This is a genomic window from Novipirellula herctigrandis (assembly GCA_007859835.1).
Lineage (GTDB): Bacteria > Planctomycetota > Planctomycetia > Pirellulales > Pirellulaceae > Novipirellula_A > Novipirellula_A herctigrandis.
This window is the reverse complement of record SJPJ01000001.1, coordinates 5,340,657-5,385,245: the sequence shown is the minus strand read 5'-3', so window position 1 is coordinate 5,385,245 and position 44,589 is coordinate 5,340,657. Positions and strand designations below refer to the sequence as shown.

36 protein-coding genes and 2 pseudogenes (1 of these 38 cut by a window edge) are annotated in these 44,589 nt (G+C 52.3%); 28 read left to right on the top strand and 10 right to left on the bottom strand.

The features are described 5' to 3' along the window. The 5 genes from CA13_RS19695 to CA13_RS19675 all read right to left on the bottom strand — a co-directional run. The coding region (locus tag CA13_RS19695) for a DUF1559 domain-containing protein (RefSeq protein WP_419194596.1) at positions 1 to 781 on the bottom strand (781 nt) is incomplete at its 3' end. Between the two features lie 454 nt (positions 782 to 1,235). Further along, positions 1,236 to 2,717: a uroporphyrinogen decarboxylase family protein gene (locus tag CA13_RS19690; protein WP_146399517.1), complete on the bottom strand. Its 1,482-nt coding sequence runs from the start codon at positions 2,715 to 2,717 to the stop codon at positions 1,236 to 1,238. A gap of 150 nt (positions 2,718 to 2,867) precedes the next feature. Beyond that, complete coding sequence (gene dprA / locus CA13_RS19685) at positions 2,868 to 4,040, bottom strand: DNA-processing protein DprA (protein WP_146399515.1); 1,173 nt, start codon at positions 4,038 to 4,040, stop codon at positions 2,868 to 2,870. Between the two features lie 187 nt (positions 4,041 to 4,227). After that, positions 4,228 to 4,827 (bottom strand): dual specificity protein phosphatase family protein, encoded by a 600-nt coding sequence (locus tag CA13_RS19680; RefSeq protein WP_146399513.1) that lies wholly within the window; start codon positions 4,825 to 4,827, stop codon positions 4,228 to 4,230. Between the two features lie 10 nt (positions 4,828 to 4,837). Next, positions 4,838 to 5,758 (bottom strand): helix-turn-helix domain-containing protein, encoded by a 921-nt coding sequence (locus CA13_RS19675; protein WP_419194595.1) that lies wholly within the window; start codon positions 5,756 to 5,758, stop codon positions 4,838 to 4,840. A gap of 387 nt (positions 5,759 to 6,145) precedes the next feature. Between CA13_RS19675 and CA13_RS19670 the strand changes: the two genes are divergently transcribed. Together CA13_RS19670 and CA13_RS19665 are read left to right on the top strand one after the other, a co-directional pair. Beyond that, positions 6,146 to 7,276, top strand: coding sequence for a sigma-70 family RNA polymerase sigma factor (locus CA13_RS19670; protein ID WP_419194594.1), 1,131 nt, complete (start codon positions 6,146 to 6,148; stop codon positions 7,274 to 7,276). A 25-nt stretch (positions 7,277 to 7,301) separates the two neighbouring features. Further along, on the top strand, positions 7,302 to 8,705 hold the full coding sequence (locus tag CA13_RS19665) for a TIGR01777 family oxidoreductase (protein ID WP_146399509.1): 1,404 nt from the start codon (positions 7,302 to 7,304) through the stop codon (positions 8,703 to 8,705). Positions 8,706 to 8,728: 23 nt separating this feature from the next. Here the strand turns inward: CA13_RS19665 and CA13_RS35420 are convergent, their stop codons facing one another. Together CA13_RS35420 and CA13_RS19655 are read right to left on the bottom strand one after the other, a co-directional pair. Then, complete coding sequence (locus CA13_RS35420; protein WP_419194593.1) at positions 8,729 to 9,505, bottom strand: LuxR C-terminal-related transcriptional regulator; 777 nt, start codon at positions 9,503 to 9,505, stop codon at positions 8,729 to 8,731. Positions 9,506 to 9,741: 236 nt separating this feature from the next. Next, positions 9,742 to 11,313 carry a hypothetical protein gene (locus tag CA13_RS19655; RefSeq protein WP_146399507.1) on the bottom strand — a complete coding sequence of 524 codons (1,572 nt, stop codon included), beginning with the start codon at positions 11,311 to 11,313 and terminating at the stop codon, positions 9,742 to 9,744. A gap of 60 nt (positions 11,314 to 11,373) precedes the next feature. Between CA13_RS19655 and CA13_RS19650 the strand changes: the two genes are divergently transcribed. Further along, positions 11,374 to 11,592, top strand: coding sequence for a hypothetical protein (locus tag CA13_RS19650; protein WP_146399505.1), 219 nt, complete (start codon positions 11,374 to 11,376; stop codon positions 11,590 to 11,592). 116 nt (positions 11,593 to 11,708) lie between these two features. Here the strand turns inward: CA13_RS19650 and CA13_RS19645 are convergent, their stop codons facing one another. Then, positions 11,709 to 12,974, bottom strand: coding sequence for a BaiN/RdsA family NAD(P)/FAD-dependent oxidoreductase (locus CA13_RS19645; RefSeq protein WP_146399503.1), 1,266 nt, complete (start codon positions 12,972 to 12,974; stop codon positions 11,709 to 11,711). A gap of 376 nt (positions 12,975 to 13,350) precedes the next feature. Here CA13_RS19645 and CA13_RS19640 point away from each other — a divergent pair, with 376 nt between their 5' ends. Then, positions 13,351 to 14,502, top strand: coding sequence for an aminotransferase class I/II-fold pyridoxal phosphate-dependent enzyme (locus CA13_RS19640; RefSeq protein WP_146399501.1), 1,152 nt, complete (start codon positions 13,351 to 13,353; stop codon positions 14,500 to 14,502). 87 nt (positions 14,503 to 14,589) lie between these two features. Beyond that, positions 14,590 to 15,552 carry an alpha/beta hydrolase gene (locus CA13_RS19635; RefSeq protein ID WP_419194592.1) on the top strand — a complete coding sequence of 321 codons (963 nt, stop codon included), beginning with the start codon at positions 14,590 to 14,592 and terminating at the stop codon, positions 15,550 to 15,552. Positions 15,553 to 15,618: 66 nt separating this feature from the next. Here the strand turns inward: CA13_RS19635 and CA13_RS19630 are convergent, their stop codons facing one another. Next, the gene (locus tag CA13_RS19630) at positions 15,619 to 17,379 is read right to left on the bottom strand and encodes an alkaline phosphatase (protein WP_146399498.1); all 1,761 of its coding nucleotides are present in this window, start codon (positions 17,377 to 17,379) and stop codon (positions 15,619 to 15,621) included. A gap of 267 nt (positions 17,380 to 17,646) precedes the next feature. On the opposite strand from CA13_RS19630, the gene CA13_RS19625 reads away from it, so the two are divergent. The 5 genes from CA13_RS19625 to CA13_RS19605 all read left to right on the top strand — a co-directional run bounded on the left by CA13_RS19625 (position 17,647) and on the right by CA13_RS19605 (position 25,407). After that, entirely contained in the window at positions 17,647 to 19,602 is a 1,956-nt protein-coding gene (locus CA13_RS19625; RefSeq protein ID WP_146399496.1) for a family 43 glycosylhydrolase, read from the top strand. A gap of 45 nt (positions 19,603 to 19,647) precedes the next feature. Next, the gene (locus tag CA13_RS35415) at positions 19,648 to 22,572 is read left to right on the top strand and encodes a glycoside hydrolase family 127 protein (RefSeq protein WP_419194591.1); all 2,925 of its coding nucleotides are present in this window, start codon (positions 19,648 to 19,650) and stop codon (positions 22,570 to 22,572) included. A gap of 3 nt (positions 22,573 to 22,575) precedes the next feature. Further along, complete coding sequence (locus CA13_RS19615) at positions 22,576 to 23,409, top strand: glycoside hydrolase family protein (protein WP_419194590.1); 834 nt, start codon at positions 22,576 to 22,578, stop codon at positions 23,407 to 23,409. Between the two features lie 94 nt (positions 23,410 to 23,503). Beyond that, complete coding sequence (locus CA13_RS19610) at positions 23,504 to 25,138, top strand: serine/threonine protein kinase (RefSeq protein WP_146399494.1); 1,635 nt, start codon at positions 23,504 to 23,506, stop codon at positions 25,136 to 25,138. Beyond that, entirely contained in the window at positions 25,135 to 25,407 is a 273-nt protein-coding gene (locus CA13_RS19605) for a hypothetical protein (RefSeq protein WP_146399492.1), read from the top strand. The genes CA13_RS19610 and CA13_RS19605 overlap by 4 nt, the downstream gene beginning before the upstream one ends. A gap of 115 nt (positions 25,408 to 25,522) precedes the next feature. Here the strand turns inward: CA13_RS19605 and CA13_RS19600 are convergent, their stop codons facing one another. Next, the gene (locus CA13_RS19600; RefSeq protein WP_146399490.1) at positions 25,523 to 26,860 is read right to left on the bottom strand and encodes a Gfo/Idh/MocA family protein; all 1,338 of its coding nucleotides are present in this window, start codon (positions 26,858 to 26,860) and stop codon (positions 25,523 to 25,525) included. Between the two features lie 283 nt (positions 26,861 to 27,143). Here CA13_RS19600 and hemB point away from each other — a divergent pair, with 283 nt between their 5' ends. The 18 genes and pseudogenes from hemB to CA13_RS19520 form a co-directional block, all read left to right on the top strand. After that, positions 27,144 to 28,154, top strand: a complete 1,011-nt coding sequence (gene hemB, locus CA13_RS19595) for a porphobilinogen synthase (RefSeq protein ID WP_146399488.1) — start codon at positions 27,144 to 27,146, stop codon at positions 28,152 to 28,154. Positions 28,155 to 28,352: 198 nt separating this feature from the next. Continuing rightward, positions 28,353 to 28,745 (top strand): hypothetical protein, encoded by a 393-nt coding sequence (locus CA13_RS19590; protein ID WP_146399486.1) that lies wholly within the window; start codon positions 28,353 to 28,355, stop codon positions 28,743 to 28,745. Between the two features lie 135 nt (positions 28,746 to 28,880). Then, a complete protein-coding gene (locus tag CA13_RS19585; RefSeq protein ID WP_146399484.1) occupies positions 28,881 to 29,885 on the top strand; it encodes a polysaccharide biosynthesis/export family protein in 1,005 nt (334 codons plus the stop codon). A gap of 175 nt (positions 29,886 to 30,060) precedes the next feature. After that, positions 30,061 to 30,210, top strand: a complete 150-nt coding sequence (locus CA13_RS35410; protein ID WP_419194589.1) for a hypothetical protein — start codon at positions 30,061 to 30,063, stop codon at positions 30,208 to 30,210. Between the two features lie 78 nt (positions 30,211 to 30,288). Beyond that, on the top strand, positions 30,289 to 31,701 hold the full coding sequence (locus CA13_RS19580) for an O-antigen ligase family protein (RefSeq protein WP_146399482.1): 1,413 nt from the start codon (positions 30,289 to 30,291) through the stop codon (positions 31,699 to 31,701). A gap of 32 nt (positions 31,702 to 31,733) precedes the next feature. Beyond that, positions 31,734 to 32,615: an ABC transporter permease gene (locus CA13_RS19575; RefSeq protein ID WP_419194588.1), complete on the top strand. Its 882-nt coding sequence runs from the start codon at positions 31,734 to 31,736 to the stop codon at positions 32,613 to 32,615. Between the two features lie 16 nt (positions 32,616 to 32,631). Then, positions 32,632 to 33,888, top strand: a complete 1,257-nt coding sequence (locus CA13_RS19570) for an ABC transporter ATP-binding protein (RefSeq protein WP_146399480.1) — start codon at positions 32,632 to 32,634, stop codon at positions 33,886 to 33,888. A 123-nt stretch (positions 33,889 to 34,011) separates the two neighbouring features. Beyond that, positions 34,012 to 35,193, top strand: coding sequence for a glycosyltransferase family 4 protein (locus tag CA13_RS19565; protein ID WP_419194587.1), 1,182 nt, complete (start codon positions 34,012 to 34,014; stop codon positions 35,191 to 35,193). Further along, positions 35,190 to 36,122, top strand: a complete 933-nt coding sequence (locus CA13_RS19560; protein ID WP_146399476.1) for a glycosyltransferase family 2 protein — start codon at positions 35,190 to 35,192, stop codon at positions 36,120 to 36,122. The genes CA13_RS19565 and CA13_RS19560 overlap by 4 nt, the downstream gene beginning before the upstream one ends. Continuing rightward, positions 36,119 to 36,559 (top strand): annotated as a pseudogene (locus tag CA13_RS35405) (LbetaH domain-containing protein); the annotation flags it as partial. The gene CA13_RS19560 and the pseudogene CA13_RS35405, both read left to right, overlap by 4 nt. 96 nt (positions 36,560 to 36,655) lie before the next feature. Next, positions 36,656 to 36,805, top strand: a pseudogene (locus tag CA13_RS35400) (CatB-related O-acetyltransferase); the annotation flags it as partial. A gap of 17 nt (positions 36,806 to 36,822) precedes the next feature. Continuing rightward, entirely contained in the window at positions 36,823 to 37,911 is a 1,089-nt protein-coding gene (locus CA13_RS19550; protein WP_146399472.1) for a glycosyltransferase, read from the top strand. After that, entirely contained in the window at positions 37,908 to 39,287 is a 1,380-nt protein-coding gene (locus CA13_RS19545) for a phenylacetate--CoA ligase family protein (protein WP_146399470.1), read from the top strand. Before CA13_RS19550 ends, CA13_RS19545 begins: the two co-directional genes overlap by 4 nt. After that, positions 39,284 to 40,279 (top strand): endonuclease/exonuclease/phosphatase family protein, encoded by a 996-nt coding sequence (locus tag CA13_RS19540; RefSeq protein WP_419194586.1) that lies wholly within the window; start codon positions 39,284 to 39,286, stop codon positions 40,277 to 40,279. The genes CA13_RS19545 and CA13_RS19540 overlap by 4 nt, the downstream gene beginning before the upstream one ends. After that, positions 40,276 to 41,412, top strand: a complete 1,137-nt coding sequence (locus CA13_RS19535) for a glycosyltransferase (RefSeq protein ID WP_146399466.1) — start codon at positions 40,276 to 40,278, stop codon at positions 41,410 to 41,412. The genes CA13_RS19540 and CA13_RS19535 overlap by 4 nt, the downstream gene beginning before the upstream one ends. Next, positions 41,409 to 42,731 (top strand): glycosyltransferase, encoded by a 1,323-nt coding sequence (locus CA13_RS19530; RefSeq protein ID WP_146399464.1) that lies wholly within the window; start codon positions 41,409 to 41,411, stop codon positions 42,729 to 42,731. Before CA13_RS19535 ends, CA13_RS19530 begins: the two co-directional genes overlap by 4 nt. Positions 42,732 to 42,817: 86 nt before the next feature. Beyond that, entirely contained in the window at positions 42,818 to 44,029 is a 1,212-nt protein-coding gene (locus tag CA13_RS19525; RefSeq protein ID WP_146399462.1) for a glycosyltransferase family 2 protein, read from the top strand. Positions 44,030 to 44,034: 5 nt separating this feature from the next. Further along, positions 44,035 to 44,589: the 5' portion of a hypothetical protein gene (locus CA13_RS19520; RefSeq protein WP_146399460.1), read on the top strand. 498 nt of this gene lie beyond the right edge of the window; only the first 555 of its 1,053 coding nucleotides appear in the window; the start codon lies at positions 44,035 to 44,037; its stop codon lies beyond the right edge, outside the window.

The window sequence follows — 44,589 nt, the reverse complement described above, 5'->3', positions numbered from 1 at the left end:
TTTCGCCTGCACGCCAAAACTGCGGACGAAGTGGGTCGATCTTGTCATTGTCTTCGGCCCATGATGGGTTGTCGCGAAGAGGTCCCGAACCAGGTCCGTCGATTGGTGCGGTTCGCACGTCACGGTCGCCAAGGTCGGTTGCAATTTCACCGGCCATGATCGTATTGGACAAACCATCAAGCACATCTCGGAAAGCCATGTATTCACGCGGAACAAACATCCCTCGGCCTGCGACACGGATCTGATTGGCGTTATCGGAATGAATTTCGTTAGGAGTCCCCCATCGGTACTTGCCGACGTCCGTGTACTCAACCGCGTCGCGGAGGCAGGCAGCGTAGTTGGTCCGGCCCAAAGCAGGAAGTCCTTTGCCAGGATCGCTTGGACAACGCAAGGACGAAATCTCGGTGATCCAGGGCAGGTAATCGGACCGCCAAGGTCGAGGACCCATTGCTGGCCATGGAGGCGTTCTTGGTGTGAGGTCGGTGTTGATTCCGAGTGGATTACTGATTTGCTCCCAAACGGCTTGCTGCTCGATGAACGGCAAGACCCCAACCAACCAACCCAACCGAAGTCCGTTGCTTGCTAGGCTGTCGCCATAGTTGCCGCCTCGAGAACCAACCATCTGACCAGGAAGGCTGTCATAAGCCGAATGGTAATTGTGAACGGCCAACCCAAGTTGCTTGAAATTGTTACTGCAACTCATACGACGAGCTGCTTCGCGGGCCGCTTGAACAGCAGGCAACAGCAATCCAACAAGGACGCCAATGATGGCGATTACCACCAATAATTCCACGAGCGTAAAACCCGCTTTTTGCGAAATTCAACCATTTTCCATACTCCCCAAAAAAAAGAAAAGGCATTCACAGAATCCATCAAGAGACTCTTGAGGACTTTTACCCGAATTTAATAGCGGCGGAACTGGAGTTCTTAACAGCTTTTGAAGAGTATTTTGTCAGAAACCCACTCTTTTCGGCGTGTCTAATGGCGTGGGATCGTCTACCTTCGATCGATAGGGCGAGGTCACTGACTTTTAGAGTAAGCAATGCCATGCGTTGGCAAACATGCAATTGTCGGACGATGAACATGACGCATGTTTGAAAGCATTCCAGATATGCTTAATGTGGCCCCTCGCTCCATCACCGAATCACTCCGTGATGCAAACCGTCGGCCAGTAAACGGTGGCCAATGCAACTCTGTTTTTTTGGGGGGGTCTATCCAGTACAACCAATTTCGACTTAGAACGACAACAGCAGTTGCCAGATAAACATGTTGCCGAGCGCATCGATGTCTTGCCATGTCTTGCGACAAATTGCTTCATCACCTTGGATTTCTCCGATCTCTGCTCGCTTCTTTTCCCATGGGTAACATTCACCCGGCTGCAACTTGCCTTTTGGCGGTGGCGACAAAAACGTTCCCGGCTTCGCATCCTCTGGCAGCGGTTTCGGGCCACCGGAAGTCGCCGGCGGTGTACTGTGACCGCGAGAATAGACACCGTACTCCAATGTGGCTTCGGTCAAGATCCGCATTCGGTCCACTGTTGCATCGTTTTGTACGATTGCACTAGCGTCCATGATGTAGCCACCTTCTTTGGCCACTCCGTCAATGATCTCTTTGCATCGCCCCCGAATCTCTTCGGGGGTTCCCATCGACAACAATGTGTTCGCCACACCACCGCTCAGGCAAAATTTGTCTCCAAGAACATCGCGAGTTTTGAAAATATCACCTTGATCAACATGATAAACAATACTGCGATCAGGCAGTTCCGCGAACGACTCGAGATGGAAGTCCCAATTTCCTTCGGCATAAAACAAGGTTTGCAATCCTTCGGACCAGAGGTCTTGAATGATTGGCTTCAATGTCGCCCAATAGATTTCTTTAAAAATCTTGGGTGAAACGAATGGCACGCCACCGCGATGCATCCATATCGTCACCGGAACGTTTCGCGATGGATCCCCCGTCATCTTGGCCACATGGGCTAAATGCGGGGCAAGAGCCTCGCACGCGGCCAGCACCTTCTCGGGACGCTCGAACAAATCGTCGACCAAACCTAAATAGCCACGCAGTTTGTCTGCCAAAATATCCATCGGAGCCTTTAGGATGCCGGCGATCGCCGACACGGTGCCACACTCCGCTCTCAGTCGGTCGACTTGCGGGCCGAAAGCATTGAAGTATTGCATCATTGCCATGCCGGTTTTAACCATAGCAAGGTTATTGTCCGTCGTGCTCGCCTGACCGATTGGTGTAATTTGGTCGGCAACGCGAGGCAGCCAAACGTTGTAGAGGAATCCTGTCGGATCTTCGATCAAGGCGTCATATTCATCCGCCTTCATGAAAGCGTCTTCTTGTTTCGGTTCGCGATACTGGAATCCGGTTTCCGCGGGAATATCAATCCCAGGGATGGCGTAGTACTTCAACCCTATCGATTGAGCGAGCCCGGTCCATACGTAGACCATATTGGCGACAACGGCATCCCAATCGAAACCCGCTGCACATTGACAGGCAGCATCGAATGCGTTTTCGTAGCTGTGCGTCAAATCTTGGCAGGTGTAGCCAGCGTAAACGCCCGTGAACTCGGCTACAAAAGGGCGAATAGGAACGCGGTCAGGCATCTCGTTTCGCATCGCGGTGGTGTAACGAGCAAATCTTTGATCATAGAGCCTTGCCTTCGAATCGGGTTCTGAATCTTGGCTTAAGCGGCATGAGTCAAGATGGTTCATAACGTGACTGCCTATCGTGATGGCCGGTGGGATAACAGGAAGCAGAGAGCCATAGCGTATCGGAACGCACCCTGGATCACAAGCAATTTCAATAAGGGGGCAACCGCAATACGAATTGGAAGACCATTTGATTTGAATTCGTTGGGATCACTAAATCCGCGAAACATATTGGCCGCTCAATCGGCGAATGAGAGATCGCATCTCCAACACACTGATGGTCGCAATGACGCGGTGCGCTGGCAGATTGGTCTTGGCGATGACCTGATCGATCGGTGTGCTGGTATCCTCGATCGCACCGAGGACTTCGCGTTCCAATTCGTTCAGAATCAGTTCCGAAGCGTTGCGAACCGTGCGTCCATCTTCTGCCTCGACAGCTTGGAACATCGGGCCAAGTTCCTCGAGAACATCTTCGACGGTTTGCACAAGCCGGGCCCCATCGCGAATCAATTGATTGCACCCGCGTGAAGTGCGACTACTGACGGGTCCAGGCACTGCCAATACTTCACGATTCATTTCACATGCCAATCGTGCCGTAATCAACGCTCCGCTTCGGTCGGGCGCTTCGATGACAAGCGTCGCCAATCCCATCGCCGCGATCAAGCGATTCCGCTGAGGAAACATGCCTGCATGGGGTTTCGCAAAGGGCCCGTATTCGCTGACCACTGCTCCGCTCTGCTGAATCGTATCGGCAAGCCCCTTGTGCTCGGGTGGATAGATTTGTCCAAGCCCACTGCCTAGTACCGCGATGGTTCGTCCATCCGCATTGAGTGCCCCCCGATGTGCCGCAGCGTCAACACCACGTGCCATCCCACTAATGATCGTGACGCCCGCTTTGGCCAACGAATAACCAAAACGTTCCGCTTGCTTGAGTCCATACACCGACGCATGCCGAGTACCGACAATCGCAACAGCGATTTCATCTTGTGAGAGAACCTTACCGCGAACAAACAAAACCGGAGGCGTGTCGACAAGATCGTCCAACGGACGTGGGAATCCAGGCTGGCCAGGCCGAAGCAGTGATACTTCGTTCTCTTTGCACCACTGGACGATCGAATCAACATCCACAAAGTGAGACGCGGTCCGAATGGTGTGGATCATTTTCGCACCGACACCATGTACGCTTGCCAATTCGGCTTCGCGCGCCGAAAAAACACCCTCCGCGGAATCAAAGCGGTCCAGCAGCGCCGTCAACGTGCGAGGCCCAAGACCAGGAAGAAGAGAAAGTCGCAAGATCATTGCCGTTTCGCGATCCACAAATGATTCGTCATCCATTTCTGGGTACGTTTGTTGCTGAAGATCGTCGACGATTGGGTCCTTTTCCATCTGCGTTCTCCTGAGTTCCGCGTTCTCCTGAGTGACGTCATCGCCCAAATATCTGGTTCACCCAAATATCCGCTTTGCCCAGACATTTAGTTCACCTCGACATCAGGTGTACGCGTGTGATTATGAGGCCTAGCGACTGCCAGGGGGAAAGAATTCGGGGGGCCCCTTCGCGTTTTCGAAGAAAAACTCACTGCTGAATTTGTTCCGCGAACTGCTTTACAACCGGTCGGTCGCCCAAACGTGGATTGATGTGCGACCGAGCTTGCAATAGTTTCGCTTGAGCGTCGGGAATCGAAAGGCCGCGATATTTGATTAACCAACACATTGCCACGGTTGCACTTCTCGCTCGCCCCGCTTTGCAGTGAATGTAGACGGTTTGATTCTCGGCAACATGTCTTTGAACAAACTCAACGGCATCGCAGACGTTTTGAAGACTTGGATGAGTAAAGTCAGTCGTTGGCATGTGGAACTGCTCGATGCCATATGCTTTGTAGGCTTCCTGCGGTCCAAGATACTCTTCGCATGTGTTGACAACCGCCTTGACTCCCTCGGCCGCTAGCCCGGGAACGTCACGGACAAAAGGATAAGCACCGACAATGACATGATCGTCGATGTAATCCCACCAATGCCGGATTCGAAGGATTCGCCCCAGCGTGAAATTCCACGCAAGTGTGGGATAGAAAACGACTTTCGCGTAAAGCCGTTTCGCAGCGGAATAAGCTTGCGATGTTGGCGCAACGACCGGTTCCTCGTCGTGCTTGCTTCGGCCTAACCTATTATCACTCATGGCGACCATTCTATCGCCGCGCAGAATCCTGGGTAGTGATGTGGTTTTCAGCAAATTGGTCCATCGATGCTAGTTCTACAAGTTGCCGCAAATTATCGCACCAAGCGGTATAGCATAACTTCGATCGCATTGTTTCATCGATGACGCGACCACCGATGAACAACGAAATATGTTCCCCAAGCGATCGAGCAAGTCGGTTTTCTTCTGTGACAAACATTGCCGGCGACTCGATCGACGAAACACTTAACCAAACCATTTTTGCATCACAATCGTGAGCCGCCTGTTGAAAGCTTTCCAGTGGCAAATTGCTTCCCAAATTAATAGCGTTCCAGCCAATCTCACGAAGGGCAAGTTCGACCATCGCCGTTGGCAATTGATAATAGTCGTTCGCCGGAGCACCTCCTACCGCCGTCGCTGCTGTCAACGGCGGAGATTCGATTTGACTCCGTAATTCGGCAATCAGTCGAAGGCTGATATCGCAAGCACGCCGTTCTTGGTAGACATCGATTTCCTTGCAATCCCACGCTTCCCCAAGCCCATGCATCGCATCGGCAATCAGGTCTTCTGCGGCTTCGGCACGCGTGGAACCGGCTTCAACGCGAGAGAGTAAAACTTTTCGACAGGTTTCCTCGTCCCCAGTTGCGAGTGCCGCGCGAAAAACACATTGATCGGGATCGTTGCCTCCAGGGATGTGCGTCTTACGACACGAACAGAGCGATGGAAGCCCCAAAACCTCGGGATGACAAAGCGACCGATTCGTCTCGCGCAAAAACTTCTGCAGACCTTCGAGTGTGATTCGGCGGTGGCCGCCAACGGTCCGAATGGTCGGAATCACGCCTCGGTCGCACCATCGCTTCACCGACGACTCGCTAACTTGCATCGAGTCTGCTATCTGCTTCGGCGAAAAAAGGGGAAGTGGAGCTGCCAACACAAGGCCCTCGATGAGGAAAACGAAACAAAAGCTGCACGTTATGGACGTTTACTAGAACGTTTTACAATGCACGAACAGTCCAAATTGTTCGAATTCGTTGCGGAACTGTCTAACTCAGATGAGTTTTTCGATTGTTAACTGTAGGACCTAACATCCACTCGCCAACTCCAAAAGTGCAAATAACACAACAAAAAGTGAAATCCCAGGTGCTGCACGATGAGTCCAGAACACCAAATCCCAAAATTCTTCAGAGTACGCAATTTGGCTGTTGCTTTCGCTCACAGCCATCGGTATAACGAAATGAACGTTTTGGAAGCCCTAATCGTTCAAATCGTGTAGCCTTTTCAATTAGCCTCGTGTCAACGCTCAAATAACAGAGTCAGTCCGATGACGAAAGCATCCCTCTCCATGCCATTCAACTCCACCACTGAAAAGAGCCCAAGTAAACGATCGGGTTCAAAGACAAGGACGCTGAAGAATATAGGCGGAACATCAGCCTCCACCCGGCCGGTCGTAACCGTTCCTGCTAGGGTCGCCGCTTGGATGCGCGGCGAAGAGCTGTCAGCAGCCAGTGCCGAAGCCGATTACACCGCTCGCGATTATGATTCGCTCAACAAAGAGGATTTGAAGCGAGCAACGAAAATGCAACTGCGCCAGGAAATTGGGTTCATTAACAATAAAGAATTTTCGGACCCATCCATTGGCGCGGCGATCTTCGCATCACCTTTGAATTTAGCGGCGCGTCAAAAGGAGATCGGCATTCGAACGGCAACTCGTAGCGGGGCGGATTTACCGATCCACCTCGGGCGACTTTGTGAGGCACCTCTGTTGACTCCAGAGCAAGAAGCGATGCTCTTTCGAAGGATGAATTTCCTGCTACAGCAAGCGGCAACGCATCGTCGCCTGTTGAACCTCCATCGCCCTTCGCGTGCTCGCTTGGCACTGATCGATCGGCTGGTGACCATGGCTCATTGGCACCGTGACCGCATCGTCGAGGCCAATTTGCGACTTGTATTTTCAATCGTCAAAAAGTTTGTCAATCCGAACAATCAATTTGATGAGCTTCTGAGCGATGGTATTGTTGCTCTGATGCGAGCGGTTGAGAAATTTGATTACGATCGTGGGTTCCGTTTTAGTACCTATGCGACTCAAGTGGTCCGACGAAATTCGTATCGAACGATCGTGATGAACCAACAGGAACGCCAAAAGGTCATGGGTGGGCTGCAAGACATGAATCTGGATCTCAGCGACGAAGACCGCGGTTCGTCGATCAGCGAAGGACGCTGGCATCAACTACGATCTCAACTCGCTTCGATGCTTGACGATCTTGACCGCCGCGAGAAATTGATCATTCGCGCTCGATTCTCGCTTGGATCGCATCGAAAGGTGCACACTTTGCAGTCGCTAGCGGATCGGTTAGGAATTAGCAAGGAACGCGTGCGCCAACTTGAACGGCGTGCGATGGAGAAGCTACGGTCCATGGCAGGTGAAGTTCATTTAGCCGAATTAGAAGTGTAGCTGTTTTTTCGATTGAAAAATTAATATGGCTGACCCGCAAACGTATTGTGTCTCGACACGACTCCCGGTTTCGAAACAACAAGCATTTGCGTACCACGAGCGACGTGGGGCCTTGCAGCGTTTGACACCACCATGGGAATCGGTTTCCATCGAACGAAGCGATTGCAGTTTGACAGTCGGAAGCCGGGTTGTGTTAAGGACAAGCTTATTCGGCCTGCCGCTGCGCTGGATCGCTGAGCACACGGAGTACGATCCACCGAATCGGTTTGCAGACACGCAAATCTCGGGGCCATTCGCTTCCTGGGACCATTCCCATCATTTTCATTCGGTGGGCAATGTTGAATCGGTGGGCAATGGCGAAACTTCGACGTTAACAGATTCGATTCGCTATCGGTTACCCGTGGGCGCAATTGGACACTTCTTTGGCAGCGGGATTGCTCGTCGAAAGATCGAGTCCATGTTTGCTTATCGACATCGCATCACACGAGACGATTTGGCCTTAGTGGATTCCTATCCCAACGAAAAACAAACGATCGCCATTTCAGGAAGTCACGGTTTGGTTGGGTCCAAGATGATGACCCTGCTAAAACTTTTTGGGCATGAAACCAAACGAATCGTTCGGGGCAGCCCGTCCGTGGACAGCATCGCAGCTTGGCAAAACGATCAACAGGCAAACCGACTTTCCGAAGTGGATGCCGTTGTTCATTTAGCCGGTGAACCGATCGCGAGTCGTCGCTGGAACGATGAAGTCAAAAAGAGAATACGCGATTCTCGTGTGATCCGAACTCGCCAACTATGTGAATCATTGGCGCGGTTGGACAAGAAACCGAGAGTGCTTGTTTGTGCTTCGGCGACGGGGATTTATGGAGACCGTGGCGACGAGATTCTGGATGAGCGATCGGAACCGGGATCCGACTTTCTCGCCTCGGTCGCATCGGAGTGGGAATCCGCCTGCCAACCGGCTATTGATGCTGGAATTCGTGTGGTCAGCGCACGCTTTGGCTTGATTTTGTCACCGCACGGTGGCGCCCTGCAAAAAATGCTATTACCAGCCAAATTCGCCGGAGGATCACTCGGCAGTGGCAAGCAGTGGTGGAGTTGGATCTCGCTCGATGACGTGCTCGGTGCGATCTATCACGTGATCATGAAAAGCGAGATTGTAGGGCCCATCAATTTTGTTTCACAAAATCCGATCACCAACGCCGATTTCGCGAGGACACTTGGTCGAGTTTTAAATCGCCCTGCGATGTTTCCTGCTCCGGCATTCGCATTACGAATCGCCTTGGGCGAAATGGCCGATGCGTTGCTGTTGGCCAGTACTCGGATTCATGCCACCGCGCTTGAGCAATCGGGTTATCGATACCGATTCACTGACTTAGAAGAAACCCTTCGATATTCGCTTGGTCGTAACCGGCTAAAAAGTACGTAGCGGCGACCAATGTGATTTCCCAGCTACTGCTTTGGTTGGCTGAGGGCTTTGAATCTTTCTAGTTGGATATGATCGTAGGTTAAGCCAACGTGTCCAACCGCGCGAGCGATTTCGGCAAGCGAAGAATAACCGAGTTTCCGTCCGATTTCGGTTTTGTGCCTTTCCACTGTCCGAGGACTACGGTGCAACATCCGAGCCACCTCGGGAACACTGTTTCCGTGTCCGAGCAAGATAAAGATCTCGAGTTCGCGTTTGCTCAGTGACGAAAGGCATCCCAAATCAATGAATTGGCTCGACACGGTATCGATAGCGGACGAAGCCTCTTGTCCATCTCTTCGCGAGATAATCAGAGCATAGTGTTCGTTTTGTTCACCATCCGCAGGATCACTTGCTTGATGGGAGTCAACTTCCTCCGCCCCAGTTGTGGCATCATCGATCCTATTTTCGTGGTCAGCTTCACCCATCCCTCGGAATTGCTGAGCAGTCGATTCGGCAATCGGGTAGAACGTCGATACGAGCCGCTGCCCTTGGTAAATGTGGGTTGCCCGAAGTGGCTTTTCATCTTCGATCACCTTTTGAATCCACCCCAATCGTTCGCGAACAAAATCGGGATGAAAAACATCTTTTAGATGCTTGGGCGGTTGCCGCTGCGGTGCATCGGGACCAGAAAGGCCAAATAGCGAGAGGGCTGCTTCATTTGTGTACAGCAAATCCCCCTCTTTGGAGACAATTGTCAGCCCAATTCCGGGCTCCACCCGAAAGATATCCGCCCAATCGATCGCATCAAACAGATTACCCATGACTCACTTCTTCGTTTCACTGAATTCAAAATTTGGATGGCAAACGCAATGCCATTTGAGCGTCCCCTCCCTCAAATATCCCCGACTAGCGGTTTCCATCAAGTGCCCCGAGGATGGGGGTGCAAAGAAAACGTGGCGGCTGGCCATCAAAGGGGGGACAGAAACGAGCAAAGGACAGGTCCGAAAACCTGTCCTTTTACACTCGATTCGTCTGGTCGCTAGGCGGTTACCAGCACCTACCAAATGTACTCGGCACCGAAGGAGAAACCGTTCAAGACAAGGCTATCGTAACTATAACCTGGTTGTTGGACCGTTTGGGCAGAGATGAAATTGTTGATCGCTCCGTCATCCAGGCCACCAAAACTGATATCGTCAACCGCAATCATGTAGTACGACGATCGGAACGTCCATGAGTGCGAGAGTCGATAGAGGATCGTGGCTTCGAGCTCACCCATTACCGTGATGTCACGTTCGGTATCGTTCAGTTCTACCGTGCCTGGTGTTGCAAGTGGATCGAGCGAATTCGCACTCAAGACCGTGCTACGTTTGATATCGTTTTGCATCCAAGCAAACTTACCGCCGAAGCCAAGGTTCACGCCTGGCATCATGTTGTACCAAAGGTCGAAACCAGCTTGCGGCCCAAACAATCGGTTCTTGTTGCGATCGCTCGAGGAGAAGTAGCGTGGCAGGCTCGCATTGACAGTGTTGTCCATTTCACCCAAGGCCGAATAGGTCAAACCGTCAGTATAGAGAAGGTGACGCAAACCGACCAACCATGATGCCTGGAAGCGACAGTAAGGGCCCATTGTTCGGCGACGGTAGTTGAACTCGAAGCTATCGAAGTCGCTTTCGACATCAACCGATTGGCGAATCGAACGGTCCGTGTCATCAAAACCGTCGTTTGGATCGGTACCGAATTTGCTGATGTAGGAATACAGAACCGGGCTGGCATTGGAAACACTGGCACTGCCACCCCATTCTTGTCCGCCCATGTAGGTGAATTCGATATCGCCACCGGCCCCGAAGATCATCGCTGCGGAAAGTCGCATACCAGCTTCGAGGTCTTCTGCATCGGCATCATCGGAGCTCAACACGATCGGTCCACCGATGCCGAGTGAAGTCAACGCACGACTTGCTCCGCCACGAGATTGGCCCATGAACAGTGCTTCGGCCGACAAGTCACACCAACGAAGGGCACATTTTCCGGCGTCTTGGTAGGGCTTCAACGATGACAGTGCCCCGAGCAAGTAACCTCGCCCTAAGAACTGGCATGCTGAACACCCACTGCCTTGGCAGAACAAGCACATGTGACGCAGATTCGTCAGGCCGCCACAACTTTGGCAACCTTCTTGACCGCATCCGCCGCAGCCTTGTGGAGGCGAACCAAGCTTGCCAAGCAGCCCGCCTTCGCCGAGGACGCAACAGCTTAAGCAGCCACACTGACCACCACATCCCATGCCGTCACAGCCGCCATCGCAGCTGTCACATCCATAGCCAACGTCGCCGTATGGCATTTCGCTGTAGCCGCCCATATTGCCGTAGGCCATCGGAGCAGGACCGCCGCAGTTGCCTGTTGCACAACCGCCGCCGGCGAGTCCGTTGTACCCGACAGGCATGACGGGACCTTGATACATTTCAGGTGGGACCATGCCTGCGGGCGTGACATAGCCGCTCGCTGCGTAGTCCGCGTCTGCATGAACGACTCGCGGCGGCTGGGCATGCGTTTGTGGCAAGCCAGCGTAGATCGCAAGGACCGCTGTAGCAAACAGTGTCAGGCAAGTCGATTTGTAAGGAATCATTCGGTGCATTGCAAACGTCTCCGCGGCTGCTGCCGCAATCGCTAATCGGCCGGTGGTTCAAAAGCGGGAATGATCGCACAAGCACGGAAAGACCGCTTTCCGCGTGCGTCCGAAGACCTCCCCCTCTATTTGGCTCTGAAGGAAGCGGCACGTCAAAACGACATGCCCCAAAACGATACAAAACATACGTTCAAACCGTTCGGCAAAACCCCTTCACGCGGATTTATCGGCACAACCGGGCTCAAAGATTTGGTTATTCCGCTTGATCCGAGTAGGAAAAGTTTGTAGGAAGCGAAATATCCCGTCGTGAAACTCAAAAACTCGGCTTTTGAAAGCTCTTCGGCACCGTATTCCTACTCGCCGCGACTGCTCATCGCTGCGGACTGCTCACTCCTGCGGACTGCTCACGCCTGCGGACTGCTCACGCCCGCAGCTCGCCCAGTACTAAACGCGGCTTGAAAGTTGTAACCGCCGATCCACCCATCGACGTCTAGAACCTCGCCTGCAACGTAAAGGCCTTTTGCAACCCTGCTTTCCATCGTCCTTGGATTCACCTCACCAAGCGCCACACCGCCGGCGGTCACTTCCGCTTTGGCAAACCCGCGTGTCCCAGAAATCGGTAGCGGTAGCGATTTCAAACTGGTGATGATTGTTCGCCTAGACGACTTTGGCAACTCAGCAAGCATCGAATCGCCACACGTCTGCGTTGCAACGGCTACCGCCAACCGGTTGGGCAACCAATCGCTAAGGACCGATGAAACGCGACGTCGTCCGATCTTAGCGGAGGTATTCATCAACACGGATTCAATCTGCTCGCGCGAGTGATCGGGCAGCATATCCAGCTCAACTCGCAGCGCCGTACGACGTTCGTCGAGTGTCACGATGCGACTAACATCCATCGCCCCGGGGCCTGAAAAACCAAAGTGAGTAAACAGCCAAGAAGCTCGGCGACTCATTCGATACTTCTCTACCTTCGCTGAGTTGTTTCCAAATCCAGCCACTTTGTTGGTCGCCGTCACCACACAATCTTCTAACGTGATGCCGGAAAGATCGCGTGTCCAATCGTAGCCTCCCGTGAGCGGCACGAGCGCCGGACGAGTCGGAACGATCGTGTGCCCAAGTTGTTCAAGCCAACCATAAGCGTCACCGGTCGTTCCGCAACCGGGCCAACTTCGGCCTCCTGCGGTAACAATCACACGATCGGCGAGGAAGGTATCGTGATCCGTTTCGATCTTCCAGCTTGAATCTTCGCGAATCAATCGGCGAACCGGTTGTTCTCGGAGAATCCTCACTCCCGCCGTGGTTGCTTGCATCTGAAGTGCGTCGCGAACCTCGACCGCTCGATCACTCTCAGGAAAAATCTTGCCCGTCGCTTCCACTTTTGTCGCGACACCCAGCCTCGTGAACATTTGCACGACCTGCTGAGGGCTGAACGCCCCAACGCTAGGTTGTAAAAACCGCCCAGCGTGTCCGAATGCTGGCAGCACTCCCTTTGCGTCCGCATTGTGGGTCACGTTGCACCGGGTTCCGCCCGACATCAAGATTTTGACCCCCGTTTTACTGTTTTTTTCCAGCAAAATCACTTCCGCGTTACGTTGGGCGGCTTCAGCGGCGGCGATCAAACCTGCAGCACCGGCCCCGATGACGATAATTTGCAATCGGGAACTCATTTGCGGTCACTCATGACTTTCGTGCACTCATTGGTGAATGCGGCTTCGATAGAGACGAATTCGGTAAGGGATTGGCCATATTCGGCAACCGGTGCATTCGAAATGCATTAGTCACCGGTACATTCGGACTTCTCGGATGCCCGCAGTCTACCGTGTGATCACCTTGGATCGAATCGGTAGCTCATTACCAACGCAAACATTTCGACGCCGAGCACTTGTTGCTTCTTATGAAGTACCATAATCTTCGCTGAGTCTCTCTGCGTGTGGCGGAATATCAACGACCCGATTCGATCTTTCGATCCTACGTTTCCAGCCGTTTGGCGAGCGAGATTATGGCGTTGTGGCGACGCTCGAGCAAAGCATCCCAAAGAAAAACATGACCTCTTTCGACTATCTCGCGGAGCGACTTGATCAACTTCGCAATCAACTTCGGCTGCGAGAATTGGTTCCGCGTGACTTGTCCGGTTCGACCTTCGTCGAAGCATCCGGACGTCATTTAGTGAACTTTGGTGGCAACGACTATCTCGGACTCGCCGCCGACCGACGGACATCCGAACAATCCACCGGCAGCACCTCCAGTGCACTGGTCTGCGGATGGACGACGCTTCACCAGACTTTAGCCGACAAACTTGCCGCCCTCGAATCAACCGAGTCGGCGGTTCTATTCCCGAGCGGCTTCGCTGCATGTAGCGGTACGATTGCAACGCTTGCAGAAGAAGGCGATTTGATTCTCAGCGATCAACTCAATCATGCCTCACTGATCGATGGCTGCCGATTATCGATGGCCAAGTGCATTGTGTATCCACACCGCGATGTTCTCTTCGTCGAGGATGTCTTAGAAAAACAGCGGGAGCATTTTCGTCGAGTCTGGATTGTGACCGATGGTGTTTTCAGCATGGATGGGGATGTTGCACCGCTGACGCCACTTTGCGATTTGGCGGACAAATTCGAAGCGACGGTCGTCGTCGATGAGGCTCATGGGACGGGTGTGTTGGGAAAAACGGGTAGCGGTGTTTGCGAAGCACTCGGCGAAAAGCATCGGATACCTATTCGGATCGGCACCCTTAGTAAAGCGGTTGGCAGCCAAGGCGGCTTTGTTGCCGGACCGAGGCACGTCATCAACTACCTGATCAACCGGTGCCGGCCATTGATCTTTAGCACAGCGCTTGCTCCTGCGGCTGTCGCAGCCGCAATTGCGGCAATTGAGTCGTTTCAAACCGAGCCGCACCGCCGCCAGCGGGTGCAAACATTGGCAAGAACGCTTCGCCAGCGGTTGTCACTCTCCCCTATCGCCGATGATTTAACCCGATCCGTCGAAATGGGTGTCCCGATCATTCCGGTGACATTGGGCGAGGATGCCACTGCGATATCGATGTCTCGCCGCCTTTCGGAAGCCGGTTTTTATGTCCCGGCAATCCGGCCACCCACGGTTCCCCCCGGAACGTCTCGGCTGCGAATCTCTGTCTCGGCAGTCCATGAAGACACGATGATTGAGGATTTAATCGCTTGGTTTGCCGCTCAACAGTAGGCTCCTATAAAATTTGACCTTACAATAGGGTGTGTCTAACCTGTAATTCGGTTAGGAATCGTGCAAATCAGGATCCAGGAGTTTTCCATGCGAAGTTCGGCAGTCGCCCAAGCTCAGAACGCCCATTCAAATTACAGACATGCCATCCTCGTAGTGGTCTATTTGTTGTCGATCGTGGTTACCACAATCGTGATGGCAAACAGTGCAGCGGGGCAAGACCGCGGAAAGAAGAAGGAACCTCCAAAACCAACCACCGAGACACTCAGGACTCGTGACGGCATTTCCCTACGAACCTTCTATTTCCCATCGGATCAAGAAAAAAACGCGATTCCGGTGATTTTGATCCATGAATGGCAAGGTCAAGGAAGCCCCTACCTCAAATTAGTGCTCGCCCTTCGCGACGCCGGTTGCGCGGTGTTGATACCCGAGTTCCGAGGCCATGGCGGCAGCAAAGAGTTCACCGATGTGCGAGGCAGGACGCAGACCTTTAATCCTGCGACAATGGGCAAACGCGATATCGAAAGCATCCTTTCGTTCGATTTGGAAGAAGCAAAACAGTTTCTGAAAAAGAAAAACAACAATGGCGAATTGAATCTCAATGCGCTGGTTTTAATCGGCGTTCGCGAAGGATCCATCTTCGCCGCACACTTTACTTCACGCGATTGGCGTTGGCCCTCGATCGGCCGAATCAAGCAAGGCCAAGACGTGAAAGCAATCGTGATGATTTCGCCGGAAAAACAAATCAAAGGTTTCTCGGTCGACTCCGTTCTGACCGATATCAACCTGATTCGACTACCGATTATGGTCGTCGCAGGCGACACCAGTACCGATGCCCCCGAAGCGAATCGTATTGCAAAACGGATTGAGAGCTATAAAAAGCGTCTTGGTCAAGGCGAAGCAAAGGGGTTCAAACAAGAGAAGCTCAAAACGAGCCTCAGTGGACAAGCGCTTGTCAACGAAGAATCCGACTTAATCCCTGCGGTGGTTTCGTTTGTGACCGAAAATGTCACGATCAGCGACAGTGTGAATCCGTGGATCGAGCGAAACTAGTCCGGCTCCGCATCCAGCCCCATTTACATCATCAGCAACACGATTCTGCCGCAAGCAGTGTTGCGCTCACTTTGCCGGCTGGCTTGAACTTTCTTCCGAGTGAACCACTTCCGAGTGAACTCGCCCAGCGGCAGCAATCGTCTCGGCGTCATCGATCACGAAGAAGTGACCATGGTCCGCTGTGATGATCAACGCGGTTTCGTCCCACGCATTGTTGCGATCGACCCACGTGACAACTCGTTCGAAAGCGGCCTCACCGCTCAACACGGCACCAATGCTGTTGTCCAAATTATTCGAGTGGTTTGCCCAATCCACATCCCCCGCTTCGATCATCAACCAAAAGCCCTTGGGCCCCTTCTCAAGAACAACCAAAGCGGCCTGCGTCATATCGGCAAGCGTCGGGTTCTCTTCCAGATCCGCTTGGCTGTACTTCTCGGCCCCCTTCACGTCAAAGGTAGGATTGAATCGACCATCCGCGGTTTGGAACGGCAAATGCCCTCCCTTTGTTCCGTAGAAGCCCAAGAAACGCTGCCCTCGCTCAGCCGCCAATTTCGCGGCTCGCAAAATTTGGTCTCGACCGCATTGGCCGTCGCGACGCTGTGACACTAGATACTTACCACCGTTTTCGATATCGACCGCGCGAATGTCTTCTTCGTGCAGATACTTGTTCCCCTTGGCAAAGTTGTCTCCTTGGCCGTTATCCTTTCCCGTTCCTTCCCCCCAACCGCCACCGATTAGCACGTCGACTCCTGACAACGGTTTGTTTCGGTGCGAAGCCGATGGTCGACCAACCATGTCACGCCCGATGTCCTGGTAATCACTTCGCGACACGTTGTTCGCATACGCAGCCCCTGGGGTTGCGTGGCTGACCGGCACACTTGTAACCACGCCAACCCGAAAACCTCTTTCCCGTTGCAATGTTCGAGCGATAGGAGTCACTTGTGTCCCGTCGACCGCAAAGTTAATTGCGCCGTTGTAGGTTTTGATGCCCGAAAATAGACTCGTCGCCGAAGCCGCTGAATCGGTCACCGAATGGGGGCGTTCTCGATCAACGCCTAGCAAGTAATCACGGCGACTTTGTTCGCGCCACGGGTATTTGCCCCCTCGCAACACATCGTAACCTCCGGTGGTGTCACTCTCTCCGCTAAGAACAACTTGCGAATTCACATCAAACTTCGCACCGCTTTGCCGCGGACTGGTCACAACATAGCCATAGTCGGTCGGTACCGATCGGTAATCTTGGAACAACAACCCCGTCCCCCGGCCACTGTCATAACTGAGCTTGCCGGCTTTGTAGAGCGCAGTCGCTCGCGTGGTTTGCCAATCCGTTCCGTCAAACACCATCACAATGATGTTCTTCTTGCCAGCGTCCACCGCTGCCTGCTGCAATCGATAGATGTCAGTTTGGTCAAAGTACATTGCCGACGGATTGATCGTGTGATCAGGAACCGTTCCGTAAAGTTTTTCGATACGATCCGCGTCTGCGTACGCACTACCTTCTTCGCGCAGGGCGCCGAGCGTGATGCCAAAAGTATAAACGGGAATCAAGCGATTACTGTGGTTCACCCAAGTGCTAAAGCGATCGGGGAGATGCCCCCAATGTCCCCACGTTGCTTTTTGTTCCTTGACCGCCATCGACTGAAATTCACGCATCGCATCGACCGGCGGTACCGTTGAGGCCTTCGCATCTTGATCCAATTTTTCTTGCATATGGGTCCCCACGTTCGCGTCTTGTGCGCGTACCACCGAAAGGGGAACAACGAAAGTTACGACGCCAACCAGCATTCGCAAAACGTCAATTAAATGCTTATATTTTCGAATTTTCATTCTGATTCAAAGGCGGGAAAGTCTAGCGGGATATAAAGTAAAACAGCATTTACAGAATAACGACTCGCATCCTCTTTGTCTGATCCTCTTGGCGAATATTCCTGGATTCTGAAAGCATCAGGCATTGTTCACAACAAACAACTCAAGTCGGGACATCACCTAGCAAAAGCGACCACTGCGAACCATGTCGATAGAGGTTGCCCTCCGGTTCCGCTCCACTAGAGTGGTGGTCTCGTTTAAGCAAACCGCGTCAAGGCACTGAAAAACATGCATACAAAAAAACGCATTCACGATCTCGTCTATGGCATTGCCCTTTCGCTCATCGTCCCTTTCGCTCCGCCCCACTGGGTATTCGCCGACGCGCCCGCGTCCATTGCGGAAGCCTCCACTTCGACTCGGCAAACAACGGTGCCTGCGATGAAATGGGCAGATGATTCGCGAAAAGGAATTGCACATTCCAAAGACCCAAGCGTGATTCGTTTCGGCGATCGCTACTTGATGTACTTCTCGTTGCCACCCGTGAAAAGGTTGCCACCCGTGAAAAGGTTGCCACCCGTGAAAAGGTCGCCAGCAGATGAAAAGCGTGCCACGTTTCAAACACCACCGGGATGGTCAATTGGAATTGCGCAAAGCACTGACCTAGATCACTGGACCAAGGTCGCAGAGCTTTGGCCGTCGCAAGCTTGCGACCAAAACGGCTTGTGCGCTCCGGGGGCAATCGTGCTAAACGGCAAAGTACATTTATTTTATCAAACGTATGGCAACGGCGCTAATGACGCAATTTGTCATGCAGTATCCGACGACGGGCTGACGTTTTCTCGTGACGCATCGAATCCTATCTTTCGTCCCACTGGGGATTGGAACGTGGGCCGGGCGATTGACGCCGAGGCCTTTCCTGTTGATGGAAAACTGATGCTCTACTACGCCACTCGCGATCCGGAAATGAAAACCCAAATGGTCGGTGTCGCATCCGCAGACATCGATTCCGATTTTTCTCGCGATACGTGGAATCAAATAGGCGATGAACCGATTTTGAAACCCGAACTTCCCTGGGAAGGCGAGTGCATCGAAGCACCAACGCTATTAAGGCACGAGGGAAAATTGTTCATGTTCTACGCCGGCAATTACAACAATGGCCCCCAGCAAATCGGTGTCGCAACCAGCGAGGACGGGATTACGTGGAAACGGCTTTCGAACGAGCCGATCCTGCGTAACGGATTTGATGGCGAGTGGAATTCGTCGGAATCAGGACACCCAGGCGTGCTGGTCGATGCAAAGGGACAAACCCACCTATTCTTTCAAGGAAACCCCGACAACGGAAAAACGTGGTGGATCGCTCGCTCTGAAATCGATTGGGCCAACGGATTCCCAAGAATCACTTCGCTTCCTATTCGGCCACTGCTTGACACACCGACTCGCGACCCATCGATTTGCATTGGTGGCGATGGCAACTATTACATGACTGCTACCACAGGCCATCCGACGTGGTGGAAAACCAACGAAGGGATTCAGGTATGGAAAAGCGCAGACATGAAACAATGGGAACCACTGGGGTTGGTTTGGAGCATCGAAAAAGACGGGAAGTGGCAAAAGGATATGAAAGATGGAAACCGCGCCGTCTGGGCACCCGAAATCCATTTCTTCCGAGATACATTTTGGATTACCTATAGCATTAATTGGCCAGGTGGCGCAACAGGTCTTTTGAAAAGTACCACCGGCGCAGCCGAAGGTCCCTACGTCGACACCAAACCAAACGGCCCGATCACGAATGAAATCGACGCGTCGCTGTTCCAAGACGACGATGGAACGATGTATTACGTCTACCAAAATGGCAAAGTCGCGCGCATGAACGACGACATGAGTGGCCTCGCCGAGAAACCTCGGCTGTTGAAACCGGCCAACGCAGCCAATGTCGGTTTTGAAGGTGCAATGATCATTAAAGCCGGCGGCCGCTATCACCTTGTTTGTGCAGAATTCAATCCAGCACAAATCGAACGCACTTACGACTGCATGATCGCCAGTTCCGATTCCCTATATGGTCCCTACGGCGATCGTTACTTGGCAATTCCCAATGGCGGACACAATTCGATCTTTCAAGATAAAGAGGGCAAACTTTGGTCGACCTTCTTCGGCAACGATCCCTATGCCCCATGGACCGAACGCGCCGGCATTCTGCCCATGCGTTTGGACGATTCGGGGCGGCTTGTTCCCGAACTGCGTTAAGGCCCCATCTCCATTTGCCCCCACCTTTACTTTTTGAAATTTACGATGCTGACCCATTCCCGACTTATCCTTGTTATTGGATATTTTGCGTGCTTCGGCATGCTCGATCAAACCACATCTGCCGAAAAGCCTCTAATTCAAAAGGTAAAATCTGCCGCGCCGCCTTTGGCACAGCCGTTTGCTTTAAGCGACGTTCGTCTGCTCGACGGGCCCTTCAAACAGGCACAAGATATCGCGATCGATTATCTACTGAGCCTTGAACCCGATCGACTCCTTGCCAACTTTCGCTCCGAAGCGGGACTCAAGCCAAAAGCAGAGCACTACGGTGGATGGGAATCGCAAGGCGTTTCAGGGCATTGTGGCGGCCACTACCTCAGCGCATGTGCATTGGCCTACGCTGCGACAGGCGACAAGCGATTGCTTGATTGTGTCAACTACTTTGTGGACGAACTAGGGCACTGCCAAGAGGCCAACGCCGATGGCTACGTCGGCGCAATCCCCGAGGGTAAACGTGTCTATGCGGAAGTCGCCGCTGGTAATATTCGCAGCGCCGGCTTTGATCTCAATGGCGTTTGGGTCCCCAACTACACGATGCACAAACTGTTCGCAGGACTGCGAGATGCTTACCGCTTAACGGGTAATAGGCAAGCACTTGAAATCGAAACAAAACTAACGGATTGGTTCGTCAAGGTACATGCAAACCTGACCGACGACCAAATGCAACAAATCATGGTTGCCGAACATGGCGGACTGAACGAGACACTGGTTGACCTGTATGTCGATACGGGCGACGAACGTTACTTGGCTCTATCGAAGCGTTTTCATCACAAGCAAATCCTCGACCCCTTGGCGGCCCAGAAAGACATTCTGCCTGGCGAGCACGCAAACACCCAGATCCCCAAAATTGTCGGTGTCGCCAGGCGTCATGAAATCACGGGCGACACAGAAGATCAACGAATCGCCAACTTCTTTTGGGATCGTGTCGTCAATCACCACAGTTATGTCACCGGTGGCCATTGTGACCACGAACACTTTGGACCTCCCGATGAATTGAATAATCGGCTGAGTCCTTGGACGACGGAAACATGCAATGTTTACAACATGCTAAAACTCTCGATGCATGTGTTTGGTTGGAATCCATCCTCCAAAGTGGCGGACTTTTACGAACGAGCGTTGCTGAACCACATGCGTAGCAGCCAGCATCCCGATGGCCGTGTGATCTACAATTTGTCGCTACAACCAGGGCACATGAAAGAATACCAATCGCAGTACGATGGCTTTACATGTTGTGTCGGCACTGGAATGGAAAATCATGTTAAGTACGGCGAAGCAATTTATTTCCACGGTGCCGATAACGTTTGGGTCAATTTGTTTATTCCATCCAAAGTCCAATGGACTGACCACGGCGTCACGTTAACGCAAACGACACAGTGGCCGCAGCAAGACACGACTCGTTTCACCATCGAATCCCTGCAACCACAAACCTTCTCACTGTGCATTCGCAAACCCTACTGGACTGCTGGCGAAACGGAAGTCTCTGTCAACGGAAAAATTCAAGAAGCGACGGCCGACCAACACGGTTACGTCATGATCGAGCGGCAATGGAAATCAGGCGATGTCGTTGACGTCAAATTACCAATGGGTTTACGAACGGAATCGATGCCCGATAACAAAGACCGCATTGCAGTCTTTTATGGCCCCACGTTGTTGGCAGCCGACCTTGGACCCATCGATGACTCAAAGGCGACCGAGCCTTTCTACGTGCCCGTTTTGTTGACCGATAATCAGCCCGTCGATCAATGGGTCAAAGCAATCGACCGTAATTCATTGCAATTCGAAACCGACGGTGTCGGCAAACCACGCGATGTGAAATTGGTGCCTTTCTATCCATTGCACGAACGCCGCTTCACCGTTTACCTCGACCGTTACACCTCGGAACAATGGGCCGAGCAGGAAGCAAAATGGTTAGCCGAAAAAGAAAAGGAAAAACAGCTCGAAACACGTACGATCGACGTACTTCGGATTGGCGAGATGCAACCCGAGCGTGACCACAACCTGAAAAGCAAGAACAGTCATGCCGGTGAACACCAGGGTCGCAAATGGCGTGACGCTCGCGGTGGATGGTTCTCGTTCGAAATGCAGGTGGACCCCACCGCTGCGAACGAGTTGCAATGCACCTATTGGGGTGGTGAAACAGGAAACCGGACGTTTGACATTTTAGTCAACGGAAAAAAGATCGCTTCTCAAACGCTTCATCAAGACCAACCGGGGGAATTTTTCAATGTCGTTTATGCCATCGACAACGAGATAATCGGCGGTCAAACAATCGCCACCGTGCGCATGGAATGTACCGCGGAAGCAATGGCAGGCGGCCTTTTCGGCTGTCGGATGCTGCGCGCCGAACAGGGGGATCCTGAGGCAAACATAAAAGAAGTAGAAACATCGATCGGTGACGGCCAATCAACGATCTTGCCTTTGACTTCATCGTGGCGTTACGTGACCGACTACCCATCGACGGGTTGGAATTTGGCAAACTTCGACGATTCCGATTGGCAAGTGGGACCATCAGGATTCGGCGATGGTGAGCAAGCCAAAACACACTGGGACTCCGGCCAAATTTGGCAACGCGGAAATCTAAGTCTGGATTCAATCCCCGCGTCACCTCAACTAAAGATTTATCATCGTGGCGATGTGCAGGTTTACGTCAATGGGATCAAAGTCGCCGATGTCATTGGTAACACGCCTCGGTTCGTGCCTCTACCGATCGAAGGGAAGGCGAAGCAATCGCTGAAACAAGGCGAAAACTTAGTCGCCGTTCATGCGACCTGTATCGGCGAATCGCCCATGATCGTATTGCGAGTCGAGGCAACTGCAACACAAGGCTCTGCTCCAGCACCACTCTATCGCGACCCCCGATTCGATGGTGCAGCGGACCCGATGGCCGTTTGGAATCGTCAGAAGAAGTGTTGAACGATGTTCTACAGCCAACGACGTGCCAACTTAAAATACTTGCCCGGCGTCGGTTACTGCTATGGGACGGACATCGGCATGGCTGAAAGCACCGACGGTGGTCAAACTTGGAATTACATCGGAGAAGCAATCGGACTTGAATACGAGGGAGGACGCAATTCGTGGTGGGCGCCCGAAGTGGTCTATGCCAACGCCCAATATCACATGTTTGTCTCGCGCATCAAAGGCATCTACACCGAATGGGGTGGCGTCGCAGTGATGCTGCACTTCACCAGTGATGATTTGCGAAATTGGACATTCTCGGACGAACTACCGATGCACAACGTGATTGATCCCGCCATCTTTCCGATGACGGACGGCAATTGGCGCATGTACTACAAACAAGACAGCAAGACATTGATGATTGACAGTCCCGATCTAAAAAATTGGAGCGAAGTTGGCATCGCAGCCGATGATGCTGGACAAGAAGGGCCCAATGTGTTTCGCTGGAAGGGACACTACTGGATGATTGCCGATGTTTGGCATGGCCAACAAATCTATCGATCCGACGATTTAACCGATTGGACGCTACAAGACGGTGGAACGATTCTGGGCGAGCCAGGCGTCCGCCGCGACGATGCCGCCTTTGGACGTCATGCGGACGTGATTGTTCAGGGAGACCGGGCGTTTATTCTTTACTTTACCCACCCAGGTGGTGACACCGATCACGATCAAGCGACTTCACTAAAACGGACTTCGGTCCAAGTAGCCGAGCTAACCTACCAAAATGGAAAAATTTTCTGCGACCGCAACCAACCGCTGAACTATCGGTGGGATCCCGACGGACTCGATTGGTAAGGGCTGATTTTAGTAAGAAAACTGGTTATACTTCGAGATACTACTCTTTCTACCATTCCAATTCCCGCTCAGTTTCTTTTGCGTGTAAGCTCTCATGCCTCGTAGCCGCCTCGGACCTCTGGCAATTGAATCCAAGCTAGGCGACTATCCGTCGCAAAGTTGTGTTTGGCGGGCTGTCCATGTTCAACTCAAACGAGCGGTTGCGGTGAAGGTGTTTTCCTCACCGTTCGGCGCGACGCCAGAAGCGAGAACGCAATTCGCCGAAGAATGGAAGACGCTCAAAACAGTCGCTCACCCCGCGATCGCCCGTTGTTTTGGTGGCGGGTTTGAGACGAATGATGCCTACCTCGCCTATGAGTTGGTCGATGGCGAAACCTTGGACGCACAACTGAGTCGCCGCACGAGGCTGCCTTGGGAATCGGTTCTTGAACTGGCCGAACCGCTCGTCGACGCGCTCCGTCACTTGCATGAAAAGGGGTTGGTTCATGGAGCGATCCAGCCCGACAAGATCATGATCGCTGGGCTCAGTCCGATTTTGATCGACCTTCGAACGAATCGATTTGATACAAGCTTCAAGACATCGCGTCCGCCAACGGTCCAAGAAATCGCATTTCGACCACCCGAATTGATCCAAGACCCAGGATCCATCACCGGTCGGTCGGACCTTTACTCGCTTGGGGCGACGCTGTACTTCGCTTTAACTGGTCGGGCGCCGGTCGATGGCGAAACAATCGAACAAGTCACACAAAACGTGTTGACGCAAACACCGGTCTCGGCGGCATCGATCGTAATGGATTGTCCCGTATGGCTCGATAAGTTGATCGCTCAACTACTTGAAAAAGATCCTCAAAAACGTCCATTCGGTGCTCCCGCTGTTTCGTTGGCGCTCGCGGAAGTTCGCCGACGGGCGATGTCGCGAACCGGTGTCGCCGAACATGCTTCGAGTGGCTTTAGCCCGCTCAGTGTGACGGACGAGAAAGAACGGGACGAAGCCAGGTCATTACTCGGTCGTCATTTGGTCCGAGAAGACGAAGTCGTCGATGCAACCTTATGGCACGACAAACCATGGGTGCTAATCGGGACTCTTGTGTTGATTATCAGTGTGCTTGGTTATATGGTTTGGCCGCTGAACGAAGCCCAAATGCGAAACCGCGCCGAAGAGATGCTTTCGCAAGAAACGCAGTCATCTCTTAACCAAGCCAAGAATAATTATCTACGACCAATGGTTAATCGGTTCCCTGATGGTGAGCATGCCGATTGGGCACGTGAACAGATTGACCGTGTCGAGATGATCCAAGCCGAGCATGCGTTGTCAGTGAAACTGAAACGGAACCTGCCGCTTCGAAATGAAGGCGAGCGACTCTTGGCAGAAGCGCAAAAGTTTGAGCGTTTTGGCGATACCGCAACCGCGTTTGATCAGTACCGCAGCATGGAAACCCTTCTGGGTGACGACGAGAAGTACCGTCCCTATGTGAACTTGGCTCGTCGTCAAATCGCGAAAATCGAAAGCCAATCAGTCTCCAAGGACGAAGCCGCATTGATCATCCAAGCTAAATTGGCGGACGCGGATCGCGAAATGCAACAAGGAAATGTTGTCGCCTCGCGAAGGATTTGGTATAGCGTCATCGAACTCTACGGCAACAATGCCAACGTCGCTCCATTGGTGATCCAAGCCCAACAGCGACTGTCCGAAAGCAATTCCAACTTCGCTCCGAATGATTCCCAATGAACGCTGCCAAGGACGACCAATCGCCAATCGAAGCGAAGCTTGTCGATTCGCCGAAAAAGGAATCCGTCGCCAAAAGTCGCGGCGCGGTGTTCGCCATTCTGTTTTTGGTCACCGGTGTGCTTGGCATCCCTCTATTGTGGATGAACGATAAGTTCTCGCACGCCGAACGTATTTTCTGGTCGATCATTGTTACGCTTTATACAGCCGCATTGATCTATATGGCCTATGCCGTTTGCATGTGGAGCTATCACCAGATTTTCGGCGCCTAGCAGCGAAATGATTGGTCCCCAAACGTTAGGCAGCCACAAATATTTACATTTGTGGCTTGCTCGACTGCACTGGAGACGATGAACTCCGCAGCTAGGCTGGAAAGCCTAACACGCGTTAGATCAATTTCTCTTTTCCGGGAATTGCGAATCCTCGGGCAGCGCCTTTGCCTTTGATGTCAAGGTCTTGGGGAAAAAGATCCAATTTAGATTCGTTAACGACGAAGTCCCAATTGACTTTCTTACCCGTATAAGCAGCCATTCGTCCCATCACAGCGGTGAGGGAACTTTCGGCTGTTTCACGCAGCTCCACAATCGGTTTGCCGGCACGAATGGAATCGACAAGGTCCTTATGTTCTTGCTTGTACGCCGCTCCAATGTTTCCTTCCATCTCCCAGATCGTTTTTCCATCACGGTCGACAATCGACGCACCGCTGTTGGAACCCAAAATCGTTGCGATTCCCTCGGTGCCATAAATCACGTTACCGTTTTCGGATTGAGTCGATGGAATTTGGCGACACATGAACGAGACCACTCGATTACCAGGATACGTGTAGTCGATGGCCATGTTGTCCCACATCTCGCTTCCTTCGGGGCGAGTGAACCGACCACCGCTGCCGAAGGCCGTTTCGGGTGGACCACCCATAATCCAATTGATTGCATCGATATTGTGGACCGCTTGCTCTGTGATTTGGTCACCAGAAAGCCAAATGAAGTGCATCCAGTTGTACAACTGGTACTCCATGTCACTCATCCCTTCTTTACGCTGCTTGAACCAAATGCCATTGGAACAATACCGTGCGGTGCCGCTGACAATTTCCCCAATAGCACCTTCATGGATTCGACGAATCGCTTCAACATAATTGGTTTGCCGACGGTATTGAGTCCCCGTAACGATCGCAGTGTTGTTCGCTCTGGCTTTTTTGTCTGCCTCTAAACAGACCTTGTATCCAGCCGGATCAACGCAAGTCGGCTTTTCCGCAAAGACATGCTTGCCAGCTTCGACGGCTTCAAGGACATATGTCGGACGAAAACCAGGCGGAGTGGCGAAAAGCACCAAATCAACATCTGGGTTGTCGAGCATCCGCTTGTAGCTGTCTAAGCCGCCGTACATGTTCTTGTCGTCGACGGCTACTTTGTCGCCGTATCTCGGTTGCAAGCTTTTTCGAAGCCGCTCGCACTTGCCCGGCTCCAAGTCAGCAATTGCCACCATTTGGATGTTGTCATTAATGGTCAACGTATCATTCATCGCACCACCACCACGGCCACCGGCACCAACCAACCCAACCCGAATCATTTGCTTCTCGTTCTCAACGGGCTCATCACCCCGCAAGAGTCGACTGGCTGCTAATGTCGAAGCCGCACCAACGGAAGCCGCACCCGTCTGCTTGATAAAACGGCGGCGTGACGGTTTTGACTCAATATTGGTTGGTAGCTTTCCAGCGGGGTTGGTCATGAGGGATTCTCGGTAGGGAAGGTGGGAAAGAGCAGTGACTAATTATCACAACATTGTACCAGCTTTCCGAATCCGATGGCCAGTTCGCGACGGATCGATGCAATATCTTTGGTCGCGGTTTTCCCGCGTCTGCGCAATTTCCCCGCGCCTTCGCAATTTTCCCGCGCCTTCGCAATTTTCCCGCGTCTGCGCAATTTTCCCGCGCCTTCGCATCGTCATGAATCGGATCTAAGATGGTTGGTGCTCTATCTCCCCAAGCGATCACTCAGCAAAAGATGAAACAATGAACACTTTTTCCCGCGGTCCGTTTCCGGCGACACGGATGCGACGTGTGCGGCGTCATGATTGGTCGCGACGCTTGGTCGCCGAAAATCAATTGACGGCCAACGATCTGATTTGGCCCGTGTTCGTCTTTGATGGGATTGGGCGTCAACCGATAACAAGTTTACCGGGAGTCGATCGGTTGGGTACGGACCAAATCGAATCCATGGCTCAAACGGCCTGTGACCTTGGGATCCCCGCGATCGCGTTGTTTCCTGCGACCGAGTCGGCTTTAAAAACAGAGGACGCAATCGAAGCGATCAACCCCGACAATTTGGTTTGTCGCACCGTTCGAAAGATCAAAGCGTCCGTCGGCGATTCACTCGGCGTGATTTGCGATGTCGCACTGGATCCCTACAGTAGCCACGGACAAGACGGCCTAGTTCACGATGGCTATGTGATCAATGACCAAACGGTCACCGTTTTGACTCAGCAAGCAATTGTGCAAGCCGAAGCAGGCTGTGACATCATCGCACCGAGCGACATGATGGACGGACGCGTCAAGGCAATTCGTATCGCCTTGGACGCTGCCGGATACACCAACGTGCAAATCATGTCCTACGCAGCGAAATACGCCAGCTCGTTCTATGGTCCGTTCCGCGACGCCGTCGGTTCCTCCGGTAACCTTGGTACGGCGAGCAAAAATACCTACCAACAAGACCCAGCTCAAGGAAATGAGGCGCTTCACGAAGTCGCACTCGATTTAGCCGAAGGCGCCGACACCGTGATGGTGAAACCAGGAATGCCCTACCTCGATATTGTCAGTCGCGTCAAAACGACGTTTGGCGTGCCGACATTTGCCTATCAAGTGAGTGGTGAATACGCAATGCTATCGGCTGCGGCGGAGCGAGGTTGGCTTGATCGAGAGAAAGTGGTGTTGGAAAGTTTGCTTGGCTTCAAGCGAGCTGGTGCCGATGGCGTGCTAACCTATTTCGCCGCTGAAGTCGCCCAGTGGATCCGAGATTCACACTAATCCCGCCGCGCACGCAGCGCTCGTTTCCCGACTTTCTTTGTTGCAAATCCGCTACAAACGTTGACGTTGATTTACCCATTTACTTGAGTGAATTTTCGAAAATTTTCAGTTTTCCTTGCTCTTTGGCGAAAGATGTAACGGTTAAGCAGTCGATACCGTTTGCAGACCTGAATTCACCAAAGATTGGGAAATGTGCGGATGCATCGGAAGATCAATGCTATCAGTCGTTTAAGCGCCGGCCTGGTATGCCTTGTGTTGTTGCCAATCGCGATATCGCTTAGCGGCTCGGCACAATCCCCTAGCAGGTCCGCGACTTACCCGTCGCCACAGGCAAGCTCGCCTTACCAACAACGTCTTTCGCCCTATTTGGATTTACTCCGAACCGACAACAGTCTCCTCGGCCCCTATCACTCGTTCGTTCGGCCACGGCAACAAATCCGTCAAAACGTTAGTACCCAAGCAATCCAACTTCAACGTATCGAACGCACTATCGAACGACCGACGTCCACAACGACCTCTTCGGGGCGACTGCCAACCGGACGCGGTGGCACCTTTAACAACTACTTGCACTTCTACCAATTCAATCGCTAACGGACATTCTCTGACGCAACACATTCCAACGCATCTCAAGAAACCATCAACTTGATCCACGTAAGCACATCCCTCCGCAGCCTCGCTTTATTGCTGATTTGCGCATGCGCGCTCAGTAGTGCTGGCTGCCAGTTGATGCACGCGCCAAGCTCAGCAAACACACCACTTGATGGCATTTGTGATGCGGAACTTGAAAACGCAATGGTTCCGCGAGAGTTGGATAAAGTGACGATTCCGATGTATCGGATCGAGGCCCCCGATATCCTAACGATTGATATCCAACAAAACGTTTCGCAAGCATCGCATGGTTTACAACCGGGCGACATCGTTGCATTGACAGCAACCGGAGTCTTTCCTGACGAACCAATCCAGGGTGAATTCCAGGTTGAGGTCGGGGGCACGATTGAGCTGGGGTATTCGTACGGGTCGGTCGAAGTGGCGGGACAAACTGCGGATGATGCCGTTAGCGTGATCGAAGCTCACTTGAAAACCCAAGTCCGCCAACCACGAGTAACGATGTCACTACGGCACGCCGCCGGGATGCAGCGAATTGCGGGCGAACACTTGGTTGGCCCCGACGGCACCGTCACACTCGGTCAATACGGTTCCGTCCAATTAGCAGGAATGACGCTTGATGAAGCGCGACTAGCAATTGCAGCGCATTTACCGCCGTCGTTTGCCAACCCCAAAGTTTCTGTTTCGGTGTTTGCCTACAACAGCAAGGCGATCTACATCGTCACGCAAGGAGGCGGACTCGGTGACAATTTGGTGCGTCTTCCCTACACCGGCAACGAAACGGTGATGGACGCACTGAGTCAAATCAACGGACTTAGCTATGTCTCCTCAGGCCGCATGTGGGTCGCTCGTCCGAATCGCGAACAGGGCAACAATGTGACGTTGCCGGTTGATTGGGAAGCGATCACTCAGAAAGCAGACGTAACGACCAATTATCAATTGATGCCAGGCGACCGGGTCTTCATTGCCCATAGCCGCATGGTCGCATTCGATTCGGCAATAGCCAAACTAACCTCACCGCTTGAACGCGTCCTTGGTTTCACCTTGCTTGGCACAAGCACCGTATCGCGTTTGTCGGGCAACGTGCTTGACAAGACCAATGTGGGAGGCGGGTACGGCTTCTAACATGTTAGACCACAAACGCAAACGATCGACACATAGTCGAATTAGATTCGGCAAGCGCAGATGCCTCTCGCTGTGCGTCATTGCGTTACTTTGCAGTGGTTGCCAACTGACTCATCGAATCGGCCACGATCCATTAACACACACTTTGTGCAATGGAATCTCACCAAATGGAACCGTGGGCGAAAACGCGGGATATAGCCAAACCAATTGGACACCGCTTGAGTCGACCTACGGATGGATTGAAATGTCGGAGTACGAACTCGAATTCACCGATTCGATCCAGGATAACGAATCGACGGTGCTTCATTTCGATGACGTTCAATAGTGTTTTGGAAAGGGGCCTATAGAACATTTACTAGGCCCTACTTTTCGCCCCTATCATTTGCAAGGAAACAATGCAGCGATGGCCATCGCGGTCTTCAACAACACCGACACTGCGAACACAACGGACCGGATCGATATCGACGACCGGCTCGGCTGGGGGTACGCATTGTTGTTGGCGACCACTGCCACACTCTTCCTTCGGCCCGCCGACATTTTGCCTTCGCTCGATCAATGGCCAATTTATCAAAATCTGATTTTGGTTTGCTTGGTCGTCTCGGGCCGGACCGTTCTTCGGCAACTGCGAAACGGCGAACTCATTTCGATTCCCGTCACTTCGTGCCTGATACTCATGCTTTTATCGATAGGCGCGTCCCATTTGTCTCATGGCGACATTTGGTCGGCTCGCATGTCGATGCTTGATTTTTTGAAGCCGTTAACTTTCTACTTGCTTGTCATCGGACTTGTGAATACACCGCGACGACTGTTCGTCTTTGCAAAAATTTTGGTCATCTCGATCGCCACCATTGCCACGCTTGCCATTCTCGATCGCTACGGCTATATCACGATCGCAGCTCTCGAATCGGTACGCGACCGAGCACTAAGCAGTACCACGACGGTAACCATGATTGACCGGCTTCGCGGTACCGGTATTTTCCAAGACCCGAATGATTTTGGATTAATTTTGGTTACGGGGTGTGTCTTATCGTTGTCGTTTTTACTTCGTCCGGGTGCGGGTTGGCGGCGTTACGCTTGGCTTGCGCCTACGTCGGTCCTGCTCATCGCTTTTTCGTTGACACACTCGCGTGGTGCGATGCTCTCGCTCGCATGCGTCATCCCTGCTGTATTTGTTTATCACCGCGGAACAAAAGTCGCCCTGTTATCGCTTTTCCTTCTTCCGTTTCTTGGAATGGTCTTTTCGAGTCGCATGACGGAAATGGAAGCGATCGACGCCGGAACAGGGCAAAGTCGGATTCAAATTTGGTCCGAAAGCCTCGCGATTTGGCGTCAATATCCCATTTTCGGAATCGGTGACGGCATGCTGGTTGATGAAATCCATGTCGTTTCGCACAACTCGTACATTCATTGTTTCGCGGAACTCGGGTTCGTCGGCGGAACGGCTTTTTTAACCAGTTTTCTCTCGGCAGGCCTTTGTCTTTGGGCCTTTAGACGTAGAGCAAATCCATTGGATGCAATGCAATGGATTCGCCGCGACCAAGAGAGTCGCAACCTTTCTCATTTGCAAGTTTTTACATTCGCAATGCTGGTCGCGTATGCCGCCGGTATTGTCACGCTGTCGCGTCAATTTGTAACGCCCACCTATTTGGTGCTTGGATTTGCAACAGCGGCTCAAAAAGTGAGTATGGGGCAACATGACGTTCAAGCAACGCAACCTTGGCGGATCGGAAACCGTCTAATCGTCACTGCGATGGCGACAAGTTGTAGCTTCTTGATCGTGACCTACATCCTCGTGCGTATATTGGTCCGTTGGTAGAACAAATGAACAAGTTAAAAATCCTAAATATAATGTCCAACCCTGCCGAAGCGGTCGCTTCCGAAGCCGCGTCTGACGGCATCGCAATGCAACCCTATCCCGTCACACGGATTCGCAATACGTCAGGTAGTGCTTGGACGAATTGGGTGGAACTATATCGGTACCGCGATCTGTTTCAGTATCTGGTGCGCCGCGAAATCAAAGTACGTTATGCACAAAGTGCAATCGGCGTTGGTTGGGCGGTCCTTCAGCCATTGTTCACGATGTTGGTCTTTACCGTGATTTTTGGTCGACTGGCCAAATTGTCCTCGGACGGCGCTGCATATGCCCTCTTCAGTTTCGCGGGCTTGGTTCCATGGATGTTTTTCTCCAATGCCGTCACTGATGGGGTCAATGGCTTGATCTCCGGAGCCTCAATGATGTCCAAAGTCTACTTCCCTCGGATGCTAATGCCGCTATCAGCCAATGCCGCACGGATGATTGATTTCGTGGTCGCCTCCGTGGTAATGAGTGGTTTGATGCTCTGGTATGGCGTTGCTCCTAATTGGGGACTGCTAGCTCTACCATGGATTTTGGCGGTCATGGCCTTGTGTACCTCCGGTGTCACTCTTTGGTTAGCAACCTTTGCCATCCAATTTCGTGACGTCAAACACGCACTCGGGTTTATTGTTCAAATTTTGATGTACGCCGCACCGGTCGTTTATCCGGCCAGCCTCGTTCCGGATGCCTATCAGCGTTTCTATGCAATCAACCCAATGGTCGGCGTGATCGAGGGGATTCGCGCGGGATGTCTGGGGACGCGAGCGATGCCATGGGATTTTTTGCTGATTGGAACAATCAGTGCAATTGCCTTATTCGGCACCGGCGTGACCTACTTCAACAGCAAACAACGCGTCTTTGCTGACTTAGCCTAAAACGAAACCATTGGATATGAACAAAACAACTGCTATCGCGGTGAACGAAATAAGTAAAGCGTATCGCATTTTTAGGCGAGACGCTTTGCCCGATACGTTGATCGGCATGATGACTTCGATCGCCCGTTCACCGATCCGAAATATTCGCTACTTGCGCAGCCTCAGTCGCAACATTGCCGATTCAAATGAATTAACCAGTGACCAATTTTGGGCGTTGCGAGACGTGTCCTTTGACATTCCAACCGGCGAAGTCGTCGGCGTGATTGGGCGCAATGGTGCTGGCAAAAGCACGCTATTAAAGATCCTTTCGCGAATCACCGAGCCAACATCGGGTGAGGCCGTCATACGTGGCCGTATATCCAGTTTGCTCGAAGTCGGCACGGGCTTTCATCCCGAACTGACTGGCCGCGAAAATGTCTATATGAATGGCACGATCCTCGGAATGACCAAACGTGAAATCGACAAGAAATTTGACCAAATCGTCGACTTTGCTGGTGTCGATCGATTTCTTGATACTCCCATCAAACGCTATAGCTCGGGGATGCAGGTGCGGTTGGCGTTCTCTGTAGCCGCCCATTTGGATCCGGAAATCCTGATCATCGACGAAGTTCTGGCCGTCGGCGACGCCGAGTTTCAAAAACGTTGTATCGGCAAGATGCAAGAAGTTGCGGGCGGTGGAAGAACGGTTCTTTTTGTTAGCCACAACATGTCAGCGATCGGACAACTTTGCACCTCCGGCATCCTGCTTAGCGAAGGACGCGTGACCGCATCAGGAAAGCTTGATGATGTCGTTCAATCCTACATGGACGATCTGTTTGAAACAGAATCAGCCGTTGGTGACCATTCAACCCGCGTTTCCGTTCAAACGTCGATCGACGGGGACGCGCACCAGCGAATGTGGAAATACGGAACCTCTCTCGCCGTCCGCGTTGATGTTGAAACCGTTGAACCGGTAGCGGGACCAGCCGTGGATGTCTATTTCAATTCCAGTGCCGGTCGCATGATTTTTGCCCAAAGTGATCGCTTTGTGAAATCACCCGGTTCCGATGCAAACCGTTGGAGCTTCGAGTTTCAATTCCAAAACAACGGTTTTGTTGCTGACTACATGACAATCGATATCGGCTTTCGGTATAGCTCTAGCACACGATACCTCGGGTTATGGCGAGGCGTGCGGGCGGTATCGTTGGGTGAAGTTCCGGAAGGCTATTCACATGGTCGCGAATGTCCAATCGCAGTCCCTTGTGCGGTACAATTGATGGAGTCGGCTGCATGATATTTCGCCGAAAAACAGGGCCAACGGTTAGGGTGTTGAATCGCAGAACCGATTTGTCCAACGCGACATCCGATGTGTCACGGCATGGTCGATTTCTTATGGAAAAAAGGAATCGATAATCCGATGCATGCGCAGACGACAAAACTACGGATATGTGTCGCTTCGTCAGGCCTTGGCCATGTCATGCGTGGTGTGGAAGCATGGGCGGGCGATTTGGGCGAAACGCTCGCCAATCGCGGCGAACAAGTGATACTGTGCAAAGGTGCCGGAGATGCCGCTGAGCCGTATGAACGCATCGTGTCGTGCTGGACTCGTAATTCGACGGCAACGCGACGATTGTTGAAGTGTATCCCCAATGCCATCGGTTGGCGAATCGGCATCGGTTCCCCCTACGGCGTAGAACAATTTACTTTTGCTGTAAATTTACTATCGATTCTTCATCACGAACAGATTGATGTTTTGCATTTACAGGACCCTCAATTGGCAATCCTGATTCAACAAGCTCAACGAGTCGGTTTGTGTTCGGCAAAAATGGTTTTTTCCCACGCCACCGAGGAGCCACCGGAATTGTTGAACAAATTCTCCTTTGTCCAACACCTAGCTCCTTGGCACCAACACCAAGCAGTCGCCGCAGGAATTGGGAATGCACACTGGACAACCATACCCGACTTCGTCGACACCACGCAATTTCACCCCGACACAAACCCAACACTTCGCCAAGATCTAGCGATTCCTCAAGATGCACACGTCGCATTGGTTAGTTCGGCAATCAAGAAAAAGCATAAACGAGTCGATTATCTGATCGATGAAGTTGCAACCGTTCTACGGCGTCGTCCCGATCTGCCATTGTGGTTGGTAATCGCTGGCGGGCGTGAACAGGACACCAATGAATTGGTTGCAATAGCGAAAGCAAAACTGGGAGATCGCGTTCGTTTTGCGATCCAGTACCCTCGAAATCAAATGGGGGAACTCTACCAGATGGCGGACGTGTTCCTGCACGGCAGCCTCTTTGAGATGTTCGGATTGGTCCTGCTCGAAGCCACCGCTAGTGGCTTGCCTTGTCTGTTTCACCATCATCCCGTGATGCAGTGGGTCGTCGGCCCCGGTGGTATTCCACTAGACACAACGGTCAACGGAACGTTGGCAAATACCCTCATCGATTTGCTGGATGATCAACCACGGCTTGAGCAAATGAAGGCGGCTGCGCGAGCGCATTGCGTGCAACACTTTGGTCGCGATGTCGTTGTTGATCAAATCCTGCAATACTATCAGCAAGTCGTCGGTCAATCGAAGGTGGCTGCATGAACGATCCGACCATCAGCGTCATCATTCCCGCATACAACGCAGCGTCGACTATCCGCCGTTCGATTGATAGCGTGCTTGCGCAAACTAGGCCTGCCTTGGAAATCATCGTCGTCGATGACGGCAGCCCCGATGAATTGGCCGAGGTCGTCCAGGCGTATGGTCCCAACGTCACTCTGGTGCACCAAGTCAACTCAAAAACGGCCGCTGCTCGCAATTGTGGAATCGGAATCGCGCGCGGTGACTTTGTGGCTTTTTTGGATGCCGATGATTACTGGGAACCACAAAAATTAGAGCAACAAGTTGCGGTACTTCGAAAACACCCAAGCGTTGATGTGACCGCCGGTCGGTTTTACAGTCAGTCGCCTGGCGAAGATCGTGTGCTGAATCCGTTACGCAAGACGCACTTTTATGATCGTCCTTTGCGACTTACCGGATCAAAAGCTTTCTTAGTCGGAACAATGTTGTGGACTGGAACCGTTCTGATTCGACGAAGCGTACTCAATGACCAACCATTTGTTTCTGGGTTAGAGCCAGCGGAAGATCGCGATTTGTGGATTCGCTTGGCGGCCGATCATACGCTATTCCTTCAATCAGAACCGCTCGCAACAGCTGTTCTCGAACCCAATAGCATCTCTCGCGCAAACATTGAATTGGATTGCTCGAAAATGCTCGAAGTGATTGTTCGGCACAAAGGCATGCTGAGTTACGGATCCTATTTGCTCTGGATATCTTTCGTTCGTTATCGCTGGGCCGCAATCGATCCGTCGCCTTCAACATCCCTTCCACTATTGTTTCAATCTTTCGTCCAATGGCCATTGCCGTATAGCGGATTGCCGACCATGAAGCGTTTTGGACGATTAAAGCGACTGGCGTACTTGCTTAGACAAGCAACACGAAAGACTAAAAAAAGCATCGGAGTGTCGGCATGAGCCATGTTTCGAGCAACACAGAGCGATTAGCGTTACGAGATCCGCTGAAGTTGGTGGTTCGCCGGTTGCTTCAGTTCCATCTTCCCGTTGGTCCGCTGACAAAGCCACTTTTTGCCGGCTTGTATCGCTTGCATGTTGGCGTGCGTGAAGCTCTGCAGTGGTCGCTTCGGTTCGTCTGGTACGAACCTCTGTTTCGTAGCCAATGTCATTCAATCGGCGATCGATTTCGAATGGAACAACTTCCCTATATCGCCGGTCGAGGCAAAATTTCGATTGGCAGCGATGTCTATTTGTCTGGCAAATCGTCGTTCGCCATCAGTAAACGACATTGTTCAGAGCCCATCCTCTCGATCGGCAACCATTCGTTTCTCGGACACAATTGCGCCATCACGGTCGGTCGCGCGGTCACGATTGGCAACCATTGTTTAATCGCGGGTGGAGTTCGCATCAGTGATTTCGATGGACATCCAATCGATGCGGTGAATCGTCGAAACGGCGAGACGACGCCGAGCGCGTCCGTCTTGGCTGTGACCATTGGCAATGACGTCTGGATCGGTCATGGAGCAATCATCTTAAAAGGGGTCCATATCGGAGATCGCACCATCATTGGTGCACGATCAGTTGTCACGAAAAGCGTTGCGCCCGACACAATCGTTGCGGGAAACCCGGCCCGAGTCATCAAAACGCTCACAGGTGACTCTTGAAAACAAAACACATCGTACACATTTCGCTCGGGACAAACGTCGGTGGCATGGAGAAGCTGCTGGTCGAGTTCGCTCGCTTTGCGGATCGGTCGAAATTTGACTTGACGTTCATTTCGCTACAAGAACCGGGCCAAGTGGCCGCGGAAATTGAATCACTCCATTGGCCTGTCATCTCGCTGAGCAAAACACCAGGACTAAAATTGTCGGTGATCGCAAAATTAGCCAAGCTGTTGCGAACCCGAAAACCAACTGTCGTTCACACACACAATGCAGCCGGCCAAGCGTACGGTGTCACCGCCGCAAAATTCGCGAGAGTGCCTCGAGTGATTCACACGCGTCATGGACAATGCTCGACCTCGACCGCGCGGCAAAAAATGATGTATCGAAGTCTATCCCACTGGATCGAGCGAATAGTCAGCGTTTCCAATGACGGACAACAATTGACGATTCGAGACGGCATTGCACCGGAAAAAGCGGTCACCATTCATAACGGTGTCGATTTGCGTCGTTTCCCGCAAGTCCGAAACCGGCCGATTGGGCGTGCTATCGTGGTGGCGAGGCTCAGCCCCGAGAAGGATATTGCATCCTTGATCCAGGCGATGAAAATCGCAACCGAACAAACCAAGCCAAACGAAATACCATTTACGCTTGACATTGTCGGGGATGGTCAGCAGCGTCAATCGCTTGAAGCGCTAACACGATCATTGATGCTACAGGACGCCATCCGTTTTTGCGGCGAAAGTGATCGAGTGTCTGACCAATTGGCCTCCGCTTCCATGTCGGTTTTACCGTCGCTCACCGAAGGCATTTCGCTCACGCTGCTCGAAGCGATGGCAACGGGATTGCCGGTCGTGGCGTGCAGTGTCGGTGGCAATCCCGAAGTGGTATCGGACCAGGAAACCGGCATCCTTGTCCCTCCCGGAGATCCACAAGCACTTGCCGAAGCGATGCTTCGACTTCACCGTGATCCGGCGTTGGCCGAGCGATACGGTGACGCAGGACGTTTGCGGGCCGAGAAAATGTTCTGTGTCCGAAAAATGGTTCGTGCCTACGAATCGCTCTATTCTGGCAAGGAAGCAGCATGATCGAATCCCTTTTCCGAAGATTGATTGTTCCCGGCTTTGAGACGCTGCTGAAACGGCGCAAAACGTTTACTTATTGGCGAGAGCTCGAAGAAAGCCAATGGCATGACCGCGAGACACTCGAACAAAATCAGCTTGAACGACTCAAGAGGCTGCTGCATTATTGCAACAACCATTCCCCTTGGTATCGAGACCAATGGGCTCAACATGGCATCGATGTTGATTCCCTTTCGTCGCTAGGTGATCTACAGAATTTCCCCATCATCACGCGTGAGATGATTCGCGACCATGCGACCGAAATTCGCTGCCCGCATCCAAGTGTCCGTTCGGTTTCCAAATCAACGGGCGGAAGCACCGGCACCCCACTGAGATTTACGATCGAGGCGGAAGCAAACGACCGCCGCGTTGCGGCGACGTTTCGCGGCTATACTTGGGGCGGTGCATCGCCAGGCACAAAACAATCCTATTTATGGGGAGTTCCTCTGCAGCCATTATCATTTCGCCAACGTCTCAAAGAGCACGCCTATTCTCGCGCATTGTACCGCCGCGACATGATGAACAGTTTTAACTTGTCACAATCGACCATCGAGACCTATATCCGCCGCATCAACCGATATCGTCCGACCGTCATCATCGCCTATACAACTCCGCTGTTTCTACTTGCCAAATCGATACAAACGCTTGGGGCCAACGTCCATCAACCTCAATCGATCATCGTCGGTGCCGAGAAGCTTCACGATTTCCAACGCGAACAGATCGAACGTTCATTTGGTGCGCCGGTATTTGAAACTTACGGGTCTCGAGAATTCACCCTGATTGGGGCCGAATGTGATCAACACACGGGACTACATCTAACCAGCGAGAACCTGATTGTCGAAGTCCTTGATCACGATGGAAAACCAACGCGTGATGGTGAAGAAGGGAAAATTGTCATAACGGACTTGTTCAACACGGCAACACCATTTGTCCGCTACGCGACAGGTGACCGCGGAATCGCCGGCTTTGAGCAATGTCCCTGTGGCCGCGGACTACCACTACTGCGAAAAGTTCTCGGCCGCCAATTGGACGTCCTCGATCTGCCCAACGGCCGCCGTGTACCCGGAGAATATTTCCCTCATCTATTGAAGGACGTGGATTCGATTCGTCAATTCCAAGTTGCACAACTCGGTCCAAACACCGTACGCTTGAAGTTAGTTGTCGCCGACGATTGGAATCGCGAAGCCGAAAACGCCCTTCGTGATCAAGTACTCGACGCAGTAGGGCGATCATGTGAGTTGAAAATTGAACAGGTCGAACAGATTGAATTGACACCTTCGGGAAAAACACGCGTCGTCATCGGCTACAATCCTCCGAACGAATGTCAAAGGATCGCAGGATGAAACGGTCCGTCTTGGTTCTGGCAATTGCCTATTTGGTGTTGCTACTGATTGGCTGGGGACTGCTACGATCAGGCCTCAATACGCATTGGCTGGGGACTCTGTTTCTATTTTCACCACGCTGGGTGGTTGCGCTGCCGATTGTGATTTTGCTGCCGATCACATTTTGGTGTCGCTGGAAACTCTCGTGCATTTATCTTCTCCATCTATTGATCATCCTTTTTCCCATTATGGGATACAAGGCATTTTCGTCAGCTAGACCGTCCACTAACGAAAGTGAAGAACTGCATATATTGACGAGCAATGTTGGTGGCGGGGACCTAAACATTCCTGAAATGATCGAATTGGTTCACAAACACAAAATCGATGTTCTTCTACTACAGGAATGCGAACCCAAGGAAGCCATTTCGCTGTTTGACAAACTTGGGTGGCCGTATCAACAGCGTCATCAAATCGTCATAGCCAGCACATTGCCGATGAGCGAAGCTCGTGTTTTGGCACGACAACCGGAAACACATTATCGCGCGGTTGCAGCGGCCGCTTGCACGATTGATTGGAAACCAGAGCGATCGATTAGAGTCGTCTCGATTCATTTGCCTACCTTCCGTCCTGCATTTGCCAAAATGCAAGCGATGAATTTTGCCGAGGGACCTGCGGCAATCCGAGAAATGGGGAGCGCGTATTGCGAGGTCGCTGATCAAGCGTACCAAGAAGTCTACGATTCGGATTTGCCAACGATCATCGCGGGTGACTTTAATGCTCCTGCTGACAGTGAATATTTCCGGCGTTACTGGGGCGGCTATGTCGACTCGCGATCCGCGGGCAAGCGAGGTTTTGGGTACACTAAATTTACAAAGTATCACGGGGTTCGAATCGACCACTTGCTTGTCGATTCAAATTGGACAGTGATTCATTCGGAAGTGGGTCCTGATTTGGGAGGTGATCATCGCTCGGTCATCGTGGCTTTGAAACCGACAAAGGCAATGTCACCGTGAACATTCTCTTGATCACCACGACATACCCAACTCCGGTTCGACCGCGCCAAGGAATATTCAATCGAAACTTGGTCGATGCGTTGCGTGTCATGCACGATGTGCGAGTGATTGCTCCGGTTCCTTGGACACAGCGTGCGAAGAAATCGTCCTACGATGACGCGGACCATTCGACGCTTGAGCATTTCCCTACCTACTACTATCCGCCAAAGTTCTTTCGCCAGCACTATGACCGATTCTATTGGCATTCAATCTTGCCGACCGTGAAGCGAATTGAGAAAACTTTCACGCCCGATTTAGTCATGGGTTATTGGCTGCACCCCGATGCTGCGGCAGCCCAACGAGCAGCGAGACGTTTTCACACACCGCACATCGCTTTTTCAGGGGGGAGTGATTTACGAGTTCTGACTGCGAATCCATCGCGACGACGAGCGATCGAGCGAGTTGTTTCCAAAGCGGATTGTTTGATTGTGGTCAGTCACGATTTAGAATTCCATGCTCGCGAACTTGGCACGAATGCGCACAAGATTCAAGTAATCTATCGAGGGGTCGATGCAGAGCGTTTCTTCCCGATGAACCGATCCGACGCACGCGCCGCATCCGACCTTTCCGAAAACGATATCGTATGCCTTTGGTGCGGGAGACTCGAGCCAGTCAAAAACCCGACGATGCTTCTTAGAGCGGCGGTATTTTGGAGAGAAAAATGGGGCGACCGTCTAAAAGTGATACTTGCCGGTGACGGGTCCATGAACGCAGAATTGCGTTCACTTTGTTCGCAACTAAAACTCGATAGGCACGTTCGTTTTGAAGGCAATCTACCCCATTCCGAGCTTGCCCTACGTTTCAACGCTGCCGATGTCACCGTATTGACCAGCCATAGCGAAGGCATACCCAACGTACTACTTGAATCTATCGCTTGCGGCACTCCGTTTGTAGCAACGGATGTCGGCGGTGTCTCTGAAATCGCATCACCTAATATCGACACGTTGGTAGCCGACGGAGATGTCCATGCGTTCGCAAAAGCGGTCATCGAAAGAGTCGAATCATCTTGCTCCGGTAAACGCCGCTTCATTCCCGACGGTTTAGCAGAAATGGCATCACGCTTCGACGCAGTGTTTCGCGAGGTAACGCAATGACGAATCACGAAGCGCGAGTGCTGTTTATTTGCTATGCGTATCCGCCAACCGGCGGCGCGGGAGTACAACGCAGTGTAAAGTTTACAAAGTATCTGCCTCACTTTGGATGGCAACCAACCGTCCTGACCGCTGCCAATCCATCAGTACCGGTTTCCGACAATGACTTGTTAAACGACATCGATCCGGAAACAATCGTGCTGAGAGCGAAGACACTGGAACCGTCCTATTCGGTCAAACAAAACCTTGCAACGAGTAAACGAACAAGACGCTTCTCCCCGAAGCGATGGATTCGACACGCTGCAATGTCTGTCCTGCAACCGGATCCACAAGTCCTTTGGAATCCGCTGGCTTGGCACATGGCAAATAAAATATTGAAACAACACCACAAGGCGATCTATGTGAGCGGACCACCGTTTTCATCATTTTTGTTAGGACGATCGCTCAAACGTCGCTTTCAGTTGCCGCTCGTGCTGGATTTTCGTGATGAATGGTTGCTGGCCAGTCAATACATGGACAATCACCAACGAACCGGAAGCAGCCAACGGCGGCAACTTGCAATGCTACACAAGGTGTTGAAGTCCGCTGACGCAGTTTTGGCAACGACTCAGGCAAGTGCCGACGAATTGAATCGGCAGATAAAAAACGCTGGCGGAACCGCACCGGTAACGTGCCTTTACAATGGCTACGACGAAGACGACATCGCTGGCGTGAACCGGTCCGAACCAACAACCGACCGTTTGCGAATCGTCTACACAGGAACCCTTTGGAAACTGACCGATGTGTCGCCAATCGTCTCAGCACTTTTGCGTCTTTCCAAGAGTGACCCAAACACTGCCGCTCGGATTGAATTGGCCATCGTCGGCAGACGTACTCCCGAGCAAAATGCTATTTTAAAGAAACTAAAGTCATCAGCGGTTAAGTTGATCCTTCATGACTACGTACCCCACGGACAATCGCTCGACCTTGCTGCATCAGCCGATACGCTATTGTTGCTACTAGCGGACGAAGCCGGTGCCGAGCGTGTCGTTCCGGCGAAATTGTTTGAATACCTGGCTCTCAAGAAACCGATCCTGGCGGTTTGTGGCGATGGCGAAATGGCAACCTTGTTGCGTCAACAGCAACATTTCGACCAATTCCATCCTAAACAGACCAAAGAAATCGCAACGTGGATCGGGTCAAGATGGAGGGATCGCGAAAGCGCGCGACGCGATCAGGTCCAACATCAGCCCCACGTAAAACCGATCCAACGGTATTCACGTCGCGAACTGACTGGCCAATTAGCAGGCGTGATCGATTCAATCGTCCCAAATACGCCGTGATCGGAGCAGGTCCTTGGCGAGAGCTTTGCGTGAAACTCGTAAAATCGTTGGCCTAGCGGCACGCAAATAACCGAACTAGTGAGAGTATGGATACTCTGTTCACATTCGCGTTCTGGGGATCGGTCCTTTGCCTTGCGTACGCTTACGCGGGCTATCCGATGGTGGTTGCGCTGTTGGCAAAACGGTGTGGCGACGCTGTTGAGTCTGCGCAACGCGAGCGAGAGGATTTGCCGATGATCACGGTTTTGGTCGCAGCATATAACGCCGAGCAGCACCTACCAAAACGCATCGAGAACATCCTGGCGTGCGACTATCCATCGGACCGTCTTCGCATCTTGATTGCGTCGGACGGCAGCACAGACCGGACAGTCGCAATCGTGCACGAGTTCAACGATCGTCGGATTACAGCAATTGATTTCGTTCAACGCCGCGGAAAATCTGCCACGATGGTCGATGCGGTGGAGTCGATCGATAGTCCCGTGATCGTATTCACCGATGTAACGACTCGCTTCGATTCGCAGTCACTGAATCGGTTGGCTCGGCATTTTGCTAATCCCGATATCGGTCTGGTAACTGGCCAAGTCGCCATTGTCGACGAAAACGGTATGCCGAGTGAATCGACGTACTGGAAGATGGAGATGATGGTTCGAAGGTGCGAAGCGAAATTGGGCATCATGCTTGGAACCAGCGGAGCGATCTACGCGATTCGGCGGTCGATGTTCGTCACGCCCACACGTCCGACTATTAATGACGACATGGTGCTGCCGATGCTAGTCCATTTGACTCATCGCTGCCAATTCGTGCTTGACCCGTCTGCGCGAGCCTACGCAACTGGTGGCAAGGACATCCGTGCCGAATTCGATCGACGAAGCCGAATCGGAATCGGAGCGTTTCAGTGCTTGCCCGTAATGCATGAATTGTGGCGATGGAAAAATCGGACAACTTGCGCCGCCTTTGTATCGCACAAACTGCTGCGATGGACCGGACCATTCCTGTTGGCGACGGCGTTCGTTTCCAATGTCCACTTGTTTCCTCACGCTAGTTACAAGTGGCTATTCGCTCTGCAAATATTTGCCTATTCCGCTGCGCTTTATGGCTTCGTTTCATCGCCAGGAACATTCTTCGCACGATTCACGCGAGTCGCATCGTCGTTCGTTGTGATGAACGCTGCGATCGGAATCGGAATTCTCCGATGGATGCGACATCCGGACACGGTGACTTGGAACCCAACATCGCGATCTAGCTGGGACGCCGTCGCTGTGGCCAACGACTCGCAATCGCAGAAACGGGCGGCATAGACGCAATGCGAATCCGAGGTATGAACTTGGCGACGTTCGCCGAAGCATACGCAAGCGGGCGAAGACGTGTGCCGACACCTACGCATGTTTTTCTTTGCGTTGCCGATCACTATGAACCTCAGTGGAATCATGCGAGTGTGGATCAACAACTTGCACGGGTCGATCGATGGATCGACGAATACCCGAACACGGTCGATGGTTGTGCGGACTCGCGTGGCAGACCGCCACAGCATACGTTCTTTTATCCGATCGAATGTTACGATGCTAAGCATCTCGACAAACTCGCGACACTGGTTCGCGCTGGCTATGGGGATGTCGAAATTCATTTGCACCATGACGATGACAATGGCGATTCGCTTCGACAACTGCTTCTCGAATCAATCCAAACGCTACACGACCGACATGGATTATTGAAAAAGGACCCGTCGGGTCAGATTCGCTATGGCTTCATTCATGGCAATTGGGCGCTCGACAACTCGCACCCCGACGGCAAATGGTGTGGCGTCAACAACGAAATCACGATCCTCAGAGAGACTGGCTGTTTCGCCGATTTCACCATG

Bases quoted from the DNA above. Each gene is read 5' to 3' on its own strand.
- CA13_RS19630 (WP_146399498.1), bottom strand. From the start codon at position 17,379: ATGAAAATTCGAAAATATAAGCATTTAATTGACGTTTTGCGAATGCTG.
- CA13_RS19560 (WP_146399476.1), top strand. From the start codon at position 35,190: ATGAACGATCCGACCATCAGCGTCATCATTCCCGCATACAACGCAGCG.
- CA13_RS35415 (WP_419194591.1), top strand. From the start codon at position 19,648: ATGCTGACCCATTCCCGACTTATCCTTGTTATTGGATATTTTGCGTGC.
- CA13_RS19655 (WP_146399507.1), bottom strand. From the start codon at position 11,313: ATGCACCGAATGATTCCTTACAAATCGACTTGCCTGACACTGTTTGCT.
- CA13_RS19590 (WP_146399486.1), top strand. From the start codon at position 28,353: ATGCATCGGAAGATCAATGCTATCAGTCGTTTAAGCGCCGGCCTGGTA.
- CA13_RS19605 (WP_146399492.1), top strand. From the start codon at position 25,135: ATGAACGCTGCCAAGGACGACCAATCGCCAATCGAAGCGAAGCTTGTC.
- dprA (WP_146399515.1), bottom strand. From the start codon at position 4,040: ATGGAAAAGGACCCAATCGTCGACGATCTTCAGCAACAAACGTACCCA.
- hemB (WP_146399488.1), top strand. From the start codon at position 27,144: ATGAACACTTTTTCCCGCGGTCCGTTTCCGGCGACACGGATGCGACGT.
- CA13_RS19525 (WP_146399462.1), top strand. From the start codon at position 42,818: ATGGATACTCTGTTCACATTCGCGTTCTGGGGATCGGTCCTTTGCCTT.
- CA13_RS19625 (WP_146399496.1), top strand. From the start codon at position 17,647: ATGCATACAAAAAAACGCATTCACGATCTCGTCTATGGCATTGCCCTT.
- CA13_RS19680 (WP_146399513.1), bottom strand. From the start codon at position 4,827: ATGAGTGATAATAGGTTAGGCCGAAGCAAGCACGACGAGGAACCGGTC.
- CA13_RS19585 (WP_146399484.1), top strand. From the start codon at position 28,881: ATGCACGCGCCAAGCTCAGCAAACACACCACTTGATGGCATTTGTGAT.
- CA13_RS19670 (WP_419194594.1), top strand. From the start codon at position 6,146: ATGACGAAAGCATCCCTCTCCATGCCATTCAACTCCACCACTGAAAAG.
- CA13_RS19650 (WP_146399505.1), top strand. From the start codon at position 11,374: ATGATCGCACAAGCACGGAAAGACCGCTTTCCGCGTGCGTCCGAAGAC.
- CA13_RS19570 (WP_146399480.1), top strand. From the start codon at position 32,632: ATGAACAAAACAACTGCTATCGCGGTGAACGAAATAAGTAAAGCGTAT.
- CA13_RS19575 (WP_419194588.1), top strand. From the start codon at position 31,734: ATGTCCAACCCTGCCGAAGCGGTCGCTTCCGAAGCCGCGTCTGACGGC.
- CA13_RS19600 (WP_146399490.1), bottom strand. From the start codon at position 26,860: ATGACCAACCCCGCTGGAAAGCTACCAACCAATATTGAGTCAAAACCG.
- CA13_RS19545 (WP_146399470.1), top strand. From the start codon at position 37,908: ATGATCGAATCCCTTTTCCGAAGATTGATTGTTCCCGGCTTTGAGACG.
- CA13_RS19530 (WP_146399464.1), top strand. From the start codon at position 41,409: ATGACGAATCACGAAGCGCGAGTGCTGTTTATTTGCTATGCGTATCCG.
- CA13_RS19610 (WP_146399494.1), top strand. From the start codon at position 23,504: ATGCCTCGTAGCCGCCTCGGACCTCTGGCAATTGAATCCAAGCTAGGC.
- CA13_RS19615 (WP_419194590.1), top strand. From the start codon at position 22,576: ATGTTCTACAGCCAACGACGTGCCAACTTAAAATACTTGCCCGGCGTC.
- CA13_RS19690 (WP_146399517.1), bottom strand. From the start codon at position 2,717: ATGAACCATCTTGACTCATGCCGCTTAAGCCAAGATTCAGAACCCGAT.
- CA13_RS35420 (WP_419194593.1), bottom strand. From the start codon at position 9,505: ATGGGTAATCTGTTTGATGCGATCGATTGGGCGGATATCTTTCGGGTG.
- CA13_RS19565 (WP_419194587.1), top strand. From the start codon at position 34,012: ATGCATGCGCAGACGACAAAACTACGGATATGTGTCGCTTCGTCAGGC.
- CA13_RS19540 (WP_419194586.1), top strand. From the start codon at position 39,284: ATGAAACGGTCCGTCTTGGTTCTGGCAATTGCCTATTTGGTGTTGCTA.
- CA13_RS19645 (WP_146399503.1), bottom strand. From the start codon at position 12,974: ATGAGTTCCCGATTGCAAATTATCGTCATCGGGGCCGGTGCTGCAGGT.
- CA13_RS19580 (WP_146399482.1), top strand. From the start codon at position 30,289: ATGGCCATCGCGGTCTTCAACAACACCGACACTGCGAACACAACGGAC.
- CA13_RS19635 (WP_419194592.1), top strand. From the start codon at position 14,590: ATGCGAAGTTCGGCAGTCGCCCAAGCTCAGAACGCCCATTCAAATTAC.
- CA13_RS19665 (WP_146399509.1), top strand. From the start codon at position 7,302: ATGGCTGACCCGCAAACGTATTGTGTCTCGACACGACTCCCGGTTTCG.
- CA13_RS19640 (WP_146399501.1), top strand. From the start codon at position 13,351: ATGACCTCTTTCGACTATCTCGCGGAGCGACTTGATCAACTTCGCAAT.